Origin of the sequence: Streptomyces eurythermus, assembly GCF_014649115.1 — a bacterium.
GTDB lineage: Bacteria > Actinomycetota > Actinomycetes > Streptomycetales > Streptomycetaceae > Streptomyces > Streptomyces eurythermus.
This window is the reverse complement of record NZ_BMSK01000011.1, coordinates 115,344-173,014: the sequence shown is the minus strand read 5'-3', so window position 1 is coordinate 173,014 and position 57,671 is coordinate 115,344. Positions and strand designations below refer to the sequence as shown.

The following is a 57,671-nucleotide window of genomic DNA, read 5'->3' as shown; positions in this document are numbered from 1 at the left end:
CCGTCGAGTACACCGGGCAGTCCGACCTGCCGCCCAGCCTCGCCCGCAACGCCGCCAAGACCCTGCGCGACGTCCTCGCCTTCCGCCTCTACCTCGACCTGGAGCGCGGCTGGCGGATCACCATGCCGAACCTGGAACAGACCGGTCTGCTGAGGATCGACTACGCCGACCTCCAGTGGATCGCCGAGCGCGACGAGCGCTGGCAGAACGCGCACCCGGCGCTCCGCGACGCCGATCCCGCCCTTCGCGCCGAGATCACGCGGACCCTCCTGGACGACATGCGACGCGAACTCGCGATCGACGTCCAGTACTTCCGCGACGACTTCGACGCCCTCCAGCGCGCCAGCGAGGAGCGGCTCATCGACCCCTGGGTCCTCGGCAGGTCCGACGCACCCAAGGTCGGCACCGTCTACCCGCAGCCCTCGCGTCCCGGCATGGACCGGTCCGGGCACTTCCTCTCGGCCCGCGGCAAGTTCGGCAAGTACCTGCGCCGCACCGCGCCCACGGTCTTCGACGTGCGCGACGGCGTGAAGCTGGACAACACCGACCTCCAGAAGATCATCGAGGACCTGCTGAAGGTGCTCACGATCGCCGGCCTGGTCACCGAGGTCAGCGCCGCCCCCCAGCGCGCCGGCCGCTTCCGCGCGCCGACCGCTCCGGCCGCCACCGGCTACCGGATCTCCGCCGCCTCCCTCATCTGGCGCGCCGGCCCCGGCGAGTCCGGCGCCCACGACCCCCTCACCCGCACCTACGCCAGCGGCGACGGCCCGCGCGTCAACACCTTCTTCCGCGACCTCTACCGCAACGCCGCCACCGAGCTGTCCGGCCTGTATGCCCGCGAGCACACCGCCCAGGTCGACCCCGGCGAGCGCGAGCGCCGCGAAGAGGCGTTCAGCAAGGCCGAGCTGAAGCTCCTCTACTGCTCGCCGACGATGGAGCTGGGCGTCGACATCTCGTCCCTGAACGCGGTCATGATGCGCAACGTCCCGCCGACCCCGGCCAACTACGCGCAGCGCAGCGGCCGCGCCGGCCGCAGCGGCCAGCCCGCGCTCGTCACCACGTACTGCGCCACCGGCAACAGCCACGACCAGTACTACTTCCGCCGCTCCGAGCGCATGGTCGCGGGCGCCGTCGCCCCGCCGCGCCTCGACCTCGCCAACGAGGACCTCGTCCTCTCCCACCTCCAGGGCATCTGGCTCGCCGAGGCCGGACTGAAGCTCGGCCGCGCCATCCCGCACATCATCGACATCGCATACGACGAGAGCCTCGGCCGCCCGGACCCCGCACTCCGCCTCCACGACGACCTGTACGCCGCCTCCCGCGACGCCGACGCCCAGGCCCGGACGGTGGCCGCCGCCCACCGGGTCCTCGGCCCGCTGCTCCCCGAGTTCGCCAGGACCGTCTGGTGGGACGAGCGCTGGATCGAGGACCGGGTCCGTACCGCCCCCGACCGTTTCGACCAGGCGTTCAACCGCTGGCGCGAACTCTTCCGTGCCGCCCTCGTCGACCAGTACGTGCAGAACAAGCGGGTCCTCGACCACACCCTCACGGAAAGCGACCGGCGGCGTGCCGTCGCCCGCCGCAAGGAGGCCGAGACCCAGCTCAACCTCCTGAAGAACGAGACCCCGGACAGCAGGTCCGTCCTCTCCGACTTCAACCCCTACCGCTACCTCGCCTCCGAGGGCTTCCTGCCCGGCTACTCCTTCCCTCGCCTGCCGCTGGCCGCCTACATCCCGACCACCGGCCGCCGCCACGGCGACGGCGACTACCTCCAGCGCCCCCGCTTCCTCGCCATCCGCGAGTTCGGCCCCGGCGCGCTCATCTACCACGAGGGCGCCCGCTACCAGGTCACCCGCGTCCAGCTGCCCCCGGACTCCTCCGGCGACATCGCCACTACCGCGGCCGCCCGCTGCAAGCACTGCGGCTACCACCACGACCCCGAGCAGCGCGCCGACGTCTGCGACATGTGCAAGGAACCGCTCGGCGCCGCCGCCTACAACCTGCTGCACCTGCACACCGTCTACACCCAGCGCCGGGAGCGGATCTCCTCCGACGAGGAGGAGCGCCGCCGGGCCGGATTCCGCCTGGAGACCTCGTACCGCTTCCAGGACCACGGCATCCGTAAGGGCCGCCAGGACGCCCGCGTCGGCGACGCGGCGGGCAGCCTCGCCACCCTCTCCTACGGCGACTCGGCCACCGTCCGCATCACCAACAAGGGACGGCTGCGCGCCAAGGAGAACGAGCAGGACGGCTACTGGCTCGACCCCGCCGACGGCCGCTGGATGAACGAGCGCGACGCCGCCGAGGCATCCGGCGACTCCAGCGAGATGCCGGTCATCGACGCCGACGGCAACGAGAAGCGCCGCAAGAAGCGTGTCGTCCCCTTCGTCGAGGACCGCCGCAACATTCTCGTCGTCACCCTCGACGAACCGCTGCCCGAACCGATCGCCCTCACCCTCATGTACGCCCTGGAGCGCGGCGTCGAGGCGGCGTTCGAGCTGGAGGACTCCGAGCTGACCAGCGAACTCCTCCCGCCCGACGACGGCCCCCGCAACCGCTTCCTGCTCACCGAGGCAGCCGAGGGCGGCGCCGGAGTCCTGCGCCGCCTCCAGGCCGAGCCCGGCGCGCTCGCCGTCGCCGCCCGCCGCGCCCTGGAGATCTGCCACTTCGACGAGCACGGCGTGGACCAGGCCGAGGACCACTGCGCCCGCGGCTGCTACGACTGCCTGCTCACGTACGGCAACCAGCTCGACCACGCGGCGATCAACCGCCACACCGTCGCCCACCTGCTGCGGCGCCTCGCGTCGGCCGTGGCCGAACCGGAAGAGCGGGAGGAGTCCCCGACGGAGCAGCACCGGCGGCTCGTCGAGGAGCTGGCGCGGACGGTTCCGAAGCCCGCCGACACGCCGGCCGACGACGCCGACGACATGGCGAACACTCCTCTGGAGCAGACCCTCGTCACCTGGCTCAGGGACCACGGCCTCCGCCTGCCCGACGAGGGCCGGACCCTCGTCGGCACCGCCGTGCCCGACTTCGTCTACCGCCTCCCCGGAGTCAACCTCGCCGTCTTCGTCGACGGCCCGGACACGGAGCAGGACGCCACCCGGGACGAGGACGCCGAGGAACGCCTCTACGACGCCGGCTGGGGTGTCGTCCGCTTCCCGGCCGACCCCGCGGACTGGGACGCCGTCGTCGCCCGCCACGCCCGCTACTTCGGCGGCCCCGCCGCCTCCTGACCACGGAACCGACCGACACCCCGAGGACCCCGAGGATCCCCTTCGATGACGCTCACCTACTCCGCCGGTTCCCTGGTCACCGCCCGAGGCCGCGAATGGGTCGTGCTCCCCGAGAGCGCCCCCGACATGCTCGTCCTGCGCCCGCTCGGCGGCTCCGACGACGACATCGCCGCCGTCTTCCCCGCCTTCGAGGACGTCAAGGGCGCCGAGTTCGCCCCGCCGTCCCCCGCCGACCTCGGCGACCACCGCGCCGCCGGACTGCTGCGCTCCGCCCTCCGTATCGGCTTCCGCTCCGGCGCCGGCCCCTTCCGCTCCCTCGCCGGCATCGCCGTCGAGCCCCGTGCCTACCAGCTCGTCCCGCTCCTCATGGCGCTGCGGCAGAACACAGTACGGCTCCTCATCTCCGACGACGTCGGCATCGGCAAGACCGTCGAGGCGGGCCTCATCGCGAGCGAACTCCTCGCGCAAGGCGAGGCACGCGGCCTGGCCGTCCTCTGCTCACCGGCCCTCGCCGAGCAGTGGCAGGAGGAACTGCGCACCAAGTTCGGCATCGACGCCGAACTCGTCCTTGCCTCCACCGTCTCCCGCCTGGAGCGCGGCCTGGACCTGGGCCAGTCGCTCTTCGACAAGTACCCCCACGTCATCGTCTCCACCGACTTCATCAAGTCCACCCGCCACCGCGACGACTTCGTCAAGCACTGCCCCGACCTGGTGATCGTCGACGAGGCCCACACCTGCGTCGCCGCCGACGACACCACCTCCACCCAGAACCAGCTCCGCTATGAGCTGCTGCGCCGGATCGCCGAGGACACCGAGCGCCACCTGCTCCTCGTGACCGCCACCCCGCACAGCGGCAAGGAGTCCGCCTTCCGTAACCTCCTCGGCCTGGTCAAGCCCGAACTGGCCGAGGTGGACCTGGACTCCGACCGTGGCCGAAGGCTCCTCGCCCACCACTTCGTCCAGCGCAAGCGCGCCGACGTACGCCAGTACCTGACGACCGAGGACGGCCTCGGTGACGACAGCCTCGCCGAGCGCACCGCGTTCCCGTCCGACCGCTACTTCAAGGACGAGACGTACAAGCTGTCCCCGGCCTACCGCGCCCTCCTCGACGACGCCATCGCCTACGCGAGCGAACGCGTCGAGGCCGCCGGCAGCCAGGGCAAGCGTGAGGCCCGTATCGCCTGGTGGTCCGCGATCGCCCTGCTCCGCTCCCTCGTCTCCTCCCCGCGCGCCGCCGCCCAGACCCTCCGTACGCGCTCCGCCGCCGCGGCCGCCGCCAGCGCCGAGGAGGCCGACCGCTTCGGCGCGCCCCTCACCCGCGACGCGGCCGACAGCGACAGCCTGGAAGGCATGGACGTGGCCCCCGGCGCCGAGACCGACGATGCCGGCGCCCGCCTCGCCGAACTCGCCGACCGTGCCGCCGCCCTGGAAGGCCCGGACGGCGACCTCAAGCTGAAGGCCCTGGTCAAGCACCTCAAGGCGCTGCTCGCCGACGGCTACCACCCGATCGTCTTCTGCCGCTACATCCCGACCGCCGAGTACGTCGCCGAACACCTGGACGGCAAGCTGGGCAAGAAGACCGTCGTCCGCGCCGTCACCGGCACCCTCTCGCCGCAGCAGCGCATCGAACGCATCGAGGAGCTGGCCGAGGAGGCCGGGCAGGACGCCGCCGCCCGCCGCGTCCTCGTCGCCACCGACTGCCTCTCCGAGGGCGTCAACCTCCAGCACCACTTCGACGCCGTCGTCCACTACGACCTCGCCTGGAACCCCACCCGCCACGACCAGCGCGAAGGCCGCGTCGACCGCTACGGCCAGCAGCGCGATGAGGTCCGCGTCATCACCCTGTACGGCAGCGACAACGGCATCGACGGCAAGGTCCTCGACGTCCTCATCAAGAAGCACCGCCAGATCAAGAAGGACCTCGGTATCTCCGTCTCCGTCCCCGACGAGACCTCCTCCGGCGTCACCGACGCCATCGTGGAGTGGCTGCTGCTGCGTGGCCGGGAGGGCGAGCAGGGCACCCTGTTCGAGGCCGACGCCTTCCAGCAGAGCTTCGCCGACCTGGAGGCCGACTGGAAGTCCGCGGCCGAGCGCGAGACCCGCTCCCGCTCCCGGTTCGCCCAGCGCTCCATCCACCCGGAAGAAGTCGCCCGCGAGGTCCTCGCCATCCGGGACACCCTCGGCCGCGCCGACGAGGTGAACGACTTCGTACGAACCTCCCTCGCCGCCCTCGAAGCCCACCTGGTGGAGGCGGGCGACGGCTCCGGCGACTTCACCGCCGAGGTCAGCGGCACCTCCGCCGGCCTGCGCGACGCCCTCGCCCCCGTCGTCGGCGCCGCCGCCGTCGAAGGCGCCCGCCCCATCCCGTTCCGCACCACCTCGGCCGTGGCCCGGGGCGAGGCCGCCCTCGTCCGCACCGACCCCGTCGTCGGCGCCATCGCCGCCCACGTCCTGAACTCCGCCCTCGACAGCCAGGCCGACGGCCGCCGCCCGGCCCGCCGCTGCGGCGTCGTCTCCACCCGCGCCGTCGAGACCCGCACGACCCTGCTCCTCGTCCGCTACCGCTTCCACCTCACGCTGCCCTCCCGGCAGGGGGAGAAGCAGCTCGTCGCCGAGGACGCCCGTCTCCTCGCCTTCCAGGGCTCCCCGAAGAACGCCGTCTGGCTGCCCGTGGACCAGGCCCATGCCCTCCTCACCGCCCGCGCCGCCGACAGCGTCGACCCGCTGCACGGCGAGGGCGTGATGAGCCGCGTCCTCGGTCAGCTCCCCGCCGTCACCGACCACCTGGAGCAGTACGGCGACACCCTCGCCGCCGAACTGCACGAGTCCCACCGGCGCGTCCGCCGCGCCTCCGACGAGATCGTCCGCGGCCTGCGTGTCACCGCCCAGCAGCCGGCCGACGTCCTTGGCGTCTACGTCTACCTGCCCGCCGCGACCGGAGAGGCCGCCGTCTGATGTCCGCCACCACCCGCAACCAGGTCTTCTCCGCCGTCCACACCGTCGGCGGCCTGCTCCCCGCCGACATGCTGCTGCGGATCGCCGACGGGAAGGACGTCAAGGGCTCCGCCCCCGCCGACTACCAGGTCATCGGCGCCCGCTCCGTACGCGACGAGGCCGAGCGGCACTGGGACTACCTCAAGGCCGTCTGGCGCGAGCTGCGTGAGAAGCTGCCCGTCACCCCGGACGCCGAGACCCCGGCCGACCCGATGGGCCTCGCGATCTCCCAGTGGCTGGAACCGCTCTTCGCCGAACTGGGCTTCGGCCGCCTGACCTCGATCGGCGCCACCGGCATCCCGGCGGACAGCGACCCCGACCGCGTCTTTCCCATCAGCCACCGCTGGAACCACGCCCTCCTCCACATGACGGCGTGGAACGCCGACCTGGACAAGCGTGTCGGCGGCGCGGGCACGATCCCGCCCCAGTCCCTGGTCCAGGAGTGCCTGAACCGCACGGAGGCCCACCTGTGGGGCGTCCTCACCAACGGCCGCCGGCTCCGCATCCTGCGCGACTCCAGCGCGCTCGCCACCGCCTCGTACGTCGAGTTCGACCTGGAAGCCATCTTCGACGGCGAACTCTTCAGCGAGTTCGTGCTGTTGTACCGGCTGCTGCACGTCTCCCGCTTCGCGGTGGCGGAGGGCGCGGCGCCGTCCGCCTGCTGGCTGGAGAAGTGGCGTACGGAGGCCATCGCGTCCGGCACGCGTGCCCTGGACCAGCTCCGCAAGGGCGTCCAGGAGGCCATCACCACCCTGGGCACGGGCTTCCTGCGCCACCCAGCCAACACGGCCCTGCGCGAGAACACGGACGTCAAGGCCCTGCACGGTGCGCTGCTGCGGCTCGTCTACCGCCTGCTGTTCGTCTTCGTGGCGGAGGATCGCGATGTGCTGCACGGCAAGGAGGCGACCGAACAGGCGCGGGAGCGCTACGCGACGTACTTCTCGTCCGCTCGCCTGAGGCAGCATGCCCGCCGCCGGAGGGGCACCGCTCATGGTGACCTCTACCAGGCCCTGCGGATCGTCCTGGACGCCCTGGGCGACGAGAACGGCCGCCCGGAGCTGGGCCTGCCGGGCCTTGGCGGCATCTTCGACGCGACGGACGCGGATGCCCCGCTGAAGGGCCTGTCTCTCTCGAACGAGTACCTGCTGACGGCCGTACGCCACCTCTCCCAGGTCCGGGACTCGGGCTCGCGGCGCTGGCGCACGGTCGACTACCGGCACCTGGACGCCGAGGAACTGGGCTCGATCTACGAGTCCCTGCTGGAGCTGGTCCCCCAGCACAGCGCCGCCGACCGCACTTTCGAGCTGGTGGAGCTGGCCGGCAACACGCGCAAGACGACCGGCTCGTACTACACCCCGTCCTCGCTCATCGAGTGCCTGCTCGACTCGGCCCTGGACCCGGTCCTGGACGACGCGGTCAAGCGCGGCGAACAGGCGGCGAGCGCGGCGGGCGACCCGGACCCGTCGGAGGCGATCGTCCGCGAACTGCTGTCGTTGACGGTCTGCGACCCGGCCTGCGGCTCCGGCCACTTCCTGGTGGCGGCGGCCAGGCGGATCGCCAAGCGCGTGGCGGCCGTACGGGAGCGCAACCCGGAGCCCACGCTGGAGTCCGTCCGGCATGCGTTGCACGAGGTGGTCGCCCGCTGTGTCTACGGCGTGGACCTCAACCCGATGGCCGTCGAGCTGGCCAAGGTCTCGCTGTGGCTGGAGGCCCTGGAGCCTGGGAAGCCGCTGGGCTTCCTGGACGCCCACGTGAAGCACGGCAACGCCCTGATCGGGGCGACGCCGAAGCTGCTGCGGGGCGGGATCCCGGACGAGGCTTTCAAGCCGATCGAGGGTGACGACAAGAAGTACGCCAAGACCCTGGAGAAGCAGAACAAGGCCGAACGGGGCGGCCAGCGGGGCCTCTTCGACCTCGGCGGCGAGACGAAGATCGCGAACACGGTCTTCGCGACGGGCCTGCGCCGCATCACCGGTGCCTCCTCGGACACCCTGGCGGACGTCCGTCGTCAGGAGGCCGCCTACCAGGACTGGTCCGAGTCCACCGAGTACCTCCGGGCCTTGCACGTAGCCGATGCATGGTGCGCTGCCTTCATTTGGCAGAAGAAGGCCGATGCTCCGATGGCGGTTACAGAGGAGGTCTTCCGCAACCTCCAGGACCCATCGCGGGACGCGGCTCCGCGGTCGACGCACGACGAGATTGTGCGCTTGCGGAGGCAGTACCGCTTCTTCCACTGGCATCTGGAGTTCCCGGAGGTGTTCTCCGTCCCGGAGTCGGGTGCGGGGATCGATGAGACGACGGGGTGGGCCGGTGGCTTCGACTGCGTGGTGGGGAACCCGCCGTGGGAGCGCATCGCGTTCGACGACGAGGAGTTCTTCTCGCATCGCGACCCCGGGATTCTGAAGTCCAGGACGACCAGCGCCCGGAAGAAGGCGATCTCGGAGGCGCTGGCGGCGGAGGTGAGCTGGCGGGATTCCTATGTGCGGGCCGTGCGGGAAAGCGCGGAGATGTCTCACTTCTTCTCGTCGTCCGGCCTGTATCCGCTGACGGCCCGGGGGCGCCTCACAACTCAGTCCCTGTTCTCGTCGCGCGGTCTGGAGTTGAGTGCGGTCGGCGGTCAGGTCGGTGTCATCGTGCCGACGGGTGTCCTGATGGACGTCCCAATGAAGGACTTCTGGGAGTACCTCCGGGATTGCGGGTATATCCGGGCGATCCTGGATTGTGAGAACTCCAAGGGCATGTTCCCGGCGGTGCACCGCTCGACCAAGTTCATGCTGCTGACGCTCCAGCGACTGCGCTCCAGCGAGGCGGCCGCGTTCCTTCGTGTCGGTGTGTATCTGCGCACGGAGCAGGAGCTTGCCGATCCGGACCGGACGTACAGCCTCCCCCTGGCAGGCCTGGAGATTCTGAACCCGATCACCAAGCAACTCCCCATCTGCCTGTCCCGCCGTGACTTCGATCTGCTGATGTCGATGACGCAAGCCGTGGGGCCGAAACTGGCGGTGAGCCCCTGGGTGGGCTTCACCTCCGACGGCTTCTCGGGCCACTACCGAGAGGAGGGCGGCCCGGGGCTGGTGGGGCTTGCCGAAGGGAAGATGATCCATCAGTTCGACGCACGGTACGCGGACTATGCCCGTGGCGAGATCGCTGAGGTGACCCCAGGGGCGAAATCGGCTCCTGCGGTGTCGCAGCACTACTGCGCTGACGGGATAGTGGATGAGTTCCTCGGGCGCAAGGACATCCATACGTCATGGATCGCGGTCGTGCGTGACTACGTCCGGGCCGTGGATTCCAGAACCGCGATTGCCGCGATCGTGCCTCGCACCGCGCCCGTGCAGCCGCTGAACGGCTTCTCGGTCCCCGGGGGCGCCGGGGCGCACACCTGGGCACTCGCCGCGATCAACTCCTTCCCCTATGACTTCATGGCGAAACAAAAGACCCCAGGCCAGCATTTCAACGTGACGATCATGCGGCAGGTTCCAGTCGTGGGAGTGGTCGAGGAACTCCTTCCTTTCGTTCGCGGCCGGGTGCTGGAACTCTGTTACGTGACCCAGAACCTGGCTGGCTTCGCCCGCGACCTCGGTGACGCCGGCGCCCCCTTCATCTGGGACGACGACCGCCGCATCACGATCCGCGCCGAACTCGACGCCCTCTTCTTCCACCTCTACGGCATCACCCGCGACGACGTCGACTACATCCTCGACACCTTCCCCATCGTCAAGCGCAAGGACGAGGCCAAGTACGGTACCTACCGCACCAAGGACCTCATCCTCGCCGAGTACGACCGCATGGCGGCGGCGGGCGTCAGCCTGACCAACCCCCTCGTGGACGGCGAGAACTACACCTCCACCCTCACCCCGCCCCCCGGCCACGGCCCCCGCCACCCGGAAGCCTGACGCGCACGCACGCCTACGCGGCCCGGACCGGAGGAGAGCACCCCGATCCGGGCCTCTCCGACACACCTCACGGAGTGGCCATGGATGACGAGATCCAGCTGATCAGGGACGGCGATGGCCTGGCGGTCATCGGGACGGAGGCGACGGTCGAACGCTTCCTCGTGTCCGAGGGCCTGCCCTCGCGGGCCCTGCGACCGCGCCCGTTCCGGTCCGCGCTCGGTGATGCGGCCGGAGCCGCGCAGGTGGCTTCCGACATCGCCGCCGGCTCAGGCCGCTGGGTGAAGCTGACCAAGGAGTCCGCGCGGAGCATCGACAAGTACGGGCTCAGGGAAAGCGCCACGACGGGGCTCAGCACAGGCGTGCTGAAGGGACCCAAGGGCCAGATCAAGGGATTCGTCGAGTTCGCGAAGGGGCAGAGGTCCCTCCGGGGCAACCCGGCGCAGCTGTCCAATGTTGCTGCCGTCATGGCGCAGCTCGCGATGCAGCAGGCCATGGACGAGATCACCGACTATCTCGCCACGATCGACGAGAAGCTCGACGACGTGCTTCGTGCCCAGGAGGACGCCGAGCTGGCGAAGATGATCGGGGCGGAGCTCGTGATCACGGACGCCATGACCATCCGGGACGAGGTGGGCCGGGTCTCCGCCATCACATGGTCGAAGGTGCAGGGCACGTCGGAGACCATCGCGACGACCCAGGCGTACGCGCTCCGCCGGCTCGACGCGCTCGCCGAGAAGATGGAGCGCAAGGCCAAGATCGGTGAGCTCGCCGCGGCGGCCGAGGAGGCGGAGGCCAAGGCCCGGCAGTGGCTCGCGGTCCTGGCTCGTTGCTTCCAGCTTCAGGACGCGATAGCCGTGCTGGAACTCGACCGGGTGCTGGACGCCGTCCCCGAGGAGCTGGACCGGCATCGCGACGGCATCCGGATCGCCCGGCGGAACCGGCTGGAGCTCATCTCCCGGAGCACCGAGTGTCTGGTGGCCCGGATGAACGCGGCTGCCGAAGAGGCCAACGGGAAGGTGCTCCTGCACCCGACCAAGTCCCCGGCCGTGGTCCGGTCGAGCAACCAGGTCGTGACCGGCGTCCACGACTTCCACGGGCGGCTCGGGATCGAGTCCGGTCGCCAGGAGTCGGAGGCGAGACGCTGGACGGCCGCGGCGGCGGAGGTGAGGGACAAGGCGCTGGAGACCGGTGCGAAGGGTGTGGACGCCGCCAGAAGTCTCGGCAACGAGACTCTCGGCCGGGCCAGTTCGGTCAAGGACAAGCTCGCCGACGGGATCGCCGTACGAGTCCGCCGCCGACGAGGGGAGGGGAACGGGGACGAGGGGGAGCCCGCCACGGAAGGCTGAGCGAGGCCGACCGCCGGCCAGGCGAACGCCACCCGCACCCCACCGGCGCGCCCTGCCGGTCCGCAGCACCTTCGACGGGCTCCGCGCAAGGCCCCTCCGGCCCTGCCAACGGCCACTTCATCCGCGTCCCCCACGTGCTGAGAGCGGGCCGGTCGTCGTCGGAGGCCCGCACCCGGCGGCCCACCTCACCGACCCCGGCTCCGGCCCTCGCGCCACGACCAGTCCACCCCACCGACCACCGCCCGCCCGGAGAATGCCGTGACGCCATTCGCCGACGAGGGAGACACCCGCAAGGTCCAGACCGCCGTCATCGGCGGGGCTGGGTCCGACGACCCCGTCTTCCTCCCGTACGACCACGACGAGTTCCACCTTTTCATGCGGGGCCGTTCCCGCGACGACTTCTACTGCGGCACCCTTCTCGGCGGCTGCGGCAAGAAGCTCAGCGCCAAGCGCTACACCGAGAAGAAGTGCCACTTCGCGCACCGCCCGCCCGTCCACTGCCGCCGCACCGCCAACGGCGAGTCCAGCGCCGACCACCTCTACATCGGCCAGGCCCTGACCCGCTGGCTCGCCGGCCAGAACCTGCGGAATGCCAAGGCGTCGTACCGCACCGTCGGGGACAGGCCGGGCGGGACCGTGGACTTCCGGCTGTCCGGCGGACGGCAGCTCATTCGCGTGCAGATGGCCCGGCTGGGCCTGCACCAGTGGCGATGGGAGGCGGAGAGCCTCGCCCAGGGCGCCGACCACGTCGAGTGGCTCTTCGGACCGGACAGCATGCTTGCCTACGACCGGGTGGAATCCCACGGGTACGCGATCCGCGTCGAATGCCGGACAGCCGGCGTCACACGCGAGGTGCGGATCGGTACGCAGCTGCCCGGCAACACCGTCGAATGGACCACGCTGGAGGAGTGCGTCCTCACCCGCCAGGGAATCGTCACCCCCAGCCTGGTGTCGACGCCCCAGGGAATCGTGCCGCGAGGATCGGCCGGAGCCACCGCTTCCGCCGCTTCCGTCGCATCCATCACGCCCGCGCTCTCCTTCCGACTGGCCGATGACACGGTGGCGTTCACCGGAGCCTTAGCCAGGACCGACGTGAAGTGGCCGGCCGGCACACCGGGCAGCGTCTACGACGCCGACATCCAGCCTCTCGGTTCGGCCGTGGCCCGGGCCCGGATCGTCCTTCCGCACGCCTCGACGCCGCCCAACCCGTCGAGGGTGTACGTCCTCCGGGAGCGGGTGACCCTGACCCCCGTCGAGGCCACGACGGCGGACACGCCCGCGTGGCTTCTCACCGCCGCCCAGACGCGACGCCTCGACGCCCGGGAGGCGGCGGCCTGGAGCGAACTCAAGCCGCCCCAGCCGGCACCGGCAGCGGCCAAACCCCTCCCGGTCGAGCCGCCGTCCGCGCCTCCGCGCCCACGGCTTGACGACCGCGAGATCGTGGCGTCCTTCCGGGAGATCCTGGAGCGGACCGCCCGCGCACAGGGCCGGATCACCTGGGCCAAGCTCGTCGGGAGCGCGAAGGCGACGCCCGAGCAGTTCACCCCGGAGCACCGGCGCAGGCTTCTCATCGCGCTCGACTTCCCTCGCGCCCAGGACAAACCGGTTCTGTCCTCGCTCCTCAGAACGGACAACGGCGAGGTCCCGTCCTTCTTCGCAGCTGTCCTCGCCGGTCTGGGCTGGGCACCGGGCCTCCCGGGGAACCAGGTCCGCCACATCAACGAGACGGAACGGCAGCGCGCCTACGAGCTCTTCGGGGCCGGTACCGTCACCGCCCCGCCGATGCAGCCCGCCGCCCCGGCGACTCCCCGCCCCCAGCCCGTGCCGCACCCCAGGGAGCCGGAGAGCCGACCACAGGCCGCAGCGACCAAGCCGGCCCCGGCGACCGGACTTCCGACCCTCCAACTCGTGCTCGCGGTACGCGAACACCTCAAGGCGCGAGCGAGAAACGGAGCCGACGACATCACCTGGCGGGAACTCTCGGCCAACACGGGATTCGACTTCGGCGGCCTGTCGGACGAGCGGCGGACCAACCTCCTCTTCCGTGTGGACGAGCCCCTCAAGGGTCACGACCTCATGTACGCCGCCCTCGTCGTGACGGACGACGGCAAGCCGCTGCCGTACTTCCCGGAGATCCTCCGGCGTCACGGGCGCTCGGTACCCGGACTCCAGAGCGAGGCCCATCAGGCCAGACGGCTGGAGGCGGACCGCATCCGTGACGCGTACACAAGCGGCGCGAACCGGTCGAGGGCCACGGAGACGGAGGCACCCGCTACCGCCCCGACACTCGCCCCCACCGGGAGCCCTGCCGACACCTCTGTCGCGGCGGCCCTCGGAACCCTCGCGGGGCTGCGCTGGCGATTCGACCACGCTCGGAAAGCCGACGATCTCGCCGAGGCCAAGCGCGCCTGGCAGGCGGCAGGCAAGCTGTACGGTACGAAGCTGCCTCCGGCGGAGCGGGCTGAGCAGCATCCCCACCTGCGCGCCATGAGTGAGTGGGTGCGGGGGCGCGAGAACGCGATCGTCCAGGCGGACCTCCGACGGCTGTTCGATGACCTCGGGCGGCGGCAGGAGCCCGCTGACGTCGAGACACTTCGCGAGGGCCTGGCACGTGCGAAGGCGCTCAAGCGGAAGCACCACGGCAAGCTCCCGCAGGACCTCCAGGACGCGCACCGCGCCTGTGGGGAACGACTCGCCGCGCTGCTCGCCCCGCCGTCCGGTGGCGATGTGCGGAGACCGCAAACGGAGGACGCGCCACCTCGGCCGGATGAGGCCAAGCTCGCCGAACTCGCGGCCGTCGTCCGCTCCCTCCTGGAGGACACCGCACGGAACCGGGCCACCCTCACGTGGTCCGCGATCCGTCACCGGCTGAGCGGGGAACTTCCTCACCTGCACCCCGACGACCAGGGGCAGGTGCTCGTGCTCGCCGACGCGAACACCTCGGCGGACGAGCCGCTCCTCTCCGCCTTGGTCACCACGAACAACGAGGATCTCCACCCGCTGTACCGGCATGTAGCCTTCTCGCTCGGTCGGGAGACACCCTCAGGTCCGGACGAACTCCACGCACGGTGGCAGATGGACGTGCTCCGGCTCTACGGCCTCTGGAAGCACCGCTGACGGGGCCCGGCGGCGGCTGTCTCACGGCCCCGCCGTCGGGCCACGCGATCTGCTCAGTACTCCAGGGCGAGGGACGCGAACGACACGAACCGGGCCCAGCCCTCGCGGCCGACCGCGAAGGGCCGGCGAGCCACGTCCTTGGAGTCCCGGACGTGGACGGTTCGCGGGGTGACGGCGACCTCGACACAATCGTCGCCCTGGTTCCGCTGTAGCTGGACTTGAACCAGGCGAGTTCCGTCGTACTCATAGCTCTCCTCGCAGACGCTCCAACAGGCCCCGCGACTCCTTGGGGTGAGGGCCTGTGAGCGCAGTGTGTCATAGCGCTGGTGGAGCAGGCGCACCTCTTTGGGGTCGGAGATAAGCCGCCCGTTCTGCTGTCCCTCGGAGTACCCGAGCCGCCGCCCGTCCGGAGTCTCAAGGAGTCGCACCGGTCCATCTAGGCAGCCGTGGAACTCGGCCTCCACCGGGACCACCTGCAAGGTCACGTTGCGCGGTTCACTCAGTTCAAGGACGCGGTCCAGCATGCTCCGCTGCACCTCCGTCCCGCCCAGCCTGCGCCGGAAGACGTGCTCCTCCACGATGAAGCCGAACGGCACGGTCGGCCGCTCGTACAGCATTTTCTGCCGCTTGAGGCGCGCGGCGAGCTGGGTCTCCAACTGCCGTTCCGTCAGCAGCGGGATGCTGTTGTCGAACACCGCCCGCGCATACGTTTCCGACTGCAAGAGCCCCGGCACCAGCCGGCACTCGTACGTGCACAGACTCACCGCCACCTTCTCCAGGCGCGCCCACCGCCGGAACCACACCGTCAGACCGGCCTCGGCACGGGTCAGAAAAGGCGCGGACCTCCGCAGCGCCCCCGTGTTCCCCAGCGCCGCGTCCCCCCGGTCGACGAACGCCTCGTCCGGCATCCGCCGCCCCAACTCCACCGACTCCACGGTGTGCTTGGAGAACCGTACGAGCTCCGTGAACTCGGCCCTGCTGAGCCCCGCGTGCTCCCGCAGGGCCTGGACGACGGCCCCGAAGGTCCGCCAGACTGTCCGACGGATCGGGCTCGCGCCCCTGCTCCTCCGTCTCGTTCGTCTCGTCCGCCCCGTCCGTCACGATCTCGACGTCCTCCGCCACCGCGGCCACCTCCCGACGCGCGCCCGTACGCCGACCTCTGTACCCACGGTCGGCAGCACTCAGCGTGACGCGCACGCCCCCGTACCGTCCACCGCATGTGCCCGTACTCTGACGCAGCGTACGGGCCTCGCTCCTGGAACACGCTCCCGCGCGCCCGCCACGCTGGCCCCATGTACACGATCACGCCCCATCAGCCCGCCGCCGTACGGGTGTTCGCCCAGCGGCTGTCCGCCACCCGTCGCGGTGCCCGCCTCGCTCGGCTGCTCGTCGCCGAGCGGCTGACCGCCTGGGAGGTGTCACCAAGCGTGGCCGAACGGGCGGCACAGATCACCGCCGAGCTCGCGGCCAACGCCGTCTTCCACGGTCGCGTCCAGGGCCGTGACTTCCGGGTCGCCCTCACCTGCGTGCCCGCGTCCGGCGGCCTCCGCATCGAGGTCACCGATCCGCACGGCGAACGACTCCCACTCCACCGCCGGACCCCGAAGAGCTGCCGTCCGACGCCGAGCCGGGCCGCGGGCTCCTCCTGGTCACCGCCCTCGCCGACCGCTGGGGCGTGGAGCCGTACCCGCCGAGCGGCAAGACGGTGTGGGCGGAGATCGACGACGAGCGGCGAGATCCCCGCACGGCGGTCAGCCCGCCTGCGCCTTGAACCGCCAGACAGCGTGCTCCAGTCCCCCCGGTTCGTGCCCGAGGAGGGCGGCGGCCTCCTCGTAAGCGGCTCGTAGCTCCGCGTACGTGAGGCAGGTGACCCCGGCCGCTGCCGCGAACGACCTCAGATGCACGTCCACCGCGACCTGAGACCGGCCGACGAGGTTGCCGATGTAGTCGACGCTCTTCGGCCCCACCCCCTTCACTGTGCGCAGGGCCGCACGGTTGTCCTGGTGACCGAGCCATTCGTGGAGGTTGTCTCGGGTGTCGACCCCTCTGGCGGCCAGCAGTTCGGTGATGGCGTGAGCCGTCGCGACCCTGCCGGGGCTGTTGAAGTTCATGGCGACGGCGAGGTCTTCCGTGGCCAGCCGTGCCCGGAAGCCGCGCACCGTGACGGCGTCAGGCCATGCGGACTGAAGTCGGAGAAGTCGCGGCCGGACGGTCGACTGGTACTTCCGGCGTGCCTGGAAGCTGACATCGCAGATGACTGCACCCATGTGCGTCCAGCCGCCAGGCGGATGGAAAGGGCCGTCGCCGAGGACGGACCGAGCATGGGTGGCGAGCGACTGGGCGGCGCTGAAAGTGGTCATGGCCCGATGATGGCGTTCCGGTCCGACAATCGGAGCCGAATGCGAAGAGGAAGCCCGAGCAAGTGGAGCGGTTTGCCAGGCCGTGGTGCGCCTTGTCGCCGGGGTTCTTCCTCGACCGCCCCCGGACGGCGCGTCGCCGAGGAACGGCGTGACTCGTGGGCGGACCGTGACAGGTGCTCGACCCGGCGTCGGCCCCATGATGTCAGCCGGTCGGGCTACTTTCCTCCCCGTACCGATTCCGTAGCTGCTCCACGCCACGGTGTCGCCACGCCGAGGCGACACCACGGCGGCGGCAGCCAAGCACGCGGCGCGGCAGTGGGGGCCGGTTCGCTGCGCGATCGGCCCTCGCCCTGGGCGCCCACCCGATAGGTTCATCCCATGCCCAGCCGCCTCCTCGAACTGCACGTCGAGAACTTCCGAAGCCTGCGCGACGTGACCGTCCCGCTCGGTCCGCTGACCGTGTTGGTGGGGCCGAACGGAGTGGGCAAGTCGAACGTGTTGAAGGTCTTCGACTTTCTCGCGGACATCATCCGTACGGACCTCCAGCCCGCGCTCGACACGAGAGGCGGGTTCGACGAGGTCGCCTTCTGGGGCGGGGCCAAGCCTCCGACGTTCATGCGGGTCCAACTGAAGGCCACGTGGACGAGCAATTCCACTCTCAACGCGCCCGATGAGTACAGCCTGACGATCCGGCGCCGCTCGCTGCCCTCGAACCGGGACAGGCTTCGTGCCGCCTACGCCCTCTCCCGGGAGGAGAGCTTCCAGTTCAAGCGCAAGCAGGGGCGGGGACGGCGCATCACGATCTCCGGTGAGGAGGCGCGTGTGGTCGACCGACGGGCCGGCAAGGAACAGGACAGCGGGAGTTTCGGCATCCGCAGACTGAGCAGTGGCCTGTCCACCCTTCCCAGACTCGGCCCCGCGGACGGCGGGGACGAGGTGACCCGTGTCGCCGACCGCCTCTCCTCCTTCCGGGTCTTCGACGTCGACGTGGTCGCGGCCCGGATGCCGACGCGCCTGCGTGCCGCGGACATGGCGACGCTGGCGCCTCACGCCGAGAACCTCGCGGCGTTCCTGATCCACCTCAGCGGCCAGGACGACATCTGGGACAACCTGGTCGAGGACGCCCGGACCGTCCTGCCGCAACTGGAGAACATCGAGTTCGAGGAGGTCGGCGGTTCGACGGACCAGTTGACCGTGGTCCTGCGTGAGCGCGGTCTGCGCCGCCTGACTCCCCTGGCGGACGCCTCGTACGGCACGGTTCGTCTGCTCGGGCTCCTGGCCCTGCTCTACGATCCCCATCCGCCGGCCTTCACCTGCATCGAGGAGATCGACCACGGGTTGCACCCCCAGGCACTGGAACTCGTCGTGCAGCGCCTCCGGGAAGCCTCCGAGCGCACCCAGTTCATCGTCGCCACCCACTCGCCCGCTCTGGTGAACCGCCTCCGCCCCGACGAGTTCGTCGTCTGTGACCGGGACGACGAAGGCGCGTCCATCATCCCCGCCCTGACGGTGAGGGAGGTGGAGGAGATCGTCGAGGAGTCAGGGGGCCAGCCGCTCGGTGAGCTGTGGTTCTCGGGTGTGCTCGGCGGCGACCTCACCGGGGGCGAACTGTGAGCGCCAGGGCCCGGGGCAGCGCCCGGCGCGTCGGCGGGTCGGACCGAGTGATCGTTCTCGCCGGTGAGGACCAGAACGACTGCGAGATCATGGCGGCCCTGATACGTGCGCACCGGCCCGATCTCAGCGCGACGGCCAAGCTGGTGCGCATCAACGATCCCGTGAGGCTCCGCAGGAAGTCCGGTGCCGATCTGTCCGCGGCGGTGAAGGTGCTCGTCGGCAAGGCACGTGCCAAGGCGCTTCAGCAGAAGGCGCAACTCGTGGGATTCGTCGTCCACGAGGACCTGGACGGCTTCACCGACTCGGACTACGGCAAGGTGCGAAGAGTGGTCGCGGAGGAGCTGGGCCGCCAATGCGGCGGGTTCGGTGCCGCGCTCGCACTTGCCGCCTGGGAGTCGGAAGGCTGGCTCCTCCTGTTCCCCGACGCCTTCCCCCGTGTGCGCCCGAGGTGGAAGGTCCCCGCACAGTTACGGGGAAGGGACTTGGGGCGGATCAAGGAGCCCAAGGAGGAGCTCAAGCGGCGGCTCGGCGCGCCGCTCTTCCGCGAGAGCGACGGGCCTCTCGTCGCCCGCGAGGCGCTCGCGCACGGCCTGATCGCCGCACCCGAGGGTCGGAACGACTCGTACAGCGACTTCGTCCGGGAACTTGAGGGCTGGTCCTGACCAGGAGGTTTCACGCCCTCGGGGGTGGGGGCGTACGGGGCGCCTGAACGCCGTCCTGTCGCGCCATTCGACACTCGTACACACGTTCTCACCAGAAAGCGGCGGGAAATGTGTGTTGACGTCGTCAACGCAACTGGGCAATCTGGGTATCCGATGCGGCCGCACCGGCGCACCGCCACTTCCCGTGCCTGGAGCCAGCGTGAGTGACCAGCCCCCTCCCTCCGTCCGTGACCTCGTCCTCCAGCGCCTGGCCGCCGCCGGCCTGGAGCCGGAGACGGCGGACCTGTTGCGCGACCTGTTCCCTGGCGCCCCGGCCGGCAGGACCACCCGCACCGGGCCCCTCTTCCTCCGTTCCATCACCGCCGCCGGGTGGCGCGGCATCGGGCCCGAGGCCACGCTCGACCTCACGCCCGCACCGGGCCTCACCGTCGTCGCCGGGCGCAACGGATCCGGGAAGTCCAGCTTCGCCGAAGCCGCCGAGATGGCGCTGACAGGCGACAACTTCCGCTGGCAAGGCCGTATTCAGGTCTGGCGGCAGGGGTGGCGGAACCTGCACGATCCGGCTGCTCCCCGGGTGGAGGTGGAGTGCCGCCGCGACGGTGCCGACCTGCCCGTCACCGTCCACAGGAGCTGGCACGGCGCGAACCTGGGCGACGCACGGGTGGCGGTCCGTCGGCCCGGCCTGCCCGACGGCGAACTGCACGAGGTCGTCGGCGCCGAGGAGCTCTCGCTGTACCGGCCCTTCCTCTCGTACAGCGAACTCGGCGCCGTGATCAACGGCCCCATGACCGCCCTCCATGACGGACTCGCCCAGGTCCTCGGCCTCGAACAGCTCTCCGACGCCTACAAGGAGGCCGGAGCCCGTCTCAAGGTGCTCAAGGACGGGGAGAAGAAGGCCGCCGACCTGGCCGCCGCCGTTCTCGCCGCACTGCGGACCTCCGACGACCCGAGGGCCGTCGCGGCCGTGGACGCGCTTTCCGCCCGCCGCCCGGACCGCGAACGCGTCCGCGCCCTGCTCGTCGCCCGGTCCGAGGGGGACCCCGCCGAACTCGAAAGGCTGCGTGGGCTCTCCACGCTTGAGGGGCCCGACCTGCGTGACATCAGCGGTGCCGTCGCACGGCTGTGGGAAGCCGCCGCCCGGGCCGAGGACGCGCGGTCCGGTACCGCCGAGGACGCCCGTCGCCTCTCCGAGCTCCTGGAACGGGCGCTCGACCACCGGCGGCGGGCGCGGACCGCCGACTGCCCCGTCTGCGACACCCCCGGACTCCTCGACGACGACTGGGCGGCGCGCGCCCGGGCACAGGTCGAACGGCTCCAGCACGAAGCGGCGGAAGCGCAGTCCGCGCGGGACGGACTGCGCGGCGCCGTCCGGGCCGTCCACGACCTCGTCCAGCCCGTCCCCGTCTGGCTCCGCCCGGAGGACTCGCCGCTCGCCGCTCTCTGGCGGGAATGGGCCCTGTGCCGGAGCATCACCGACCCCCGCCCGCTGGCCGATCAGGTCGAGCGTCTGTCGGCCGCCCTCGCCGACGCCTGCCGGCAGGAGAGCGACCGGGCGTCCCGTGAGCTCGCTGCCCGGGACGCCGGCTGGCAGCCGCTGGCCGTGCGGCTCGCCGAATGGCTGGCCGCCGCCGACCGGGCCGCCGAGGCCGCCCCGCTCGCCAAGCGACTTAAGGCGGCGCAGACCTGGCTCAGGAAGGTCACTGACGAACTGCGGGAGGAGCGCCTGCGGCCGTTCGCCGATCACTCGCAGACCATCTGGAAACTGCTCTGCGAACGCAGCAGCGTCAGCCTCGGCTCGATCAGCCTCGCCGGCACGGCCAACCAGCGCAAGGTGAAGCTCGACGTGTCCGTGGACGCCATGGACGCGCCTGCCTTCGGCGTCATGAGCCAGGGAGAACTGCACTCGCTCGCCCTCTCGCTGTTCCTCCCGCGCGCCACCCACCCCGACAGCCCCTTCGGCTTCCTGGTGATCGACGACCCGGTGCAGTCCATGGACCCGGAGAAGGTCGAAGGGCTCGCGCGGGTCCTGCACGCCTGCGCCCAGCACCGACAGGTGATCGTCTTCACCCACGACACCCGTCTCCAGCAGGCCATCCGGCACCTGCGCATCCCGGCCACGATCCTGCAGGTCTCCCGGCAGACCGACTCCGTCGTCAAGGTCACCCGCATCGATGACCCGGTCTCCCGCGCCGTGAGCGAGGCGATGGCGGTCGCCCGCGATCCGAACGTGCCCCAGGATGTCGCCGACCGCGTCCTGCCCCAGATGTGCCGCGGCGCCCTGGAAGCCGCCTACCTCGACCCCGCGCGCCGCCGCCTGCGTGCCGAAGGCCTTGGCCACGCCGACATCGAGGCGAGGATCGCGAAGACGCACAAGGTCACCGAGCTCGCCGCGCTCGCCTTCTACGACAGCACCATGGAACCCGCCCAGGTCCTCGCCGCGGTAGCTCAGGAACACGGCCCCTGGGCCCGCTCGCTCATCGAACGGTGCAACGCGGGCGCCCACCAGTGGCTCGCCCCGATCGGAGACCGCATGGAACTGGTCCGGGACACGGAGCGTCTCGTCAAGGCGGTGCGGAGCCGATGACCCGCACGCCCCACGACCTCGCCGCAGCCGCTCACCGACTGCTCTCTCCTCCAGCCGGTGTCACTCACTCCCTCGCGCCGGGTCTGCGCGCACGAGCCGCGGCGGCCCTGCTCCGACTGGCCCTCGACGAGGCCATGGACGGCTTCTGGCGGCAGGTCAGCCCCGCCATGGCCCGGACCCGTGGCCGCACCAAGGCGCTCTGCATGGAGTGGTACGTGCCGCCCTCCGTGGCTCGGCAGTGGTATGCCGTATGGTCCGCGCTCAGCGCTGCCTGCCACCACCACACCTACGAACTCCCGCCCACCCCGGGCGAGGTACGGGCCTGGCACGACGACGTCGTCGAACTGCTGGCGACCCTCCGCGTCGTACCGGTGCGGGCCGAAGCCTGACCGGCGCACGAAGGAACACACCATGGACACACGTCGTTACCGGATGGTCGTCACCAGCGGACTCGACTACGTCAGCACGGGAGCCCAGGTCGACGCCCGGCTCCGCGGCTGGCTGCGTGAACCGCCCAAGAACTACGACGTCGAGGCTTTCGCCGAGGGCCGCAACGAGATAGCCCGGGGAGTCACGCTCGACCACGACTCGGCGACCGGCACAGCCGGCGCGTACGGGCGCTGGCGGCTGAGGGAGACCGCCCCGGACGGCACCTGGCAGACGACCCTGCTGATTCGGCAGACGGAGAGCCGCCCGACCCGCGTTCAGCTGGACGTCGAGCATCTTCCCGACGATCCCGACACGTTGCCGACGGTCGCCAAGACGCCCCGTCTGGCAGGAAGCCTCCTGGACGTCCTCCGGGCCCGTGACGGGCTGGCGGACGTGACACGAATGCCCCAGGTGGTCGAGGCGCCCGACCTCGACTCCGTGATCGACGAACTGTGCGACGAGGAGCGCCGCCTGCCGGTCGTCATGGCCACAGCTCCGAACGGGGCCGACTTCGACACGTGGCTGGAGCGGACCCTGGACCCCCTGGTCCGTCCCCTGGCCGGCCTGGCCATCCTCTACGCCCTCGCGCCGGGGGTGGACCATCACTTCAACCGGGCCATGGAGTACCACCGGGTCTTCGGCGGCGGCATCCGGACGTTCCTCCCCGGGGTGGACCCGGCCTGGGCGGCCGACGGACAGCGCCACCGCGTCATGTCCCACCGCGTCATCACCGAGAACCCGGCCCGGGTCCGCCGCCTGCTCGCCCAGTTGCCCCGGAACCTCGCTGCCAGGGCACCGCTGCCACCGGAACTGGACGCGGTCCCCGTGCTGCGCGCCCGTACCAACGAGCACCCCACCGGTTCCGAGCTGGAGCGGTTGCGGGACGAGAACCATGCCCTGTTCGAGATCCTTGAGGAAGCCGGACGTGAACAGCGGGTCCGCGCCGACGAGATCCGGGACCTGAAGAACGAACTCCAGCGCGCCAGAAGCGACGAGATCACCCTGATCGCCGAGTACGACGAGCAGTACCGGGAACTGCACGAGGCCAGAGCGCAGCTCGTCACCGTGCAGAAGCGGCTGCTCGCGCTCGGTGCCGCCGAAGCCGCGTACGCCCCGGACGACAGCGGCCCCGCCGCACCCGAGTCCTTCGCGGAGATCCTGGAGCGGATCGAGGAGATGCCCCGCGTGCACTTCACCGGCGCCCGGAAGATCACCCTGGAGCTGGACGACCAGGCATACGGCTCGTCCTGGGTCCGCATGGCCTGGGACGCGCTCCTGGCGCTCCGGGACTACGCCGACGCCTCCGCCGACGCCTGCGCCGGCGGTCCTGTCTTCCGGGACTTCAAGCAGTGGTGCGAGGACGCCCCGGACGGCAAGCACTCCGTGTCGCCCCGCAAGGTCGTGCGCGACGAGTCGAAGACCGTGAAGTCGAACGCCGCCTGGCGCAGGGAGCGGACCTTCCCCTTGCCGGAACATGTGGAGCCCTCCGGCAGGCTGTTCATGGGCGCGCACGTGAGGATCGGCGGAGGCAACACCGTCGCCCCGCGCCTGCACTACCACGACGCGGCCTGCGCGGAGCACGGGCTCTTCATCGGATACATCGGCCCGCACCTCACCAACACCCTCACCTGAGGTGCGTCCGGCGGTTAAGGTCCTTACCCGGCATGGTTCGGGCGAATACCTCGCCCCATCGATCGAACGACGTCCGCGAACGAGGAGTGTGCGTGAACGAGGACAGCGGCGGCAGCCCCGGCCGGTTCCCGGAGTTCCGGCTGCGGCTGCCCGGTGGGGAGGACATCGACCGGGCGACCGGTGCCCTTCTCGACGCCGTCGGCACCAACGGGAGCCGCAAGTTCCTGGTCCGGGCCGGTTCGCCGGCCCGGGACCACGTCATGCCGTCATTCCCCAAGCACTTCAGCGGCACCTTCAAGCGGCGCGAGGAGCTGAGGGCCGCCGGAATCCTCGTACCGTCCCACCGCTGGCCGGGATGGCTGGAGCTGACCGCCGACGTCGAATGCGGATCTCCCTCCGCAGCGGCCGAGATACTCGTCGGCGCCCCCCGCAACGGCTGGGAGGAGTGGCGCACGGAAGCGGGTACACCGCTCTCCGACTTCATGGAAGGAGTGCGCTCCGGCCCCAACCGCGCCTGGCTGGTGCGCGGCTCGAACGTGGCGGGCAGCGACCTCGTCCACCGGCTCTGGCTCCCCGAGGGGCGGGTCACCCTGTCGGCCGCCCGGTTGCGCCAGGGTGTGGAACAGGGGGCGAGCAAGGAGCGGCTGAGGGCGTTCGTCGAGGAGGACTACGGGACGACGGCGACCTACAACCAGAAGCTGGAGCTGGTGGACGAGCTGTACACGTTCCTCTCCCGGATGAAACCGGGTGACACCGTGTGCGGCATCTCCGGCGGCCGGCTCTACGTGGGGGAGATCACCGGAGCGGTCGAGCAGACCGTCTCCGAAGGAGGCCGCTCCAATCTGCGCCGTCCCGTCGACTGGCAGAGCAGCGGCTACGCCTACGACGAGCTCCCCGAGGAACTCCAGCAGAAGCTCTCGGTGCAGGCCGACGTCGTCGACCTCACCTCGGTGCAGGGCCTCGTCGACGGCCTCGGCCGGACCGACGAGGAACTCGCTGACGACGCGGAGTCCGCGGGGCATGATCCGAGCGAGACGGTTCCGGCCCTCGCGGCCCGCCGCGAACTGGAACTTCCCGAGCCGGACCAGCCCCTCGCCGACGAGTTGCTCGTCCACGACGTGGAGTGGCTGCGCGAGGTGCGGGACCTCCTCTGGGACGAGCGGCAGCTGGTGCTCTACGGCCCGCCGGGCACGGGCAAGACCCACCTGGCGCTGAGACTGGCCGAGTTCCTCGGAGGGGGCCCGGAGCGCGTCAAGCTGGTGCAGTTCCACCCTTCGTACGCGTACGAGGACTTCTTCGAGGGGTTCCGCCCGCAGGAGGACCCTGACACGCGCGAGGTCGCCTTCCGGCTGAAGGCCGGTCCGCTGCGGGAGCTCGCCGACCTCGCCTCCCGCGAAGGAAACCGTCACGTTCCGCACTTCCTGATCATCGACGAGATCAACCGCGCCAATCTGGCCAAGGTCTTCGGGGAGCTCTATTTCCTCCTGGAGTACCGGAACAAGTCCGTCCGCCTGACCTACTCGGGCGACGACTTCGCCCTCCCGCCCAACCTCTTCGTCATCGGGACGATGAACACCGCCGACCGCTCCATCGCACTCGTCGACGCCGCCATGCGCCGGCGCTTCGCCTTCGTGGAGCTTTCCCCCCGCACCGAACCCACCAAGGGGCTCCTGCGCCGCTGGCTCGCCGCTCAGGACCGTGGTGCCGAGCCGGCCGACCTGCTGGACGCGCTGAACTCGCGGATCGACGACCCCGACTTCCGCATCGGCCCGTCGTACCTGATGAAGAAGGCGGTCTACCGGGAAGGCGGACTCGACCGCACCTGGCGCACCAAGATCCTTCCGCTGCTCGAGGAGCATCACTACGGCGAAGGCGTCGACATCGCCAAGGCCTACGGCCTTGAAGCACTGCGTGCGAGCATCGCACCGGCCCCCGGCCCCGGTGAGCCCCACGCGTGACCGACATAGAGCTCGTCGAGCACGCCCCTCACACCACCCACGACCTGCCGGCGGCCCTCGGCCGGGCTCTCGCCGCGTCGCGGTTCGTGGACGCCGCGCCCGACCCGTACCGCCCCGGAGGATGGCGTCTTCGCGCGGGGAGCAAGGTCGGAGCCGTTGTGGTGCGGGCCCCGGGGGAGGAGCCCGTCACCCTGCGCATCACCCCGAAGGTGCCGGTCGGCCACGTCTTCTTCCTCCTCGGATACGCCCTGGACCCAGGGATCCACCGAGAGGACGCCGTGGAAGTGGCGACGCACACGGAGCTCGTCCCCTTCCTCGCACAGACGTACGCGAGAGCGCAGGAGCGCGCCCTCAGGCAAGGCGTGCTCCAGGGTTACCGACCCACGGAGGAGGCATCTCCCGTCGTTCGCGGCCGGCTCAGGGAGACCGACCAGGTGCGCCGCTACCACGGTCGGCTGTTTCCGCTGGAAGTGGCCTACGACGAGTACACGACCGACACCCCCGAGAACCGGCTGCTCCGGGCGGCGACCGAGCGGTTGCTGAGCCTTCCCCGAGTCCCGATCGGAGTGCGACGGGTTCTCCAGCACCAGAGGGCGCGCCTCGCCGACGCCGAGCCGCTGGTGCGCGGCGCCATGCTGCCCCGATGGCGACCAAGCCGCCTCAATCTCCGGTACCAGCCCGCGCTGCGGCTCGCGGAGACCGTCCTGCGCGGAGGGTCGCCCGAGCACCTGCCGGGTGATGTCTCCGTCGACGGATTCCTGCTGGACATGAACAAACTCTTCGAGGACTTCGTCTGCGTCGCCCTGCGCGAGGCCCTCTCCGCGTACGGCGGGCACTGCGCCCTCCAGGCCAGGGGAGTGCATCTCGACGCGGGCAGGCGCATCCGTATGAGGCCGGACCTGCTCCGGTACGCGGACGACGGCCGCCCGCTGACCGTCGCGGACGCCAAGTACAAGGCGCAGAAGTCGGACGGCTTCCCGGACGCCGACCTGTACCAGATGCTCGCCTACTGCACGGCGCTGGATCTGCCCGAGGGACACCTGATCTACGCCAGGGGCGGTGCTCTCCACGCTTCGCACCGTGTCCGGAACGCGGGCATCGTCATCCACCAGCACGTCCTGGACCTGGAGGGACAGCCGGCGCAACTGCTCGGGGCGGTCCAGGAGCTGGCCCGGCTGATGGCCGAGGGTACGGGAACCCACCCCCTCTAAGATCGTTTCCGGCCGCACGCCACGAGGTAAGGAGCCCACCGTGCCCCAGCTCGCCTTCGCGAACAGCTTCTGGGAGAGCTACGACGTGCTGGAGAAGCCCGTCAAAGCCGGCGTGCGCAAGGCGATGGCCAAGTTCCAGCAGCTCACCGTCGCGGAACTGCACGCCGACAAGGGGCTTCACCTGGAGTCGGTGGACAAGGCGCGCGACCCACGCATGAGGACCATCCGCATCAACGACTTCTGGCGCGGAGTGGTCCTCGCCCCGGACGACGGCAGCGACGTCTTCCTCCTCATCAATGTCGTGCCGCACGACGACGCCTACAGCTGGGCGGCCAAGCGGCTCTACACGGTCAACACGGCCACCCGTGGCCTGGAGGTCCGCAACGTCGTCGCCATAGAGCAGCTGACACCCGTCCTCGAGAAGGCGGCTGCGGTGGCCCCCACCCTGCTCTTCGCCGCCCACTCTGACACCGTGCTGCGAGAACTCGGCATCGACGCACAGGTGCTGCGGGCGGTGCGCACCATTACGGACCAGGCCCAGCTGGACGCGTTCGGCACCCTGCTTCCCGAGGACCAGTTCGAAGTCCTCCAGTACCTCGCGGAGGGCTTCAGTCCGGAAGAGGTCTACCGCGACGTCGTCACCGCGCGGCGTCCCGCGGACGCCCCCTCGGACGACCTCGCGTCGGCGATCCACAACACCAGGAGCCGCATCACGCTCGTGACCGGGCCGCAGGAACTGGCGGAGATCCTGGAAAAGCCCTTCGCGGCCTGGCGGGTCTTCCTGCATCCGTCCCAGCGACGGGTCGCCTACCGTGTGTCCTACGGCGGACCGGCCCAGGTGACCGGAGGTCCGGGGACGGGAAAGACCGTCGTCGCCCTGCATCGTGTCAAGCACCTGCTGTCCCGCTCCGAGGACAGCAGGGTCCTGCTCACCACATACACCAACGCTCTCGCGGCGAGCCTGCGCGAGAACCTCGCGCTGCTGCTCGACGGCGACGAGGCGCTGCTTCGCAGGGTTGACGTGACGACGGTGAACGCCTACGCGCACCGAGTCCTTCAGGCGGCCGGCGGCCGGGCTCTGGCCCTCGTCGGAGACCGTGAGGAGCGACAGATCTGGCAGCGGGTCGGCAAACGCCTCGGCCTTCCGTGGCCAGAGCAGTTCCTCTCCCAGGAATACCGCCACGTTGTACTCGCCCAGGACATCGGCACGCTCGACGCCTATAGGCGCGCGGTGCGCAGAGGACGCGGCTCTGCGCTGCCGGTGGCACAGCGAGAGCGAGTCTGGGAGGCGATCGAGCTCTTCCGGGCCGAACTCTCTGCCCGAGGCGGCCGCACCCACCTTGATGTGTGCGCCCAGGCGGCACGCCTGCTGGCGGAGCGGCCCGCCTCGGACGGCCACGATTACGACCATGTGATCGTCGACGAGGCGCAGGACCTGCATCCGGCCCAGTGGCGGGTGCTCCGAGTTGCCGTGGGCAGCGGACCCGACGACCTGTTCATCACGGGCGACCCGCACCAGCGGATCTATGACTCCCGGGTTTCCCTCGCTTCGCTGGGTATAGCGGTGACGGGCCGGAGCTCCCGGCTGCGGATCAACTACCGCAGCACGGAGGAGATCCTTGGCTGGTCCACCGGCATTCTGAAGGAGGCAGCCGTCGAGGACCTCGGGGGCGGCGGTGCGGACAGCCTCCTCGGCTACCGGTCACTGCTCCACGGAGGAAGCCCTCAGGTCAGGGGGCATGCTTCCGAGCAGGCCGAGGCGGATGCGATCGTCGAGCGGATCGAGGAGTGGATAGGCCAGGGCATGCGCCCCGAGGAGATCGGCGTGTGTGCCCGCTTCCACCTGCTCCTGGACAAGGTGCACGACAGGCTCGCGGCCAGGGGCATTCCCGTGGTCCGGGTCAAGGAGGCGCCGGGGGCGGGGACGGCAGGGGTGCGCCTCGCGACGATGCACGCGATGAAGGGGCTGGAGTTTCGTGGCGTCGGTGTACTCGGGGTCTCGGACGGCGTACTCCCGTTCGCCCGCGAGGTGACCGCGGCCGCGACGGACAGATTGCAGCACGAGGCCGACCTGCTGCGCGAGCGGTGCCTGCTCTTCGTCGCATGCACACGGGCGAGGGAGGCACTGCATGTGTCCTGGAGCGGAATGCCCAGCCCGTTCGTGCCGCTGCCGGCCGAGCTCTCCTGACCGGCCGATGGGTCACTCGCCGCAATCGTCCGAAGGAGGCACAAGCGCTCCGCTGGTCAGCCCCTCCCGGGCCAGAGCGGCTGCCTTCTTCCCCAGTTCGGCCAGACTCGCGACGCGTTCCTCGAACTCCTGGAGAGAGCGGAAGACGGCGCCGTAGCGACGCTGGTCGGCGACCGCCATCTGCGGGATGCGCGCCGCCCGCGCGTCCACACGGTGTGTTCCGCTGGCACTGGTCGAGCGACGGACGTTGGACACGCTCTGAAGAAAGCCGCGCAGGTAGTCCGTATCGAGTTGAGGACTCATGGACCGGGGGCCGCCGGCACCCGTCTCGATCAGTCCGGCCCGGGACAGATCCGCCAGGCTGACCGTGGCTGTGTCCGGAGAGTCCTCTCCCGCCCCTTCCCGCAACGTCGGCAGGAGCTTTCCCAGTGCTTGTAGCTGCTGTTCGATCTCTTCGCGCAGAGACCGGTACTCCGCCCGGAAGTCCTGGGTGTAACGGTGAACATGAAGGCTCGGAGTGAGGTCTACGGTCTCATTGAGGAGGGCGATGAGGGGGATATCGGCGACCTGGTCGCTGCTGGGTTCCAGCGGTCCGTCCGGATCGTTGCCCGTCAGGTCGACCATGCGGACGTGTGACGGAGTACCGTCGTCCGGTTTCGGGCGGCGGAGGACCCAGAGCAGTACGGAGACGGAGTGGGAGAAGGCGACTCCACCTGGTAGCGCGATGACCTGGGTGAGGATTCCCCGCCGTACGAGTTCCGCCCGGATCCGGCGTCCGGCTTTGCGGTAGGCCACGGATGACGGCATGACGATCACCGTGCGGCCGCCAGGGGCGGTGTGGGCGTAACAATGCTGGAGCCAGGCGAGCTCCCCCTCCGCCTTGGAAGGGGTGCCCAGCTCCCATCGGGCGTCGAGGAGCAGTTCCTCACGCCCCCAGTCCGGGCCGGCGGCAGGAGGCTCGCACACGACGAGGTCGGCGCGGAGCGAGGGCCAGGCATCCGCCCGCAGCGAGTCACCCGCTTGGACCACCGCATCGGCTCGGCCGCTCAACTCTGCTCGGAGTTGCGCGAACCGTGCTGCTGCGGGGGCGATGTCCTGCCCGCGAATGACCACACCATCGCCGTCCCCCACGACCGTGAGAAGGACTCCGATCCCGCAGGCGGGATCGAAGACGGTGGCACCATCGGGCAACTGACCCGCAAAGTGAGCGACCGCCCGGGCGATCCTCGCCGAGGACACTTGATCGGAGCCGCTGCGGCGCGCCGAGTCCTGGTAACGCTCGGCGAGTCCGTCGACTACATCGGACGGCGTGGCGTTCTCCGCCGAGGAGGTGACGATCGATGCCGTTGCAGCGTCCAGACCGGATGGATCCCCCGTCGAAAGGAATGTTGCGACTGAAGACAGGCCGCTGATCATGTCGTCGTTGAACGATGCGCGGAGCGCCTGCCAGAGCCGGACTTCGTCGGAGACGTCGTGGCTCTTCCGCTGCTGCGCGAGCCATGCCTGTACATCGGAAAGGGAGAACAGCGGTGCGCTCGAACTGCCTCCCGCTGGGGAGGGGAAGTCCTTGTGCCGCCGTCTCCAGTTCGACACGGCGGCTCGTGTCACGCCCGCCAGGCGCGCGATCTCGGCCCCGCTGATCAAAGGGTCTGCTGCCCTGGCGTCATCCCTCATACGGAGACCGTACACGCAGCTAGAGGCTGGTGGTAAGTGGTGAGCCGTTGACGTCGTCAACGTGCGTGGACTCAGACTTTGACCACGGTGACGCGGCCGTCGCACAGGACATTGAGGTCCTCGGGGTCGGTCGCCCGGGCTTCACGCCCCCTGGACGACTTGTCGGACCCGGTCGTGATGCGCGGCGTGCTGCAGGCTCTCCGGCTGAAGCAGGACGGCACGGTCGCGGCTGCCGAAACACAGCGACGCAAGCGCACGACGCTCGTGAACTCGGTGCGGTACGCGATCGAGCTGGGGCGGCTCCGCGCCGATCCCCTGGCCCACGTCAGCTGGCGCATCACCGAGACCGTCCAGCAGGTCGATCCCTGTGTCGTCGTCAACCCCGCGCAGGCGCGGAGCCTGCTCTGCGCGGTCTCCTACATAGGCGGCTACGAGCGGGCGCGAGGGCGAAGGCTGGTCGGCCTCTTCGCTGGGATGTACTACGCGGGACTGCGGCCGGCCGAAGCCGTGGCCGTCACGCTGCCCGACTGCGACCTGCCCGCGGCAGGGTACGGCACCGCGGTCCTGCACGCCACCCGCCCCTCCGTCGGCAAGAAGTGGACCGACAGCGGACGGAACCACGACCTCCGCGGCCTGAAGAGCCGCCCACCGAGCGATACGCGTGTCGTGCCGCTTCCACCCGAACTCGTCCGCCTGTGGAGGGAGAGCGTCGACACCTTTGGCACCGCGGACGGCGGTCGGCTGTTCTTCAACGAGAAGGGCGGCATCGTGGGCTCCAGTGCGTACGATCGCGCCTGGCACGAGGCCCGCGAACTCGCCCTCCCGCCGGACCTGGTGGCGTCTCCCCTCGTCGCCCGGCCCTACGACCTACGACATTCGGCCCTGTCCACCTGGCTGAACGCCGGCGTCGACCCCACCGAGGTCGCCGAACGGGCGGGCAACAGCGTCGAGGTCCTCATGACCCGGTACGCGAAATGCCTCTACGGCCGTCAGGCCCTCGCCAACAGGCGCATCGACGCGCTTCTGGACGAATACGGACGAAAGACCGTCCACCTCCTCGCGGTCAATCCAGTGGCCCACGGGATCTCATGCCCCGCGCGTCCCCGGGTGCGCCGATGTCAGAGGGAGCCCGCGCCGTATCGAGGTAAAGAACCAGGCCGGAGAGGTGAGATGCGAAGTGCAACGGCCCCGCGCTCCGTATGTGGTTGACCCGCGCTGGCGGGAAAGGCACAGGTCACGGGGTGGGGGTGGGGTTCTCCGCCCTCCCCGAGGCTTTTCGTCCCGCGCATGTCCCACGACATCGTTTTCGCGGGATCGGACATACGGGACACTGTGCGTCCGGCGCGGTAAAAGTCCAGGTCAGGGCGACGTCACTGAGAGCAGGAGCGGCAAGGTAGGCCGTTGCTGTTTCAGTCCCGTGCAAAGAGGGCCTGACCGGCGTTTCCGCTGGTCAGGCCCTCTTTCCGGAAGTGCCCCCGGCAGGATTCGAACCTGCGCACACGGCTCCGGAGGCCGTCGCTGTTTGTCTGGCAGTGTCGACTCCTTGTGTGTGCGCCCTCCCTTTCAGCTGGTGACACGATCACGGGCGGACCCTGTTGGGGCGGAGGCGCGCTCGCGAGAGATCACCGGCAGGTGTGCGGCGCTTGCGCGACTCGCGTCGGTTGCACTGGCCCGGAGGAGAACCACGAGCAGTGCCGACACCACGTAAGTACCCGGGCGAACTCCGTGAGCGGGCCGTCCGCGAGGTTCGCACCACCGGCCCTCCGATCGCGCATGTCGCGAAGGACCTGGCATCCACAAGGAGGCCCTGCGCGGCTGGGTCCGCCAGGCCGAGGTGGACGCCGGCGAACGCGACGACCGGCTGACCAGTGCCGTGCTTGCCGAGTTGAAGCAACGCCGCAAGGAGGTAGCGGAGCTGAGGCGGGCGAACGAGGTCCTCAGAGCGGCAAGTTCGCTTTTGCCTAGGAGCTCGACCGTCCCCGGACGAGGCCGACCAGGTGATCGACAGCCTGAAGGACAGCGGCTTCGGGGTTGGGCCCGTATGCCGAGTGCTCGGCTGGTCCGAGTCCGCCTACTACGCGCGCAAGAAGCGGCCGAAGTCGGCGCGCCGGCTCCGTGACGAGCAGCTCATGCGGCTGATCGAGCAGGTTCACGCCGAGTCGGGCGGCACCTATGGGGTCCGGCGGATCACCCGCGCCCTGCGGCGCAAGGGCGTCGTCGTGGCCCGTAACACCGTGGAATGACTGATGGACGAGCTGGGCCTGGAGGGCGTGATCCGCGGGTAGCGGCGGAGGACCACCATGCCGGAGCCATCGGCGCCCGGCCCGCCGGACCTGGTCGACGGTGAAACACGGGTCATCTCACAGTGAAGAGTTGGGTGAGTGCTGCTCAGAGATGAAGCGCAAGGCTATCGCCCGAACGGTCCACCCTCGCGGCGTGCTGTTGCAAGCTAAGCCGGGCTCGGCTGGCGGTTGATAACACGACATCGCCGGTTGGGTAAATCGGCGATCTTCTGGAGCATTTAACAGGTCGTTGCGGGCAGGCCTCGGCGCCCTGCACCGCGGCACGTCCATCCCCAGGTACGAGGAGTTCCGTCTATGCCAGTTGCTGTTGTTGATGAAAAGTCCCTCCCGTCGGACCTTCAGCGTGATGCCCTTCTGGAATGGGTTGGCCGACGCGCACGGAACGGGCGTACATTGCGGGCCTTCCTGTCATCCATCGCCTTCGCAGCGCTGAGGCCCCAGGAGGCGCTTGCGCTGCGGGTTCGTGACACGCAGCTGCCCGACGGCGAATCCGGCGCTCTTGTGATCCGTCCCCGCCCTCTCAGCGGCAGCGACGCGGTCACAGGCAACGTGACGGGCGCCCCGCGAGTCGTTCCTGCGTGTCCGGAACTCGTAGAGATCCTGAGGGCCGAGGTCGCACGCCGAGGACTACACCCCGAAGATGCGATGTTCACCCGCGAGGACGGGCTGCCGTTGTCCGATGCGATCTACCGCAGGGTGTGGCGTCAAGCGCGAGAAGCGGTCCTTGAGACCCACGAGATCGACTCACCACTCGCCAGGAGTGTCGGTGACCTGCGAGACGCCCGCATCTCAACGTGGCTGAAGGATCACCGCACGGCCCTGGACGTCCTCATGGTCGCCGAGCGCGTCGGTGTCAGCGCGTCCTCGCTCGTACGGCGCTTCCTGTACTGCTTCCAGCAGTCGAGGGAAGCCGCCAACGACCTCATCGAAGCCGCCTTCGCCGTCAGCACAGAGGGTGAGTCCAGGCATGTTGCCCTGAAATCTGTAGCGAGGCAGCGATCCGCGGGTTGACCACGGCCATCACTGCCTCCAGGTAACGGGCTGCGGTCGGGGAGCCCTGTGCTCCCCGACCGCGCAGACAGATGGCCGTCGTGGCCTGAGGCCAGTAGAGCCGCTTCGAAGCTGTCTTGACCGTCCCGTTCTTCGGTGCGACGGCGGGCGTTGCCCACTGCCTGTGGAGCCCGCCGGCTCCTGTCGGTGGCTGCACGCAGGCCCGGACGTCGGGCAGCCACGGACGAGGAGGGCGGGGGGTTTGCGGACCTTCGCGAGGCTCCATAGCGTTGGACGAGCACATTGCGATGCACCGGGCGTCAGACGCAGGAGCCATTTCGAAGAGGCAGGACGACACGCCCCTTGGGGACCAGTTGGGGACCAGACGGTGTCCGCGCACCTGAACGGCACGCACGGCACCGCACGCTATGCACCCTGATTTCTCGCTGTATATGCGGGCAAATCAGATACCCCTTACTCCTGGGGGTCAAGGGGTCGCAGGTTCAAATCCTGTCGTCCCGACTGGAGACAGTCGCAGGTCAGGGCCGGTTTCGGAGACATCCGAAACCGGCCCTCGGCCGTTTCTGGTGGATCTCCGTGGCGGCGGAGTGGTGGGGCCGAGCCGTGTTGCGGGCCCGGCGCACCAGGATGGCCATGGTGAGGCGCTTGAGGCGCACCAGGAGGACGCCATGGGCCGTTTTCGGAGCACCGTACTGACGACCGGCGCGCTGCTCACCGCCGTGCTGCCGCTCACCGCGCCGACCGCCGCCCCGGTGACCCGGGCCGACACGCCGCTGCCGGCCGACGTGCCCACGGTCACCCAGGAACCGGGCCATCCCCTGATCCTCTATCCACGCCGGGCCGGGACAGCGGCGGCCTACTGCCCACAGGGCACCCGGCCCACCGGCGGAGGCGCCACGGTCCAGACGGACCCGGCCGCCGCCGTCTTCCTGTACGAGTCGGCCCCGCTGTCGAACGGCTGGCGGGTGCGGGCCTACAACAAGAGCGACGAGGCGCACACGGTGCACCCCCGGGTCATCTGTACGACGGACCCGTCCGTCACCCAGCAGATCGGCCCGGACGTCCCGGTCCAGCCCGGCGAGGGAGCCGAATACAGCACCGCGGAGTGCGGCACCCAATACACCGTGGGCGGCGGCGGCCAGGCCGGCGATCTGACCTTCCTGAGCATGCTGGACGTGCCCGGCTACCCGATGGCCAGGAGGTGGAACGCCCGGGCCAAGTACACGGACTTCGATCCGGACGCGCCCCCGTCGTTCGTCCGGGCCGTCGCTGCCTGCGCCGACACGCAGCCCACCTACGGCCGTAGCGACACCTCGAAACTGGCACCCGACGCCGTCGGCAGTGCCCACGCGGAATGCCCGGCCGGTAAGGTACCGCTGGGCGGCGGCGCCTCCGGCTCCCCGGACGTCCTCTTCAACGAGTCCGGCCCGACAGCGACGGGCTGGACCGTCCGGGCCACGAACACGGACCACTTCGGGCCCCGCTCGCTCTTCGTCACGGTGATCTGCACCGCTTAGTTCGCGCGCTCGACCCACATCGGGAGTTCGGCGAGACCGTTCATGACCGCGGTGTCGTGGAAACGCAGCTCTGACGGCTCCACGGTCAGGCCGAAGCTCGTCGTTCCCGAGAGGAACACGCGCAGGGCCTGCGCCGCAATGAGACGTGTGACCGGAATGCCCAGGCATGAATGCTTCCCGCGGCCGAAGGTCAGGTACTCGAAATCCCGGTCGCGAGTGGGGTCGAACCTGTGAGCGTCAGGAAGCACGGACGTGTCCCTGTTGCAGACGTCCACCCCGATGATGAGCAAGGTACCCGCGGGAACCGCGTACCCGCCTATCACGGACGACTCCTTCGTCATCCGGTAGATCCCCCGCGCGATCGGGCTCGCGTACCGCTGCACCTCATGGACGAGACCGGGCAGCAGCTTCTCGTCATCGCGCACGAGACTCTGGGTCTTCGGATCTTGCGCCAGGCAGAGGAGTCCATTCGTGATCAGCGCCGCCAACACCTCGACACCCGACAGCGCGAGCAGCCGAGTGTTCGCCGCGACCTGTCGGTCGTCGAGGGAGGGAAGCTCCGCCATCAGGTCCGACACGAGGTCATCGGCGGGGTCGGCACGCCTGTCGCCCACCCAGTCGACGAGCGTGGCGTCGAGCTCGCGCACCGGGCAGCCCTCGTACACCGCGGTCCTCAAGGCCGAGACGAGGTTCCCGTCGAGCCCGAGCAGGCGCGACATCACGCTGTCGGCGATGGGCACGCCGATCGACGCGACCGCGTCGAACCCTCCCAGGGCGAGGGCGCTCTCGACCACTTGCCGCACATCCTGGATCAGCTGGTCCGAGACATCGCGCACGCGGGTGTCGATGACCCTCCGGAGCGCGCGCCGTACCCGACGGTGCTCTTCCCCGTCGGTCTGGTTGACCGAGAAGACCGCCTCGGACGACGCGTCCGGATGCGGCTGGTCCGGCTCGTCGAAAACGCTCGCCATGAGTTCGCCCGCGCTGCCGTAGGTCTCGACGTCGGACAGGATGCGGGTGGCTTCGCGGTGATCGTTGACGAGCAGCCCCAGCCCGGCCGTACCCATGCGCATGGGGACGACGGCGGCGGCCGGGTCGCCCGGCCCTCGCAACACCGTCCGCTCGTCGAGCGTCCTGCGGAAGAGGACGTGGCCTTCAGACACACCAGACTCCTTGTCTCACGGCGATGCCCACACCGTGGTCGCCGGCACGAAAGACGAGGTCGTGCAGTTCGAGAGCGTCCAGACTGGCCGACTCGGCGGGGGTGAGCGTGCGCCCCCAGCGGCTCTCGTCGAGGACGGCCGCCGCCGGTTCCGAGCGGTCGACGTCGATGCGGCGGCGCCCCCCGTGGCGCGTGTCCTCCACGGCCAGGAACGTCGGGCCGCGCCGGACGACGAGGGATCCTCCCTGCCGCGCCGACCACGCGAAGGAGCCGTCCGGCCGCCGCGGCGGGTCGAGGTGGCAAAGGCCCCCGACCTTCAGGGCACCGCAGTCGCCGCTCCACGAAACCCGCAGACCGACCCCGCGGGCGTCACGGAGCAGCGCGATCAAGGAGACCAGTTCGGCGTCGCCCATCTCCGGCATGGCGAAGTGGCCGGCCAGCCGGATCCCGGCGTATCCCGACCGGCTCAGGGCGACGAGGTCCTCCCTGCTCCGCACGGAGTGGAGATCCACCGGCGCGAAGAGCCTCCGGCGGCTCGACCGCCGCTCTGCCGTCTGCTTCGTCACCAATGCAGTCCCGTCCTTCGTCACCAACGCAATCCCGTCGCGAGCGCCAGATAGGTGGAGTCCTCATGGAAGACGATGCCGAGCTCCGTCCAGTTCTCGACGAGCTCTTCGAGCTGTCCTTCCCGCACGGCGATCCCGAGCGAGCGCATCGCGGAAGCGAGCGCGGGAAGCGTCTTGCCCTTGGCCAGCGCCCGGTACGCCTCGGCTTCGAGACCCGGGCTCAGCACCAGCTCACGGGAGGGCCAGGCGGGCCGGTCGTCGATGACGACGAGCGAGTCGTCCGGCGCCGGCAGGACGACCAGCCGGGAGACCGGTGCGGTGGCCTTCCAGTTCGCGACCGCCTCGAGCAACAGCTCGCCCGTCTCGGGGGAGAGGCCGGCCGGCTTGGACTCGAACACGTAGACGAGGTCGTCGAGACCTTCCGCCACCCCCTCGTAAGCGCTCACCAGGTTGAGCGAGGGGCCGAGAGCCTGCAGACCGAGGGCGGGATCGTCGAAGTAGGGGCTGAAGCGTTCCAGTTTGATCGGGAACGCCCCGGCGGGCGGCGTCAGGTGATGGAGGGCCGGGAGTGAGTCGATCAACGCCTCGTAGTCGCTGTCCTGCTCCCCGGGGAAGCCCAGGAGGATGTTCCACGACGGGTAGATCCTGCAGGTGGCGCAGTCCCGCAGGAACCGCACGTTCTGCCACCCGGTCACCCCCTTGCGCATGATGCGCAGGATGGGCGTGCAGAGGCTCTCGATACCCGGCTGCAACTGCGTGAAGCCGGCGCGTGCGAGGGACTCCAGTTGGCTGAAGTTGAGGTTCGACTTCACCTCGGCGAACAGCCGGACGTCCCATTCGGCGGGCAGCGCCAGATCCGTGGTCAGCTGCACGACGTGCTCGGGCGCCAGAATGTTGTCGGAGAACACCAGGTCGAGCACGTTGTGCCGGCGGATGGCCCGGCCGGCCTCCGCCCGCACGCGCTCGGCGGGCTTCGCGCGATGGGTCATGGCCGACCCGTTCAGGCCGCAGAACGTGCAGTGGTGCTTCGCGCCCCACCAGCAACCGCGGCTGGCCTCCAGCGGAATCTTGACGTCGATGAACGGAGCGGCCGGAGACTTCCCCAGATCGCGGAAGTAGTGATCGTAGGTGGGCTCCGGCACCACGTTCATGGAGACGGGCGTCCGCCCGATGGGGTTGCTGACCGTGGTTCCGTCGGCGTCGGACCGCCAGCACAGGCCGGGCACGGTGTGCAGCGGCCCGTCGTCCTTCTTCCCGTCACCGCTACGGCATTCCGCGATGTGGGCGATGAGCGGCGCGATCGAGTGCTCCGCCTCCCCCCGGATCACGTAGTCGAACTCCGGGCGGGCGCGGTGGACCGCCGTGCCCTGGACGCCGTCGCAGTTCGCCCCGCCGAGGATCGTCACGACGTCCGGCCGCAGCTCCTTGACGCGGTGCGCGAGCGCGAACGAGGCGATGTTCTGGTCGAAGGTCGACGTCAGGCCCAGGACGTCGGCGCCCGACGCCACGAGGTCCCGGGCCAGCTCGTCGATGAAGGCGGGCGCCGCGCGGAACATCGCACAGTAGGCGTCGACGTGCTCGCTGTCGCGCACGAGGTCGTAGAAGCTTGTGTGGCGGGGGTCGACCCCGGGGCGGAAGCAGCTGGAGAAGACCCATTCGCCGACCCCGAACACCTCGGCGTCGACGATCAGCTCGTAGTGCCCGCGTTCGAGGCCCGCCTCCCGGACCAGATGGTCGAGCCACCGGATGTTGCCGTAGACGACGTCGAGCTTCTCGACCTCCCCGCGCCGCTCGAACAACGGGGCGATCGTGCTCAGAGCCAGGGAGGGCATGTCGACCACGGCCCAGGGCATGCAGACCAGCGCAACCGAAAGGGCGTCCTCGTGCACGACCGGCGGGGTGAGATCCGGCACCGGTTGTGTGTGCCCGATCTGCATCAGTTCCACTTCGGCTCCTCATCGATCGGGGGCGTTGTCCGAAACGGGCTGTTTCAGGATTCCTTCGGGCCGGCGGTCCGCTCGCTTTCGGTGGTCACGCGCGTTCCCCGGATGAGCACGGGGAGCCACAGGAGACACGCCAGCAGGGGGACCGCGGCGTAGACGGCCATGCCCGCGCTGGAGCCCAGTCCGCCCATGAGCGCGCCGAGGACGAGATAGCCGATGCCGATGAGCACCGACTCCACGAACGCGATCATCGACAGCAGGCTCGCCCGGTGGCGCGACGGCACCGCCTCGTTGAACACGTTGTCCACGAGCACGGCGGTGATCTCGGGAATTCCGACCAGGAGCAGGAACGCGGCGATGGTGACCCAGACGAGGCCGAGGCCGGTCAGACCGAGCGCCGCGGCGAGCGCCAGGAGGGACAGCGGGGCGATGATCCGGTACCCGACGCGCCGGTCGGCGCGGTCCGACAGCAGGGGAGTGAGGCCGCCGATGAAGAATCCCGCCGAGACGACCACACTGACCAGCGCGGTGCTCGCGCCCTGATCGGCGAGCGTCTTCTGGGTGAAGATGATGTACGGCGTCAGCGTGGCGTGCATCAGTCCGGACACCACGACGAGCGTCACGAGCGCCGGTGTGGCGACCCGGAGCATCGCCCGCCATGCCGTGGTGTCGCCGTGCTCCTTCCCGGCTCCGTCCTGCTTGTCCACCTCGTCCGCGCCGCGGATCTCGGGCACCCGGGCCAGCAGCACCAGTACGGCCACGACGAGGCACGACGCCGAAGCGGCGTAGACGATTCCCCAGGAGAACCGCTGCAACTGGCCGCCGAGGACGATGGCGAGCCCCGAGGTGACCGTCCCGAGCATGGTGAACCGGGACCTGATCCTGACGTAGCCGCTCGTCGCGCCACGGCGCACGAGCAGGTCGTACAGCAGGGCGGTGTCCGAACCGGACACGCAGGCCATGCCCACGCCCTGGCCGATGAACAGCGCCAGGAACAGCCAGTAGTCGGAGGTCGCGGCCTGACCGAGCAGGCATCCGGCCACCAGCACCTGGCCGATCACGATGCTGGCGCGCCTGCCGACCCGGTCGGCGATGATTCCCGTCGGCAGCTCCGCGAGTCCGCTGACCAGGAAGAGCAGGGTCTGGAGGACGGCCACCTGCCCGGCCGAGAAGCCTTGCTGGTAGAGGAAGATGACGAACACGCCGCGCTGGAACATCGAGTTGGAGAGCACGGCGTAGATGTAGAACGGACGCGTGACGCTTCGTGCCGCGTCGACCGCCGCCGATCCGTCAAGGACCTCCGTGGTGCCGGTCATGCTGCGGGTTCCCCCTGGTGTATCCGGTGGTCTGGGACGTTCTCCACCATCACGGGCGGACTCGGCTCCTGCTCGGCCTTGTTCACTTACCAGCTCACCGGCATTCCCTTGAGGCCGTATCCGAGCCCGTCGTCCATGAACGGGAGGTCGTCGAGGTCGACGGCCAGGGCCAGGGTCGGGATGCGCCGGAACAGGGCGGTGAACACGACCTGGAGCTCCAGGCGGGCCAGCGGCTGGCCGGTGCACTTGTGCGCACCGAACCCGAAGGCGAGGTGCCGGCCGGCGTCGCGGCGCAGGTCCAGCGTCTCCGGGTCGGGGAACACGCTCTCGTCGCGGTTGCCGATCTCCTCGGGGAGGATCAGGCCCTCGCCCGCGCGGATCAGCTGTCCGGCGATCTCGATGTCCTCCACGGCCACGCGGCGGCGGCCGGGCTGGACGGTGGTCAGGTAGCGCAGCAACTCGTCGACGGCGCCCGCGACTCCCGCTTCGTCGGCGTCCCGCAGCACGGCGATCTGGTCGGGATGGAGCAGCAGGGCCAGCGTGCCCAGCGCGATCATGCTGGCCGTGGTCTCGTGCCCCGAGATCAGCAGGAACAGGACCAGCATCACCAGTTCGTGCCGGTTCAGCTGGCCGGTGGCCAGGCGTTCGGTGGCGAGCTGGGACAGCAGGCCGTCATCGGGGTGGGCGAGCTTGTGGCCGATCAGCTTGGCCAGGTAGAGGTACAGCTCGCGCTCGGACTTGCTCGCGACCTCGGCCGGGACGTCGCTCTCGGTCACCGCCCTGATGGCGTGATGGAAGAAGTCGTGGTGCTGGTAGGGGACGCCGAGCACGTGGCAGATGACCCTGGACGGGATCGGCAGGGCGAACTCCGACACGAAGTCCGCCGGCTTGGGGCCGGCCAGCAGGGTGTCGATGCGGTCGTCGACGACCTGCTGGATCGTGGGCCGCAGCTTCTCGACCATGCGGGGGGTGAACGGCCGGGCGATCATCCGGCGCAGCCGGAGGTGCTCGGGGCCCTCCATGGCGGTCAGGAACTGGCCTTCGCTGTGGTGGTCGCGCAGGAACCGGGTGTGGAACGGGTAGCCCGGCTGCATCCAGTCGGCGCTCACCCGGCGGTCCGACAGCAGCGCGCACTGCTCCGCGTGGCGTGTCACCAGCCATGGAGTGCTGCCGTCCCACAGCCGGACCCGGACCAGCGGCGCCCGCTCCTGAAGCTCGGCGAGCCCGGGTGCCGGATCCAGCGGACAACCGGACGCCCGAGGCATCGGAAAGTACGGGATCGCCGTGAATTCCGGATCGGAAACGTTGGCCTGCGAAGACGTCACAATCCTAGCTCCGTTCCGAAGTCCCATAACGGAAGACACATGAACAATGGGGCCGATGCTCGCTGAATGGTGTGATCGTCGAATCGGCTTCCGCGGCCTGTGGATTCCGGTGCTCGATCTTCTTGCGTCACAGGGCGGAAAACCGGCCATACCGGCCTTCGCCCGGTGAAGGCGGGCACCGTCGATCGATGACCTCTCCGCTTGGCGCTGTTCCGACCCGAAGCACCCTACCCAGAATTGATCAAGCCCGGCAAGAGGCAGGAAGGCACTGAATCCGTCGCCCGGCGGAGATCGGGCATGTGTCCGAAACAATATTTCGGCGATGTGAAATGGCCCGAATCGCTCGGGTCGTCAGTGGTTCCCGCGTCGCGGAACAGCGCCCATCCGGAGCGGCGAGGTGCTCCTCCATGCTCCGGCGTGACAAGGGTCCTGACCTGGGCATTCGTGCCCTCCCGCGTCGACGGCCGGGGGAGGAGCGGAATCGAACGACCGGTGGGGGTCCCGCCGTTCGCCGACGGGAACCGGGATCGGATGCCGCATCGGATCAGGTGTGCGCTCACCATTGACAGGGCCTCAAGACCTGTATGGGATGGAGGCGTTGGTGCGAGTCGAGGTAAAGAAAGGACAATGATGACGCAGGAACTGCAGGAGCGTCCGGTGATCGCGATGACCGAGGCGGAGCCGGACATGGTGCTTTTCACCGATGGCGAAGGGTTTGACCTCGTCGACGACGTGGAGCTCATCTCCCTGTCGTCGGCCACCCTGGGTGCCATCGTCGCGCGGCGCTGCTGAACGCATCTGATGGCGACTCCGAAACGACTGGCCCTCTCATTTGCCGGGGAGGGCCAGGTGTCGGTCCGGTCGTCCACGCGGAACGTTCACGTGACGCTGGGCCGACCCCTGATCAATTCCGACGTCAATTCCCCTTTCTTCGTCCCTCTCGGACTTCTCTGCATTGCCTCGCCTTTGATGGCGCATGGCCACCCCACCGTCGTCGTCGACCTGGAGTACGAGCACCGGATCGGTGTCTTCGAGCCAGGTGACGACGACTGGCTCGACCAGACCTGCGAGCGCCTGCTCGCCGGCGATCCCGACGTGCTCGGCCTCACCTGCCTCGCGGACACCCTCCCGTCGTGCCTTCTCATCGGGCGCCGGGTCAAGCTGCTCCGGCCCGATGTCACGGTGGTGCTCGGTGGACCCGGGACGTTCGGTGTCTTCCCCGACGCCCTCCCGCGCTTCGCCGACTGCGTCGACTTCGTGTGCCGCGGCGAGGGAGAACTCGCGATCACCGCTCTCGCGGACGCCCTCGCCGACGGGACCGATCCCGCCGGGGTGCGCGGCTTCTGGTCGTGTGAGAACGGCCAGGTCGTGTCCAGCGGGCCGCAGCCGACCACGAACCTGAACCTCGTGCCGATGCCCGCGTACGACGCCGTCCCGATGGGCGACTACATCCGGCTCTCGACCCCGCACATCTTCGATGTGCACATCGGCTCGGGGTGCACCTATTCGTGCAAGTTCTGCATGACGTCGACGTTCTGGGACCGTGACTTCCGGATCAAGGACCCCGCGGTCATCCTCGAGGAGCTGCGGTTCCTGCACCGCGCCTACGGAGTCACCCAGTTCAACTTCCTGCACGACAATTTCGCCAACAAGCGCACGTATCTCGACGAGTTCGTGTCCTATTTCGCCGAGCACAACGACACCTTCGAGTGGGGCTGCGCGGTCAGGCCGGACAACGTCAATCCGTCCCTTCTGCGCCGTATGGCCGATGCGGGGTGCTTCAACATCTTCTGCGGCACGGACGCGGGATCGGAGAAGATCCTCAAGTCCATGCTGAAGATGCCCTCGACGAAGCGGACCTACGAGTTCTTCCGGTCCGCCCAGGAAGTCGGCATCCAGTTCGAGACGAACACGATCGTCGGGTACCCGGAGGAAGCCGCCGAAGACCTCGAGAAGTCCCTGGAGGTCGTGTTCGACGCGATCGCCTACGGGGCCGTCAACAGCGACCTCAGCGTGCTCCAGCCGCTTCCGGGTGCCGAGATCACCGATGAGTACCGGACCGAACTCGAACCGCTCGAGGGCGAACTCGACGTCATGGGAACCTTCCTCCCGCCGGACGTCCGCGCGCTCATCAAGGAAGAGGCGGAGATCTTCACCGGCTTCAGCTTCATCCGCAGCGGAAACCGGGAATACGACTACTACCAGGACGTGCTGCGCCTTTCACGGTACTTCACGCGCCGCTACTACCACCTGCTGCGCTTTTTGAAGCAGGGCGCGGGGCTCACGTACGTGGAAGTCATCGACGCGCTGCTGGAGCGGTCCGCCCTGCCGGTCGAGGAAGCGCTCGACGAGATTCTGGCGAAGCTGGACGGCGCGCACGCGCGAACCGCCAAGGCGCTGTTCACGTACGACTCGATGCTCGCGGAGTTCCGCGGCGACGAGGTCGAGGAAGAACTCGTCAACGTGTACCGGCGGCCCGCCACCGTGGAGGAGAAGCCGCATTTCCTGACCGCGGACCTCGACGTCGACGTCGTCGCGATGGTCTCCGACCCGAGGGAGATCACCTGGGAGCCGGAGCTGGACCGCCCGACCGTCGTGGTCGTGTACCGCGCGAGCGAGGCGGAGGTGTCGACTCTCCGTCTTACGCCGGCACAGGCCAAGATGTTCCAGGCCCTCATGCCGCGCGGGCCCGGGGAACGCGAAGCCCTCCTCGCCCAGGCCGCCCCCGGCCGGCTGCGTGAGGTCGCGACGGCGGTGGCGGGACTGTGTGCCCGGATCGACGCCTCGCCGGACGCCCCGGAGCGGACTCCGCTGTTGGCCGACAACCCCCTCCCGGCCACGTGAGCGCCATGCGCCCCGTCGTCGTCGAGGTGGACGACGACCCGATCCGATGGCACGGACCGACGGGAGGCGACTACCTGAGCCGCTGGTTCGCCTCGGCGAGCCAGCACAGCCGGCTCGACCTGCTCTGGGTCACGGACGACGGGCTCAGCCAGCACTACCGCGTCCAGCAGGGCGCGTCCTTCTCCGACGGGAGCCCGGTGCGTGCGAGCGATCACGCCCGGGCGATCCGGACCGCGCTCACGGTGCCGTCGCTCCAGCGGTTCCTGCTCGACATCCGCGCGGTCCGCACCTCGAAGGACACGCTCGTCATCGAGCTCCGCCGCCCGGTGCCGCACCTGCCCAGCCTGCTCCAGAGCGTCGACCTCGCTCCGATCTCACCGTGCGGACAGCTGTCCTCCGGCGCGTACCAGCGTGCCGTGCGCACCACCGACGACGAGTACTGGCTCGAACCCGTCAGGGCCGGTACACCACCCGTGCGGGTGCTCGTACGCCGGGATCCGCACGGTGCCCCGGAGCGGTTCCGGCGGGGCGAGGTCGACGTGACGTGCGCGACGGCGTTTCCGCTCGACCGCGTCACGGACTTCGCGGACAGCCGGGCGTTCCACACGGCACCGACCGCGATCGAGATGTGCCTGGAGGTCGTCCCCGACAGCCGGTCGGCGGTGCGGGACGCGGAGTTCCGCCGCCGGATCCTCGGCGCGCTCCGCTACGAGCGCCTGGTCGCCCGGTGCTGGAACGGCGTGGAGTCGGCGGCGCCCGACCACCACGTCGAAGCACCGCCCAGCACCGCCGGCGCCGGTGAACGCCTGCGCCTGGGGTACTGGGACTACTACCCCAACCTGGACGTGGCCGAAGAGGTCGCGGCCCAGCTGACCGAGAACCTCGGCGTCGAGGTCGAGCTGGCACCCGCCGACTTCGTCTCGGGCTCGGCACAGTCCTTCGACCTGCTCCTCGCCCTGCGGGGCCCGCTCTTCGCGGATCCGATCGGCGCCCTGGACCTGCTCGACCCGGCACGCCGCGACCCGGTCCTCGCGCCGCTGCTGCGCCGGCTGTCCGAGGACCCGGACGACGAGGACGCGGCCGACGAGCTGCGGCGAGCGGTGCGCGAGCAGTGCCCGGTCCTGCCGCTGCTGCGGCTCAGGGGCCACTGGCTGCAGCACGAGGCACTGGCGGGCCGGCCCTGGCCGTCGATGGACGCCGTGCGCTTCCCCCGCTTCAGCTGGAGCGCCGGTTCCCCCTGACCCCCGGCAAACGGTGATCTCGCTACGAAGGAAGGCCAGGGATGGCTGACGGAAGCGACCGCTACGTGCTCTCGCCTGCGGCGACCTGGTCCCGCGACGGCGACGAGCTGCGCGTCTTCTCCGACGACGTACTGCTGGTCCGGCGCTGCCCCGAAGCGATGTTCGCATGGCTCGAAGCGGTCTGCGACGACCCGCTCGGCCTCCCGGTGCCGAGCGGAAGGAACACGGACGCCATCGTGCGCACGCTCCTTCGGCTCCGTCTCGTCGTCGCACCGTTCGACCGCTCGTGGCAGTCGTCCGCCTGGCGGAACCAGGTCGAGTACTTCGCGGCCCTGGGACTGGACGCCGGCGCGGCACAGGAACGGCTGCGCGCGGCGCACGTGACCGTGCTCGGCGTCGGCGGCATCGGCGGTGTGGTGCTGGCCGAGCTGGTGGGCGCGGGCGTGGGCGGACTCACGCTCGTGGACGGCGACCGGGTCGCGCTGGAGAACCTGAACCGCCAGTACCTCTACCGGCGTCGTGACATCGGCCGGCCAAAGGTCGACGCGGCCGGCGAGTGGGTGCGTGAGCGCCTCCCCGAAGCGGAGCTGACCACCGCCATGGAGACCATCACGACCAGCGAGGCCCTGGTGCCGCACCTGCGCGAGGGCGGGTTCCTCGTCGTGGCGGCCGACCGTCCCGCGTCGCTGCCGGAACTGTGCGCCCAGGCGTGTCTGGAGCGCGGAGTGTCGATGATCACGGGCGGCTGCGGCCTCCGGGCGGGATCGAGCGGGCCGCTGATCCGGCCCGCCGGCGTCCCGGCCTTCCTCGCGTCGCTCCAGGAGGCGAAGGCCGCGGCCGGAACCGCGGTCACGCCGATGGCGGCCTCGTTCGGCCCGGTCAACACGCTGGTGGGCGCGACGATGGGCCGGGATCTCATCTTCGGCATACTCGGTGTGAGCGCCAGAACGACTTCGCACCGCGTCGAGCTGCTGGGGACGGCCCTGACCTGAGAGTGCGCGTGCGCTGGTCGAGACCGCGTCGCACCATGTGCGTGCCGGGTCAGGTCCATGCCTGGCGTTCCTGGCCGCGAGGGTCGTCGATCCGGGTCCAGTCGGCGTCGACACGCATGGTGGCCCGGCGCACGGTGTCGTACGGGTCCCAGCGGGGATCGCCTCACCGTCCGGCAGCACAGCCTGCGTCCCCCGCAGGACGAGGAACGGCACATCGTGCTCGCCATCGCCGAATCCGGCTCCCCGTCACAGGCCGCCCTCCGCCTGCTCACCCGGGCGACCGCCCCGCCGGCCCGTCAGCGGTGAGGCGCCGGCGACGTGTGCCGGGAACACCGGACGGCCCGCATGGCCCGGCCCGGGGCTCGTACGAGATGGCGAACTGCTCGGCCGGTGCCGGGACTGAACGCCGACGGGCTGGTCGAAGCCGCCTGGCCTCGTATGAAGGAGCGGACGCGGACGGAGACCTTGCGCATGCTGGACGGCTACGGGGTGCGGCTGCGCGGCAGCAACCGGCGTTGACGGACGGCCGGGCAGCTGGTCAGCGGAACAGACCCGCGCCGAGGGGGCGTTGGCGGTCGAAGCCGGGGAGGATGAGGAAGGTCGCGCCGGCGGTGGTCGTGGTGTAGCGCAACAGCGCGTCGGAGCCGTCCATGTGGGCCAGCGTTTTCGTGAAGGTGCGCAGGTCGTTCTGGAAGCTGATGAAGAGCAGGCCGGGAGTGGGCCCGTCGGTGCTGTAGGAACGGCGGAGCATGAGGCCGACACCGACCACGCCCGGATGGGCCCGGCGGACGTGGGCGTCGGCCGGGACCAGGTAGCGTCCGTCCGGTGTCTTGGCGCCGAGGTCCGGGTCCGTGGCGGAGGTTCCGCCGGACAGGGGCGCACTGGTGGCTCTCCGCCGGCCGAGGACCGCCTCCTGCTCGGCCACGGAGAGCGCGGCGAACCCCGGCAGGTCGAGTTCCATGCGCCGTACCACGGCGATCGTGCCGCCGGCGACCGGAGCGGGTCCGGCCAGCCACAGATGGCGTCGCTGTTCGGCCGTCGTGTGCGGGCCCACGATGCCGTCGACGAAACCGAGCAGGTTGCGTGGCGCGGAGACGTCCTCGGCCACCCGGACGTCCGGGCCGCGGCGTCCGGACTGCCGCCAGCGTTCACGGATCCGGTCCCCGGCCTGCCCCAGCAGCGCGGCGGCGACGACCGGTAACAGCAGGGGGTCGCCGGCGCAGATCTGCACCAGCAGGTCCCCGCCATGCGACCGCGGGGCGATCCGCTCGCGGGAGAACCGGGGCAGGTCCGCCGCGCCGGGCAGGGCGGGACCGGCCCCGCGCACCAGCCGTGGCCCCACCCCGATCGTCACGGTGAGATCGCCCGGCGCCAAGCCCAGCAGGCGCGGATCGGTCCCCGCGGTGAGCGTGAGGACGGCCTCGCCGAGTTCGGCCAGCAGCGGGCCGACGGCCACGCCGTCACCGACATCGGCCACCACCGCCAGGAGGTTCGGCTGGGCCGTTCGCGGGAGCGTGACGCCCGCCTGGTGACGACCGGTGGGGGAGACCCGTGCGGTGGGCGCGGGGGACGGGGGGCGGTCCTGCCGGACCGCGGGCGATTCGCACCCCGCCGTGAGTCCGGTGGCCGCCACGGCCCCACCGGCGCCGATGAACGCGCGGCGTGACGGGCGGGGTTCGGCTCGGCTCACGATGTGCAGGATGCCATATCCCTTCCGGCCGGGGCGAGTTGACCGGACCCGCGGCGGGCCGGCTTCATGCCAGGATGAGGCCATGCCTCGTCTCCGTCTTCGTGTGATGGCCGCGTCATTGAGCACCCTGGCATGCGTACTGGCGGGCTGCGGGTCCGGCGACGACGGGCCGGACCACGGCCGGCGCCCCGACGGGGCGCACGTGACCATCAGGGTGCCGGCCGACGCCCCGACGATCTCGGACGCGGTGTCCCTCGCCCACCCCGGTGACCTGGTCCTGGTCGCACCGGGCGTCTACCACGAGTCGGTGAAGGTCGCCACGCCTCGGGTCACCCTCCGGGGCGAGTCCCGGGACAAGGTCGTCATCGACGGGCGGACGCGGCAGCCGAACGGCATCGTCGTCTCCGCGCCCGGAGTGGCCGTGCAGAACCTGACCGTGCGCGACAACACGCAGAACGGGGTCCTGGTCACCGGTTCCGCGAAGGCGGCCGCCGGGCTGCCGGGGCGTGCCGGGGGCTACGACACCGGCGACGAGCCGGTCACCTTCCTGAAGTCGTTCCTGGTCTCCCATGTGACCGCCACCCGCAACGGCCTGTACGGCATCTACGCGTTCTCCGCGCAGAACGGTGTCATCGAGCACTCGTACGCCTCGGGCGCGGCCGACTCGGGCATCTACGTCGGCCAGTGCAAGCCCTGCCGCATCGTGGTACGGGACAACATCGCCGAGCTCAACGCGGTCGGTTACGAGGGCACCAACGCCGGCGGGGACATGTACGTGGTCGGCAACCGCCTCGTCGGCAACCGGGTCGGACTCACCACCAACTCCGACCACCAGGAGAAACTGCTCCCCCAGCGGGACGCCGTCATCGCGGGCAACCTGATCGCCGCCAACCAGCAGCGGGCCACCCCGCAACAGGCCGACGGCGGATGGGGCACCGGCATCGGAATCGACGGCGGCAGCGACAACCGGTTCCTGCGCAACCGCGTCACCGGCAACAGCACCGCCGGGCTGGTGATCACCGCGACCGCCGACATCCCTCCGGTCGGCAACCGCATCGAGGACAACACCTTCGACGGCAACGGCGTCGACGTCGGCTGGACGTTCCCCACCGCCACCCGGGGACGGGGCAACTGCCTGCGCGGCAACGAACTGGACAGCACCGTGCCCGCCCGGCTCGCGACGACCGCGGCCTGCCCGCTGCCCGCCGGGGCGTCCTCGCCGGCCGGCACCTGGGCGGCGCCGGCGGCACCCGGTGGCATCCCGTTCACCGAGGTCGCCCCGCCCGGTCCGCAGCCGCAGTTCCCCCACGCGGCGACTACGGGCGCCACCGCCGTCCCGGCCGTTCCGGCCCTGCCCGAGACGGCGGACGTCCCCCTGCCGCCGGTGTCCCTGCTCGCCGCGCACGCGCGGGTACGGACACCCTGACCGACGGCTACCGGGCCGGGGTCACCCCGGGCACCGGCTCGACCGGAACGTACTTCCCGGTGTCGAAGGCGATGACCACCGGCTGCTCCTCGGACTCCACGCGGACCCGGACCCGGTACATGGTGCCGTCCGGGCCGATCCAGTAGCGCACGTTGCCCGCCGTACCGGAGCGGTCGGGGGAGGACGGCCCGGTCATGACGTCCACCCGGTGCCCGTCCACCTGGTCCCGTCCCCACCACGCCGCCCCGTTCTGCGGCAGCAGCTCGGCGTTGTCCGGCCGGTCGCTGCCGAGCTTGAGCGCGATGGCCAGCGAACTGTCCAGCGCGCTGCCGGACGCCTGGAGCGGACGGTCGTACCAGCCCGAGCCGGGCGGTGACGCGGGGGCGTGCGCCGGAGCGTGCGCCATCGGGTGGACGTGCACGGAGGTGGCCGTCCACTGGATCAGCCCGTCGCTGGATGTGTCGCGCCCGGAGCCGCGTACCACGCCGTACCCGACCTGGCCCCGGTAGTCGACGGACCCGGTCACGGTCAGCCCGCCGGCGGTGCCCGGCACGGTGATGGTCACCGCGCGGCCCCGCGCCTCGTAGTTGCGGAACCGGGTGATGGCCAGCCGGTTCGCCTCGTCCTCGGTGAGCGCGCGCGGACCGCTCGTGTCCGGGCCGCCGCCGGCGAGGAGGAACACGGCCGCCGCGACGGCCGCCAGGCCGGCGGCGGCAGCCGCCCAGTGCGGCCACCGCCATCGGCCCCGGCCGGGCGCGCGGCCCGGTGGGGCCTGCCGGATTCTCCCGCCGCGCACGCGGTTCGACACTGGCACTTGGCTGCTTCACCCTCTCGATCATCACCACCCCGGCCGGGCGGGGTGCCGGCGGACGACACCAAGGCCGGCCCTCGCCGGGCCGGCCGGGACGTGATCCGCCCGTTCGCGCCGTCCGGATGGCGGACGGGCGGATCGCGGACGGGCGGATCACTGTGGTGCGGTGCGTTTCAGTGGTGCGGTGCGTTCAGTGCTGCCGGGCGCGACGACTCCGGGTCACGAACGCGATGACCAGGCCCGTGCCCACCAGCAGACCGGCGAGGCCGATCAGTGTCGGCACCCCGGACATACCGGTGTTCGCCATCGAACCGCCGCCACCGCCCGGGGCCGGGTTGGCCGGCGGCACCGGCGACGGCGGTGCCGGGACCGGAGGCGAGGCCGGCGGGGAGCTCGGGGCGGGCGTCGGGGTCGGGGTCGGTGTCGGCGTCGGGCTGGGGGTCGGGGTCGGGGTCGGGCTGGGGGATTCCTTCGGGATGTACACCCCGGCGTCGATGGTGTGGTCGACGCCGCCCGGCTTGTCCGGGGCGGTGACGGGTGCGTAGCCGTTGCACAGCTCCCCGGTGGTCGGCGGGGTCACATTGGAGTCGTGCGCCCGGTTGTCACCGGCCCGTGGGAGCGTGAACCGCAGTTCGCTCGCCGCAGGCTGCTCGGGCACCTGGCTGGTGTCCGCGGTGCATACGTCGAACTGCACCGTGTACTTCGCGCCGGGCGTGAGCTGGTACGCGGCGCCCACACCGCCGAAGTAGTACTCGCCGGCCGCGTTGGTCCTGGTCGTGGCGACCTGTTCGCCGTTCGCGTCCAGCAGGTTGATGGTCGCTCCCGGCAGCAGTACGTGCCCCGGGTCCTGGATCCCGTTGTGGTCGCCGTCGAACCACACGACGTTGCCGATCTGGATCGGCGCGTTCGCCGCCGCGTACGCGATGTCACCGAGCCCGCCGGCCTTGCCGAAACCGCCCTGGCTCGCGCTGACGAACTGGTACCCGTTCTCCTTCGGGGCGTTGCCCGGGCCCTGACCGGACGTGATGTCGTGGTACCCGGTCCCCGAGGTCGCGACGTCCACGACCGGGTCGAACTCGGTGCTCACCACCCACTGTTGCTGCGGGATGTAGGCGACGGACCCCAGCGCGGTCTCCTGGTGGGCGTTGGCGAAGGAGTCGCCCGGGAAGTATTCGACGACGTCGGCGGGCTGGCCGGCGTTGTTGGCGGGAGTGGCGTTGCTGGGGCAGCTTCCGGTGCCTTCCCACTGGTATTCACCGGTGGGAGTGGCGCAGACCATGGTGATGTCACCACCGGACATGGCACGTTCCTGCTCGTTGTTGCCCGGGCGGGGGTCCAGCCCTCCCCAGCTGAGCACGTCCATGAACCGGTCGCGGAAGCCCAGGATCATCGAGCCGTCCCGGGCGAAGGCGAGGGAGGCCAGCTCCGGCTGCGGGTCGATGAAGACGTTGCCCGCCTTGCGGTCGTCCCATGTGTCCAGGCCGGTGTTCCAGGGGTTCCAGTGGGTGGCGCGGTCGCCGGAACCGAAGACGCTGCCGCGTTCGTACGTGAGCGGGTGGCTCAGCACCGTGGTGAACCGCTTGCCGTCGAAGGTGGCGACGACGGCCTTCAGGTCCTCGCGGTCCTGCGTGCTCTCCGCGCTGCACACGCCGCCGACGTAGAGCGTGTTGTCGTGGGTCTGGAGCCCGAACGGCCGCCAGTCGGCGCGGTTCGCGCACCCCGGGTCCGGGATCGGGACCGTCGACTTGGGCGCGGAGGCGGTGGCGCCGGTCGCGTCGAAGCTCACCAGGCTGCGGGTCCGCAGGTTCACCGCGTACAGCGTGGTGCCGTCCTCCGACAGGGCCAGGCCGCCGATGCTCTCCTTGCCGGGCGCGTCGGTGAACCCGCCGTCCTTGATCATGTTGTCGGCGTCGTGCCGCGTCACCGTGGCGTCCGGCACCCGCGCGAACAGCTTCGGGGCACCCGAGCCGTCGACGGGCACCGTGTAGATCGCGCCCCCGCCCTGCGGCCCGTACGGGGTGTACCGGCGGGCGAACGCGCTCTGGAACAGCCGGGTCCGGTACGTGTCGTACGCCAGCCCGAACGTCGTACCCACCTGGTCCTGAGTGGCCAGCGTGGTCGGGCACGCCGCGTCGGTGGGACACGTGCGCCGGACCCCCGTGCCGAACGCCACCAACGCCCGGTTGTCGTTCCCGTTCGCGCCGTTGTGGACCGGCACGAAGTACCGGGTGTCCGGCAGCGCGTAGTCGGCCGGATCCCACACCCCGGTCACGACCGAGGCGTCCTTCCCGTCCGACACGTCCACGAACGACGTGAAGCTGTCGAAGTGGTTCTCCGCCGTCGACGCGGGCGCCGCCCGCAGATAGCGGCGGTACGGCTCCGGGACGCTGACGTCGACGCGGTACCGGCCGCCGTCGAGCGCGGCCGTTCCCGACACCACGACCTTTCCGGTGGTGTCCGTGACACCGGCGACCCGGTGCCCGGCGGGATCGGAGACCTCCACCCTGATGCCCCGCTGTGGCACGTCCATCGCCGTGTTGATCACGCCGGTGCCGAAGAAGTCACGCAGTACCTGGACCGTCAGCGTGCCGTCGTCGGCGGCGGCGGTGGCCGTTCCGGTCGTCGCCCCGGCGGCGGCGCCCGCCAGTAAGAGGAGGGACAAGCCGGTGCGCGCCAGCGGCTTCGCGAGCCCCCCGGCCGCCCGGCGCGAGTCTCTGCCGACTCGGTTCATGGCATCACACTCCACACTTCCTCTGTCTTGAAATCGAAGCCCCCGTGTCTTGAAAACGAAGCCCCCGGGGCAAAGAAAAAGGGCCCGCGCCGCTGTGCGTGGGCCGCTTTTATGGTGATCGCCGGAGGATATCGCTGGTGAGCCGTAAGGAGTGCGGGCCGAAAAAGGCGAACACGCGTTCAGGCTCTCGGGCCGGGCCGCCGGAGGTCGGGAGTTTCCGCAGCTCGAACGTCGGGAGTCTGCGCAGCTCGAACACGGTTCCCTCGCCCCCACCACCGACCTCGCCGACCGCCATCGCGAGCGGCGCGCGACATTCTATCCATGGGGATCTCGCCGTTACCACCGGAACTCCCCACATGCGCGCGGATCCGCATTCCCGAACACCCTCACGGTTATCGGCTCCGCACCGGCCGGTCAGGGCTACGGGCCCTTTCGGAGCCAGGCCAGTGCGCGGCGCGCGGCGTTGTACCCGCACATGCCGTGGGCGCCGGGCCCGTGGAGCGGTCGACGGCTCGCAACTGCGTGCCGTGCGCCACCCGGCCGGGTGGTGGACCGACGGATCCGCGAATTCCCCTTACTCCCAAGGGTAGTTTGACGACCCCCCAGTCGTGGACGCACCAGGAGGAAGCACAGTGGCCGACTCACCTCAACACCGGATCTTCGCGATGCTGGACGTGGACGGCGACGGCGCCATCACCCAGGAGGAGTACCTCGCGCGGGTCGACCGGGTGGCGGCCGCCGTGGGCCGCGACGCCGGCGATCCGGTCGTCGCCGCGTCCCGGGCCGCTCATGAGGCCGTCTTCAGGGACATGGACGCCGACGGCGACGGACGCGTCACGTTCGAGGAATACCGCGCCTGGGTCGGGCACGAGGCGTTCGAGCGTTCCTGCCGGCCCGCCCTGGGCTCCCTGTTCGACCTCGCCGACACCGACGCCGACGGACACCTCGACCGCGCCGCGTTCACCCGGCTGCGCACGGCGGCGGGGAACGCCGAGACCGACGCCGGCGCGGCGTTCGACGCGCTCGACACCGACCACGACGGGCTGATCGACCGCGACGCCTACCTGACGGGCATCCGGGACTTCGTCACCACCGGCAGCTCCCCCATGGCCGCGGCCTACGGCGCCGGGCCCGCGCTCGGTATCCGCTCCTGACCGGACGGGGACCCGGTGGCGCCGGTGACCGGCGCCGGCCGGGAGCTGTCCCTTTGGTTTCGGGATGCGTACACTCCACTGCGACGTGTGATCTTCGCGGGCCGGAGGGCGCGGCATGGGTGGACCCGGGACTCCCCGACGTGAAGTGGTCACGGGGGCTCCCCGGACGTCTCGCCCGGCCCCCGGGCCGGTTCCCCCCGCCCGGACACGCCCCCAGGACACCGCCGCTCTCAGGGATTTGATGCGCCGTCAACTCCGGCTCGGCGTCCTGGCCTTCGGGATGCTCGTCGCGGTGATCGGGCCGTTGCCCCTCGTCTTCGCCGCCCTGCCCGACCCGGCGGTCCGGCCGGGCAGCGCGCTGCTCGTCTGGGCCGTACTGGGAGTCGGCGCCTACCCCGTGTTCGTCGTCATCGGCCGGTGGTACGTCGTGCGGGCCGAACGCAATGAACGGGACGCCGGGGAACGAGACGCCGGGGAACGGGACGAAGGGGCCCGGCGGTGAACGGGGGCCGGGCGTCCGGAGCCGCCGGGTGAACCAGACGTACGGCATCGTGGCCGTGGCGGCGGCGGTCCTGGCCACGCTGGTGATCGGCTCGGTGGGGCTGCGCGTCTCGCGCACCACGTCCGACTTCTACGTCGCCTCCCGTACCGTCCCGCCGTACCTCAACGCCATGGCCGTCAGCGGGGAGTACCTCTCGGCCGCCTCCTTCCTCGGCATCGCCGGGCTCGTCGCCGCCGAGGGCGTCCAGATGCTCTGGTTCCCCGTCGGCTACGCGGCCGGCTACCTCGTCCTGCTCGCGTTCGTCGCCGCCCCGCTGCGCCGCTCCGGCGCCTACACCCTGCCCGACTTCGCCGACTCACGGCTCGGCTCCACCGCCGCCCGGCGGGTCGCCGGAGTGCTCGTCGTCGGCGTCGGCTGGCTCTACCTGCTGCCCCAGCTCCAGGGCGCCGGCCTCACCCTCGGCCTGGTCACGGGCGCGCCGCACTGGCTCGGCGGTGTGCTCGTCGCCGTCGTCGTCACCCTGGCCGTGGCCGCCGGCGGCATGCGCGGCATCACCTTCGTGCAGGCGTTCCAGTACTGCCTGAAGCTGACCGCGCTCCTCGTACCCGCGCTGTTCCTGCTGCTCGCCTGGCACGGCGACCCGCGCCCCGCCGGCGCCCTGGAGGAACCGCCGGCCTTCCGCCGGCACACCCAGGTCACCGTCGACAGCACCGTACGGCTGCGGATCGAGGCGCCGTTGCGGGCCGTGGCGAGCGGTGCCGTGGACGGCAGGGCCTACGACGGCGCGCCGCTGGCGCTGGACCCCGGAGTGCACGAGATCCGGGCCGGGACCACCCTGCGCTTCCCGCCCGGGACCCCGGTGCCCGAGCGCGCGCCCGGCGACGGCGGGCCGGGCGCCGCCGCCGGCTGGGCGGCACCGCTGTCCGGCGGCGAGGAGGAGCACCCGCTCTACGCCACGTACGGACTGATCTGCGCCACCTTCCTCGGCACCATGGGACTGCCGCACGTCCTCGTCCGCTTCTACACCAACCCCGACGGCCGCGCCGCCCGGCGCACCACCGTGATCGTGCTCGCCCTCGTCGGCGGCTTCTATCTGCTGCCGCCCCTCTACGGCCTCCTCGGCCGGCTCTACGCCCCCGACCTGCTGCTCACCGGCAACACCGACGCCGCCGTCCTCGTCCTGCCCGAGCGGCTGCTCGGCGGCACCGCCGGTGATCTGCTCGGCGCGCTGATCGCCGCCGGCGCCTGCGCCGCCTTCCTGTCCACCGCCTCCGGGCTCACCCTGTCCGTCGCGGGCGTGCTCAGCCAGGACGTGCTGCCCTCGCTCGGCGTCCGCCGCTTCCGGCTCGCCACGCTGCCCGCGGTGGCCGTGCCCGGCACCGTGAGCGTGGCCGCCGGCCAGCTCCCCGTCGCCGGCGCCGTGGGACTCGCCTTCGCCGTGGCCGCCTCCGCCTTCTGCCCGCTGCTGGTGCTCGGCATCTGGTGGCGCGGGCTGACCCCGCCCGGCGCGATCGCGGGACTCCTCGCCGGCGGAGGCGGCGCCCTCACCGCCGTCACCCTCACCATCGCCGGGCCACCGGCAGGCGGCTGGGCGCACTCCCTGCTCGCCTGGCCCGCCGTGTGGTCCGTCCCGCTCGGCTTCCTGACCATGATCCTGGTGTCCCTGGCCACCCGGGACCGGATACCGCCCGGCACCGACGCCGCCATGGCCCGCCTCCACCTGCCCGAACGCCCGGCCGGCCGGGACCTGCCCAGCACCCGCCGAGGAGTGACGACGCCATGACGACCCACCGGTACCGGCGGTGCGCGGCCCACGGCACCCGCCCGTGAACGGCCTCGCCCTGCTCGCCGCCGGCGCCCCGCTGCTCTTCGCCGCCGGGCTCGCCACCGGACGCCTGCTGGCCCGCCGGGCGGCCCGGGGCGGCCCGGACCCCGGCACCCCCGTGGAACGCGCCACCTTCCGCACCCTGCACACCGCGTCCGTGGCCGCGCCTCCGCTGCGCGCCGGACTCACCCCGGACGCCGCCCGCAAGGCGGTCCGCGGGCTGCGGCCGCTGTTCGGCACGGCCGCGCTCGGGCTCACCGCCGAGGACCGGCTGCTGGCCTGGGAGGGACCGGGCCGGCACCACACGGAGGCGGCCCTGGAGCGGGTCCGCCAGGTGCTGGACACCGGCCGCGCGCAGACCTTCGCCGTCGCCTGCCCGGACCCGGACTGCCCGGTGCGCTGGGGCGCCGC

At 70.6% G+C, this 57,671-nt stretch carries 38 protein-coding genes, 1 tRNA gene and 3 pseudogenes (2 of these 42 cut by a window edge); 28 read left to right on the top strand and 14 right to left on the bottom strand.

Features of this window, described 5'->3' with window-relative positions; all coding sequences use genetic code 11:
• From IE251_RS22025 to IE251_RS22005, 5 genes are all read left to right on the top strand, one after another.
• Positions 1–3,236, top strand: partial view of a protein kinase domain-containing protein gene (locus IE251_RS22025; RefSeq protein ID WP_189754841.1) — the 3' portion only. The gene continues 3,064 nt to the left of window position 1, outside the view; 3,236 of the gene's 6,300 nt are visible here — the last part of the coding sequence; its start codon lies off the left edge, out of view; the stop codon is at positions 3,234–3,236.
• A 45-nt stretch (positions 3,237–3,281) separates the two neighbouring features.
• Entirely contained in the window at positions 3,282–6,191 is a 2,910-nt protein-coding gene (locus IE251_RS22020; protein ID WP_189754721.1) for a DEAD/DEAH box helicase, read from the top strand.
• Positions 6,191–10,126, top strand: a complete 3,936-nt coding sequence (locus IE251_RS22015) for an Eco57I restriction-modification methylase domain-containing protein (protein WP_189754720.1) — start codon at positions 6,191–6,193, stop codon at positions 10,124–10,126. Before IE251_RS22020 ends, IE251_RS22015 begins: the two co-directional genes overlap by 1 nt.
• A gap of 80 nt (positions 10,127–10,206) precedes the next feature.
• Entirely contained in the window at positions 10,207–11,472 is a 1,266-nt protein-coding gene (locus tag IE251_RS22010) for a hypothetical protein (protein ID WP_189754719.1), read from the top strand.
• A gap of 258 nt (positions 11,473–11,730) precedes the next feature.
• Positions 11,731–14,589, top strand: a complete 2,859-nt coding sequence (locus IE251_RS22005) for a competence protein CoiA family protein (protein ID WP_189754718.1) — start codon at positions 11,731–11,733, stop codon at positions 14,587–14,589.
• 53 nt (positions 14,590–14,642) lie between these two features.
• Here the strand turns inward: IE251_RS22005 and IE251_RS22000 are convergent, their stop codons facing one another.
• Both IE251_RS22000 and IE251_RS21995 read right to left on the bottom strand, forming a co-directional pair.
• A complete protein-coding gene (locus IE251_RS22000; protein ID WP_189754840.1) occupies positions 14,643–14,816 on the bottom strand; it encodes a DUF397 domain-containing protein in 174 nt (57 codons plus the stop codon).
• A gap of 16 nt (positions 14,817–14,832) precedes the next feature.
• Positions 14,833–15,690: pseudogene (locus IE251_RS21995) on the bottom strand (helix-turn-helix domain-containing protein).
• Positions 15,691–15,806: 116 nt separating this feature from the next.
• Between IE251_RS21995 and IE251_RS41120 the strand changes: the two are divergent.
• The gene (locus IE251_RS41120) at positions 15,807–16,436 is read left to right on the top strand and encodes an ATP-binding protein (protein WP_373302035.1); all 630 of its coding nucleotides are present in this window, start codon (positions 15,807–15,809) and stop codon (positions 16,434–16,436) included.
• Here IE251_RS41120 and IE251_RS21985 read toward each other — a convergent pair.
• On the bottom strand, positions 16,341–16,949 hold the full coding sequence (locus tag IE251_RS21985) for a DUF8548 family protein (protein ID WP_189754716.1): 609 nt from the start codon (positions 16,947–16,949) through the stop codon (positions 16,341–16,343). The two genes, IE251_RS41120 and IE251_RS21985, sit on opposite strands and share 96 nt — an antisense overlap.
• Positions 16,950–17,327: 378 nt before the next feature.
• Between IE251_RS21985 and IE251_RS21980 the strand changes: the two genes are divergently transcribed.
• The 8 genes from IE251_RS21980 to IE251_RS21945 all read left to right on the top strand — a co-directional run bounded on the left by IE251_RS21980 (position 17,328) and on the right by IE251_RS21945 (position 29,227).
• Positions 17,328–18,563: an AAA family ATPase gene (locus tag IE251_RS21980; protein WP_189754715.1), complete on the top strand. Its 1,236-nt coding sequence runs from the start codon at positions 17,328–17,330 to the stop codon at positions 18,561–18,563.
• Positions 18,560–19,225: a hypothetical protein gene (locus IE251_RS21975; protein WP_229896883.1), complete on the top strand. Its 666-nt coding sequence runs from the start codon at positions 18,560–18,562 to the stop codon at positions 19,223–19,225. The genes IE251_RS21980 and IE251_RS21975 overlap by 4 nt, the downstream gene beginning before the upstream one ends.
• A gap of 199 nt (positions 19,226–19,424) precedes the next feature.
• Positions 19,425–21,809 (top strand): AAA family ATPase, encoded by a 2,385-nt coding sequence (locus IE251_RS21970; RefSeq protein ID WP_189754714.1) that lies wholly within the window; start codon positions 19,425–19,427, stop codon positions 21,807–21,809.
• Positions 21,806–22,198 carry a hypothetical protein gene (locus IE251_RS21965; protein WP_189754713.1) on the top strand — a complete coding sequence of 131 codons (393 nt, stop codon included), beginning with the start codon at positions 21,806–21,808 and terminating at the stop codon, positions 22,196–22,198. Before IE251_RS21970 ends, IE251_RS21965 begins: the two co-directional genes overlap by 4 nt.
• Before the next feature lie 22 nt (positions 22,199–22,220).
• Positions 22,221–23,870, top strand: coding sequence for a hypothetical protein (locus IE251_RS21960; protein ID WP_189754712.1), 1,650 nt, complete (start codon positions 22,221–22,223; stop codon positions 23,868–23,870).
• 86 nt (positions 23,871–23,956) lie between these two features.
• The gene (locus IE251_RS21955; RefSeq protein WP_373302038.1) at positions 23,957–25,828 is read left to right on the top strand and encodes a DUF4357 domain-containing protein; all 1,872 of its coding nucleotides are present in this window, start codon (positions 23,957–23,959) and stop codon (positions 25,826–25,828) included.
• Positions 25,825–27,039 carry an McrC family protein gene (locus IE251_RS21950; RefSeq protein WP_189754710.1) on the top strand — a complete coding sequence of 405 codons (1,215 nt, stop codon included), beginning with the start codon at positions 25,825–25,827 and terminating at the stop codon, positions 27,037–27,039. The genes IE251_RS21955 and IE251_RS21950 overlap by 4 nt, the downstream gene beginning before the upstream one ends.
• A gap of 40 nt (positions 27,040–27,079) precedes the next feature.
• Positions 27,080–29,227, top strand: coding sequence for a UvrD-helicase domain-containing protein (locus IE251_RS21945; protein ID WP_189754709.1), 2,148 nt, complete (start codon positions 27,080–27,082; stop codon positions 29,225–29,227).
• A gap of 12 nt (positions 29,228–29,239) precedes the next feature.
• Here the strand turns inward: IE251_RS21945 and IE251_RS21940 are convergent, their stop codons facing one another.
• Positions 29,240–30,901 (bottom strand): N-6 DNA methylase, encoded by a 1,662-nt coding sequence (locus tag IE251_RS21940; RefSeq protein WP_189754708.1) that lies wholly within the window; start codon positions 30,899–30,901, stop codon positions 29,240–29,242.
• Positions 30,902–31,030: 129 nt separating this feature from the next.
• Here IE251_RS21940 and IE251_RS21935 point away from each other — a divergent pair.
• Positions 31,031–31,936 (top strand): annotated as a pseudogene (locus IE251_RS21935) (tyrosine-type recombinase/integrase); the annotation flags it as partial.
• 438 nt (positions 31,937–32,374) lie between these two features.
• Here the strand turns inward: IE251_RS21935 and IE251_RS21930 are convergent.
• A tRNA-Arg gene (locus IE251_RS21930) sits at positions 32,375–32,470 on the bottom strand.
• Between the two features lie 428 nt (positions 32,471–32,898).
• On the opposite strand from IE251_RS21930, the gene IE251_RS21925 reads away from it, so the two are divergent.
• From IE251_RS21925 to IE251_RS21915, 3 genes are all read left to right on the top strand, one after another.
• Positions 32,899–33,144 carry an IS3 family transposase gene (locus IE251_RS21925; RefSeq protein ID WP_189754707.1) on the top strand — a complete coding sequence of 82 codons (246 nt, stop codon included), beginning with the start codon at positions 32,899–32,901 and terminating at the stop codon, positions 33,142–33,144.
• Between the two features lie 453 nt (positions 33,145–33,597).
• Complete coding sequence (locus IE251_RS21920) at positions 33,598–34,215, top strand: site-specific integrase (protein WP_189754706.1); 618 nt, start codon at positions 33,598–33,600, stop codon at positions 34,213–34,215.
• A 668-nt stretch (positions 34,216–34,883) separates the two neighbouring features.
• Entirely contained in the window at positions 34,884–35,732 is an 849-nt protein-coding gene (locus IE251_RS21915; protein ID WP_189754705.1) for a hypothetical protein, read from the top strand.
• On the opposite strand, the gene IE251_RS21910 is transcribed toward IE251_RS21915, so the two are convergent.
• From IE251_RS21910 to IE251_RS21890, 5 genes are all read right to left on the bottom strand, one after another.
• Complete coding sequence (locus IE251_RS21910) at positions 35,729–36,895, bottom strand: cytochrome P450 (RefSeq protein ID WP_189754704.1); 1,167 nt, start codon at positions 36,893–36,895, stop codon at positions 35,729–35,731. The genes IE251_RS21915 and IE251_RS21910 overlap by 4 nt on opposite strands.
• On the bottom strand, positions 36,888–37,391 hold the full coding sequence (locus IE251_RS21905; RefSeq protein WP_189754703.1) for a DUF5825 family protein: 504 nt from the start codon (positions 37,389–37,391) through the stop codon (positions 36,888–36,890). Before IE251_RS21905 ends, IE251_RS21910 begins: the two co-directional genes overlap by 8 nt.
• An 89-nt stretch (positions 37,392–37,480) precedes the next feature.
• Positions 37,481–39,397, bottom strand: coding sequence for a RiPP maturation radical SAM C-methyltransferase (locus IE251_RS21900; RefSeq protein WP_229896895.1), 1,917 nt, complete (start codon positions 39,395–39,397; stop codon positions 37,481–37,483).
• 53 nt (positions 39,398–39,450) lie between these two features.
• Positions 39,451–40,719: an MFS transporter gene (locus IE251_RS21895; protein WP_189754701.1), complete on the bottom strand. Its 1,269-nt coding sequence runs from the start codon at positions 40,717–40,719 to the stop codon at positions 39,451–39,453.
• A gap of 86 nt (positions 40,720–40,805) precedes the next feature.
• Positions 40,806–41,984, bottom strand: a complete 1,179-nt coding sequence (locus tag IE251_RS21890; RefSeq protein WP_189754700.1) for a cytochrome P450 — start codon at positions 41,982–41,984, stop codon at positions 40,806–40,808.
• A gap of 687 nt (positions 41,985–42,671) precedes the next feature.
• On the opposite strand from IE251_RS21890, the gene IE251_RS21885 reads away from it, so the two are divergent.
• Genes IE251_RS21885 through IE251_RS21870 form a run of 4 tightly spaced genes read left to right on the top strand, consistent with a single transcriptional unit; the run spans position 42,672 to position 47,121 of the window.
• A complete protein-coding gene (locus IE251_RS21885; RefSeq protein ID WP_189754699.1) occupies positions 42,672–42,836 on the top strand; it encodes a hypothetical protein in 165 nt (54 codons plus the stop codon).
• Between the two features lie 9 nt (positions 42,837–42,845).
• Entirely contained in the window at positions 42,846–44,888 is a 2,043-nt protein-coding gene (locus tag IE251_RS21880) for a B12-binding domain-containing radical SAM protein (protein ID WP_267925909.1), read from the top strand.
• Between the two features lie 5 nt (positions 44,889–44,893).
• A complete protein-coding gene (locus IE251_RS21875; RefSeq protein WP_189754697.1) occupies positions 44,894–46,129 on the top strand; it encodes a periplasmic substrate-binding domain-containing protein in 1,236 nt (411 codons plus the stop codon).
• Between the two features lie 41 nt (positions 46,130–46,170).
• Entirely contained in the window at positions 46,171–47,121 is a 951-nt protein-coding gene (locus tag IE251_RS21870) for a ThiF family adenylyltransferase (protein WP_189754696.1), read from the top strand.
• Positions 47,122–47,170: 49 nt separating this feature from the next.
• On the opposite strand, the pseudogene IE251_RS41115 reads toward IE251_RS21870, so the two are convergent.
• A pseudogene (locus IE251_RS41115) lies at positions 47,171–47,284 on the bottom strand (carboxylesterase family protein); the annotation flags it as partial.
• Between the two features lie 227 nt (positions 47,285–47,511).
• Here IE251_RS41115 and IE251_RS41725 point away from each other — a divergent pair.
• Positions 47,512–47,640, top strand: a complete 129-nt coding sequence (locus IE251_RS41725) for a hypothetical protein (RefSeq protein WP_267925907.1) — start codon at positions 47,512–47,514, stop codon at positions 47,638–47,640.
• 19 nt (positions 47,641–47,659) lie between these two features.
• Here the strand turns inward: IE251_RS41725 and IE251_RS21865 are convergent, their stop codons facing one another.
• A complete protein-coding gene (locus IE251_RS21865) occupies positions 47,660–48,811 on the bottom strand; it encodes a Dyp-type peroxidase (RefSeq protein ID WP_189754695.1) in 1,152 nt (383 codons plus the stop codon).
• Positions 48,812–48,893: 82 nt separating this feature from the next.
• Between IE251_RS21865 and IE251_RS21860 the strand changes: the two genes are divergently transcribed.
• On the top strand, positions 48,894–50,237 hold the full coding sequence (locus tag IE251_RS21860) for a right-handed parallel beta-helix repeat-containing protein (RefSeq protein ID WP_189754694.1): 1,344 nt from the start codon (positions 48,894–48,896) through the stop codon (positions 50,235–50,237).
• A gap of 7 nt (positions 50,238–50,244) precedes the next feature.
• Here IE251_RS21860 and IE251_RS21855 read toward each other — a convergent pair whose 3' ends face one another.
• Positions 50,245–50,940 carry a hypothetical protein gene (locus IE251_RS21855; protein ID WP_189754837.1) on the bottom strand — a complete coding sequence of 232 codons (696 nt, stop codon included), beginning with the start codon at positions 50,938–50,940 and terminating at the stop codon, positions 50,245–50,247.
• Positions 50,941–51,238: 298 nt separating this feature from the next.
• Positions 51,239–53,779 carry an SdrD B-like domain-containing protein gene (locus IE251_RS21850; protein ID WP_189754693.1) on the bottom strand — a complete coding sequence of 847 codons (2,541 nt, stop codon included), beginning with the start codon at positions 53,777–53,779 and terminating at the stop codon, positions 51,239–51,241.
• A gap of 632 nt (positions 53,780–54,411) precedes the next feature.
• Between IE251_RS21850 and IE251_RS21845 the strand changes: the two genes are divergently transcribed.
• The 4 genes from IE251_RS21845 to IE251_RS21830 form a co-directional block, all read left to right on the top strand.
• The gene (locus IE251_RS21845; RefSeq protein ID WP_268253339.1) at positions 54,412–54,933 is read left to right on the top strand and encodes an EF-hand domain-containing protein; all 522 of its coding nucleotides are present in this window, start codon (positions 54,412–54,414) and stop codon (positions 54,931–54,933) included.
• A gap of 241 nt (positions 54,934–55,174) precedes the next feature.
• On the top strand, positions 55,175–55,435 hold the full coding sequence (locus IE251_RS21840; protein WP_307784868.1) for a hypothetical protein: 261 nt from the start codon (positions 55,175–55,177) through the stop codon (positions 55,433–55,435).
• A 28-nt stretch (positions 55,436–55,463) separates the two neighbouring features.
• Positions 55,464–57,218: a sodium/solute symporter gene (locus IE251_RS21835; RefSeq protein WP_189754691.1), complete on the top strand. Its 1,755-nt coding sequence runs from the start codon at positions 55,464–55,466 to the stop codon at positions 57,216–57,218.
• 43 nt (positions 57,219–57,261) lie between these two features.
• Positions 57,262–57,671 carry the 5' end (the start) of a sensor histidine kinase gene (locus tag IE251_RS21830; protein WP_189754690.1) on the top strand. It continues 922 nt past the right edge of the window, so the window shows 410 of its 1,332 coding nt (coding positions 1–410); the start codon lies at positions 57,262–57,264; its stop codon lies beyond the right edge, outside the window.

What these genes read in the sequence shown, in the direction of transcription:
- IE251_RS21890 (WP_189754700.1), bottom strand. Translation starts at nt 41,984, where the DNA reads ATGCCTCGGGCGTCCGGTTGTCCGCTGGATCCGGCACCCGGGCTCGCC.
- IE251_RS21940 (WP_189754708.1), bottom strand. Translation starts at nt 30,901, where the DNA reads ATGAGGGATGACGCCAGGGCAGCAGACCCTTTGATCAGCGGGGCCGAG.
- IE251_RS21860 (WP_189754694.1), top strand. Translation starts at nt 48,894, where the DNA reads ATGCCTCGTCTCCGTCTTCGTGTGATGGCCGCGTCATTGAGCACCCTG.
- IE251_RS22015 (WP_189754720.1), top strand. Translation starts at nt 6,191, where the DNA reads ATGTCCGCCACCACCCGCAACCAGGTCTTCTCCGCCGTCCACACCGTC.
- IE251_RS21965 (WP_189754713.1), top strand. Translation starts at nt 21,806, where the DNA reads ATGACCCGCACGCCCCACGACCTCGCCGCAGCCGCTCACCGACTGCTC.
- IE251_RS21870 (WP_189754696.1), top strand. Translation starts at nt 46,171, where the DNA reads ATGGCTGACGGAAGCGACCGCTACGTGCTCTCGCCTGCGGCGACCTGG.
- IE251_RS22010 (WP_189754719.1), top strand. Translation starts at nt 10,207, where the DNA reads ATGGATGACGAGATCCAGCTGATCAGGGACGGCGATGGCCTGGCGGTC.
- IE251_RS21985 (WP_189754716.1), bottom strand. Translation starts at nt 16,949, where the DNA reads ATGACCACTTTCAGCGCCGCCCAGTCGCTCGCCACCCATGCTCGGTCC.
- IE251_RS41120 (WP_373302035.1), top strand. Translation starts at nt 15,807, where the DNA reads ATGTGCCCGTACTCTGACGCAGCGTACGGGCCTCGCTCCTGGAACACG.
- IE251_RS21895 (WP_189754701.1), bottom strand. Translation starts at nt 40,719, where the DNA reads ATGACCGGCACCACGGAGGTCCTTGACGGATCGGCGGCGGTCGACGCG.
- IE251_RS21900 (WP_229896895.1), bottom strand. Translation starts at nt 39,397, where the DNA reads ATGCAGATCGGGCACACACAACCGGTGCCGGATCTCACCCCGCCGGTC.
- IE251_RS21885 (WP_189754699.1), top strand. Translation starts at nt 42,672, where the DNA reads ATGATGACGCAGGAACTGCAGGAGCGTCCGGTGATCGCGATGACCGAG.
- IE251_RS22020 (WP_189754721.1), top strand. Translation starts at nt 3,282, where the DNA reads ATGACGCTCACCTACTCCGCCGGTTCCCTGGTCACCGCCCGAGGCCGC.
- IE251_RS21960 (WP_189754712.1), top strand. Translation starts at nt 22,221, where the DNA reads ATGGACACACGTCGTTACCGGATGGTCGTCACCAGCGGACTCGACTAC.
- IE251_RS21915 (WP_189754705.1), top strand. Translation starts at nt 34,884, where the DNA reads ATGGGCCGTTTTCGGAGCACCGTACTGACGACCGGCGCGCTGCTCACC.
- IE251_RS21880 (WP_267925909.1), top strand. Translation starts at nt 42,846, where the DNA reads ATGGCGACTCCGAAACGACTGGCCCTCTCATTTGCCGGGGAGGGCCAG.
- IE251_RS21875 (WP_189754697.1), top strand. Translation starts at nt 44,894, where the DNA reads ATGCGCCCCGTCGTCGTCGAGGTGGACGACGACCCGATCCGATGGCAC.
- IE251_RS21980 (WP_189754715.1), top strand. Translation starts at nt 17,328, where the DNA reads ATGCCCAGCCGCCTCCTCGAACTGCACGTCGAGAACTTCCGAAGCCTG.
- IE251_RS21850 (WP_189754693.1), bottom strand. Translation starts at nt 53,779, where the DNA reads ATGAACCGAGTCGGCAGAGACTCGCGCCGGGCGGCCGGGGGGCTCGCG.
- IE251_RS21840 (WP_307784868.1), top strand. Translation starts at nt 55,175, where the DNA reads ATGCGCCGTCAACTCCGGCTCGGCGTCCTGGCCTTCGGGATGCTCGTC.